The following is a 42,405-nucleotide window of genomic DNA, read 5'->3' on the forward strand; positions in this document are numbered from 1 at the left end:
CTCACCCCCCTCCCTAACCCTCCCCCCCAAGGGGGGAGGGAACAAATCCATGAACCCCGCCCGACTCTTGGCCCGCCTCCCCCGCGCGGCCCTCGACGAACTGCCGGACACGCGGGTCGGTCGCCTCGGCCAGCTGGTCCGGCGGGCCGTCGAACACGACCTGCCGCTCGCCGTCGGCCAGCTTCGCGAGCGGGTAGAACATCACCACCCGGTCCGCTACCTTCCGCACCGTCCGCATCTCGTGCGTCACGATGATGCTCGTGACCGGCCGCTTCTCCCGCGTTTGCAGGATGAGTTCGTTAATCACGTCCGTCATGATCGGGTCGAGGCCGGTCGTCGGCTCGTCGTACAGCATCACGGCCGGGTCGAGGGCCAGCGCCCGCGCCAGCCCGACCCGCTTCCGCATCCCGCCGGACAGCTCGCTCGGCATCTTCGCCTCGGACGCCTCCGGCAGCCCGACCTCCTTCACCCGCTCGCGGACCCGCTTCTGGATTTCGTCCGCGGACACGCCGCCCTTCGCCTTCAGGCCGAACGCGACGTTGTCGAAGACGCTCAGGCTGTCGAACAGGGCGGCGCTCTGAAACAGGAACCCGACGCGGAGCCGCATCGCGGTCAGTTCTCGCTCGCTGAGCGACCGCAGGTTCTTCCCCTCGAACAACACCTCGCCATCGGTCGGTTGGAGCAGGCCGACGATCAGTTTGAGCGTGACCGTCTTGCCGCACCCGCTCTCGCCGATGAACGCGACCGTCTGTTGCGGGAAGATGTCCAAGCTCACGTCGCGCAGCACTTGATGCTGCCCGAACCGGACGGAGACGTGTTGCAGGCGGATGAGGGGTTCGCTCATAGCGGCTTCGCCCCGGTCGGCGGCCAGATCATGTCGTGCAGGGTGTTGGCGAACAGGCCGAAGACGAAGTCCATCGCGAGGATGGCGATGAACGAGACGACGAACGCCTGCGTCGCGGCCCGGCCGACGCCGGTGGCCCCGGCCGCCCCGTGGAACCCGCGGTGGCACGCGATCAGCGCGATCACCCCGCCGAACGCGACCGACTTCGCCAGCCCCACGAACACGTCCCACAGGCTGACGAACGCCCGCGCGTGCTCCCAGTAATGGTACGGGTCGATGCCGTAGACCCGCAAGCAGACGACCGTGCTGCCGGCGAGGCCCATCACGTCCGCGACGACCGTGAGCAGCGGGATCATGAGCACGCACGCCAGGAACCGCGGGGCCACGAGGTACCGGACGGGATCGACGCCCAAACACGCCAGCGCATCGAGCTGTTCCGTGACCCGCATCGTGCCGAGTTCCGCGGCCATGGCGCTGCCGACCCGCCCCGCGAGCATCACGGCCGTCAGCACCGGGCCGAGTTCGCGGACGACGGACATGTTGATGATGGCCCCCAGCGACGTGTCGAGGCCGACCTGATGGAGCTGGGTGTACGCCTGGACGGCCAGCACCATGCCGATGAACGTGCCGGTTACAGCGACGACGCCGATGCTGCCGACGCCGATGCTGACGCACTGGGCGAGTAGCTCGCGGGGCTTGAAGTGGCGGGTGACGAGGCCGGCGGCGGCGCGGGCGGAGAACGCCGTCCAGTCGCCGAGGGCGACGAGCGCGTCGGCGGCGGCCGCGGACACGCTGGCGGGCGTGACCGGCGGCAGAACGGCATCGTCGGCGGCCGCGGCCATGCGGACGGTCCCTGTCGGGTGCGGGCGGAATCCTTCCCATCGTATACGTCGGCCGCCCGCCGCGAGCGGCTGTCGCGGCGGTGGCGGCGGTGGCGGTCCGGTACGCGGGCGGGGCGGCACAACCGGCAGGACCGGATTCACCCGCCGAAGAACAGGAGGGCGATGTTCGCGTAGATGACGATGGCCGCCACGTCGCTGAACGTCGCAATGGCCGGGCTGGACACGAGCGCCGGGTCGCCGCCGAGGCGGTGGATGACGAGCGGGAGCATCGCCCCCAGGAGCGTGCCGCAAAGACAAACGGCCACGACCGCCGTGCCGAGTACGATCGTCAATTTCACCAGGATGTCGTCGGACGGTATCAGCGAACTCGGCGTGAGGAAGTACGTCCGGAATAGCGCTAGGAGGCCGAGGGTTCCGGCGAGGGCGAGGCCCATTAACACCTCCCGGCCGAGGACGCGACGCCACTCGTAGGGTCGGATTTGTTCGAGGGAGAGGGACCGCACGACCAGGGTGGCCGCCTGGGACCCGGCGTTCCCGCCGACCGACATCACGAGAGGCAGGCACGCGACCAGGGCGGCGAAGGCGCGAATCTTCTCTTCGTTCCAGGCCATCACGTTGATGGTGAACATCTGGATTAAGAAAACCAACGCGAGGACCTGCACCCGGCTCAGCCACACCAACCAAAATCGGGCTTCCAGGTAGTTCCCTTCGATCCGCCCGACGCCGGCCTGTCGCTGCAAGTCTTCCGTCGCCTCTTCCTGGATCACGTCGATCACGTCGTCGTGCGTGACGATGCCGAGCATCCGGCCCTCGGCGTCCGTCACCGGCATCGCGATGAAGTCGTACCGCGCGAGGATTTGGGCCGCCTTCTCCGTCGGCTCGTCGTACCGCAGCGTCACCACCTCGTCCCGCACCAGGTCGCGGATCGGCGTGTCCTTCGGCGCGAGGATGAGGTCCCGCAGCGACACGACGCCGAGCAGCTTGCGGGCGCGCTTCCGCGCGTCCGGGCGGCCGCCCGGCGGCTCGTCGAGGACGTAGATGTAGTAGATCGTCTCGCGGTCGCCCGCCTGAGTCCGGAGTTGGTCGATGGCTTGCTCGGTCGTCAGGTCCGGCCGCAGCCAGGCGTAGTCGGTCGTCATGATCGCGCCGACCGTGTCCGCGCCGAACTCCACGAGCGCCGCCACGTCCTTGCGGTCCGCCTCGTCGAGCGTGGCGAGCAGCTTCTCCCGCAGGACGGCCGGGGCGCGGCGCATCACGTCCACGCGGTCGTCGTGCGACATCTTGCCGACGAGCGCCCCGACCTGCGGCCGGTCCTGCGCGAGCATTTCCAGTTGAAGCGGGTGCGGCAGATACTCGAAGATCGCGGCCTGGTTGCGAACGTCGGCGTGGCTCAGCACGTCCCAGATTTGCTCGGGCGGGAAGCCGTCGAGGACGGCCGCCATCGTTGCCGGGTGGAGGTCTTCGCAGAACGCGCGGAGGCCGGCCGCGTCCTGCTCTTCGAGCATCAACCGGACTTCGGGGGTGAACAGCGGGTCGGCCATCGGGCGGAACCTGAGAGTGCGCGAGCGGCGTCCGGCTGTTCTACACACTCCGTGCTACTGCCGCCGCTCCCCGCGGTCGCCGCCGGGCCGCCGCTCGCGCTCGCGGTCGCCGGGCGGGCCGTCGGGCCAACCGGGGCCGCGGGGCAGTTGGAACTCGGCGGCGCGCTTCCTGGCCTGCTCGGCGACCGCCGGCTCGTTCGCCCTGTCCGCCATGGACGCCAAAACGCGGTAGACCATCGGGTTCATCGGCGGGCCGGGGTCCGCGAGTTCCACCGCCCGCCGGTAGGTCGCGTACCGCTCGTTGAGCAGGGAGGGGTTCTGCGCCCAGAACGGGGCCATCGCGGCGACAGACATCGCGTACTCGCGGGACACGTCCGGCGAGTCGGGGAACTTGAGGATCAGCCCGTCCAGCATCTCGACGGACCGGCGGACGGCCGCCTCCGCCTTCTCCGGCCGGCGGAGGAAGAAGTTGAGCTGCCCGACCTTGCGGTACGCCTTCGCCGCGTCGAGTTGCAGCTTCGGGTTCGTCGCGTTCTGCTCGGCGAACTTTTCGTAGAAGGTAAGGACGGCCTCCAACATCGCGCTCGTGTCGTTGGCCGGCTGTTGGAGATTCAGGCCGCCGGGCCGCATCCGCGGGCCTTCGTCGCCGGGCCGCGGTCGGCCGTCCCCGTCGGGCGGCTTGGTGTCGTTCCGCCGCGACCCGTCGGGCGGCTTCGGCTCGCCCTCGCGCGGCCCGCCCGGCGGGCGGTCCATTCCTCGGGGGAACTGGACCATCATCGGCCCGAACGGGTCCGGCCCGCCGCCCGCCGCCTCGAACACGGCCTCGAACGCGGCCAGCGACAGCGCGAGGTTGTCCGACAGCTTCTGGTTCGCCTCCTTCGCGTCCTTCAAGAGTTTCTGCTCGTTCGCCAGCGCGTCGCGGGTGCGGGTGTAGCTCACCCACCCGACGGCGGCGGCGAACACGAGCGCCGCCGCCGTCACCGCGGACAATGCCGCCAGGATCGGGTTCCGCTTCGCCCACAGCCACGCCCGCTGGAACACGGACGACCGCCGCGCCCGGATCGGCTCGTCGTGCAGGAACGCGTCGAGGTCGTCCTCCAGCTCCTGGGCCGTCGCGTACCGGCGGTCCGGCTCGCGGGCGATGGCCTTCAGGATGATCGTCTCCAGGTCCCGCGGCACGCCGGGGTTCAGTTGCCGCGGCGGCGGCGGGTCGTTGTCGCTGATCTTGCGGATCAGCACGGCCGGGTTCGAGTCGTCGAACGGCATCTTGCCGGTGACGAGTTCGTATAGCGTCATGCCGAGGCCGTACACGTCGGTCCTTGCGTCGGCGACGCCGCGGAGCGCCTCCGGGGCCATGTACGCGATCGTGCCGAGCAGATCGCCGGTGGCCGTCAGCGATTCGCCGTCGGTCAGCTTCGCCAGCCCGAAGTCGGCGACCCAGACCGTGCCGTGGTGGTCGAGCAGCAGGTTCCCCGGCTTCACGTCCCGGTGCAGCACGCCCTGCTCGTGGGCGTACTGGAGGGCGTTCGCGGCGGCCCGGCCGATACCCGCGATCCGCCGCCACTGGTTCGGGTTGACCAGCGCCTTGGACGCCGGCCCCACGTCGGACGTGTCGCGGGTCCGCCAGTTGGCGATCACGTCGTTCAGCCCGCAGCCGGGGATGAACTGCATGACGAAGTACGGCACGCCGTCCTCCTCGCCGACGCCGAAGACGGGGACGATGTTCGTGTGGTGCAACTTCGCTGCGACCTGGGCCTCGCGGAGGAAGCGTTCCCGGCGGACGGCATCGTTACGGCCGGGCAGCGGCAGGAGCTTCAGCGCGACGCGGCGGCCGAGCGTCTCCTGCACCGCCTCGTAGACGACGCCCATCCCGCCGCGGCCGAGTTCCCGGACGATGCGGTAGTCGCCGAGCTTCGTGGGCGCGTCCTGGGCCGGGTGGACGGTCGGCAGCGACGACGAGTGCTTGTACCGCTTGAGCATCTCCATCTGGGCGACGGCCGGGAGCAGCTCGCGGAGTTCGTCGGCGAGGGCCGGATACTTGTCGGCGTACTGCGTGATGGACGGAACTTCGCCGCGGCGGCAGCGGTCGGCGAACTCCTCGGCGACGAGATCGAGCGGGTCCCGCTCGGCGGTCGTGTGCATGGCGAATCTTTCTGGAGTGTGCCTTCAGTGTAATTCGCCCGGCCGCGGCGGGAAGCGGGCCATCGGTGATAAACGCGAAGCGGCGGGCCGCAGGCCCGCCGCTCATGGATTTTTCAGGGGAACGTCGCGAGTTTCGGTACTCCGAAACAGGTAAGGTGACTTCCAACGGCATTCATGTCTCTGGAAGTCGTGTCGGCTTCTGCATCGCCTCGAACTCTCCCCGTGTAACGGCACGGCTCCGCCCTTTTTCGATGCGCGTCTGTTGATCCTCCGCCTCGTTCGGGTCGAATCGTCGGGCCTTGTTCCGTTGTACGGTGGACAGCACGACCCAGACCAAGCCCGCGAGCAAGAGAACCGAACCTGCCGTAACCAGCCGCGACAGCGCATGGTCGCTTGGCCGTTCGTGGTAATTGACACCCCAGTACATGGCGCTGACGAGAGCCAACAGACCGACGAGAAGAGCCATTACCACGGCCATGACAGGCCACGGGGATCGTGTTTCGATTAACTTCGGAAACATGAACGCTTGGTAGTGCCCGCACATGGGGCAAGGGACCGGGTCGAAGTCGTTCGCCAAGTACTGCCCGAGTATGTCTTGAGCACCAGATTCGGCGTTGTCCTGTGCGGTCTCCGCGTACAGCCCGTATACGCTCGTGCCGGCCCCAACCCCCTCGCGCTCGAGTACGTAGACGTACTCGGTTTTGCAACTTTCGCACGGGACAAGTTTCAAGACCCGTCCCCGCACGGTTGCGGTGTAGTTCGTCCAGAAGACGACAATCGGGATCATGAGCGAACTCCCGTCCAACGGGCGTGCCTCCATGCCTCAATCGACACCCTATCATTTCTCGCGGCAACGTCGCCAGAAGCGTCCGGTTGCCCGAGAACTAGGAAGCATAGACGTAGGTTTCGTCAACACTCATCTGCCCCAGCCGGGGCCGACGGCTTCGCGTAAGGATCGGCGCACCTCCGGTGCCGCGAATGTCGAGCAAGTCTTTCGCGATCGGGTTTTGAGGGCCGATCAACTTGACATCGAACGGGTCAATGCCGAACGTCGGGTTCGCTTGAATCGTGGTAAAGACCGTCCCGTATGCTTCGGTTATCCCGCGGTCGTCCACGTCACGGGACGCGATGTAGAGATACCAATCGCCGCCGTCGGTCGATTTCGTCCAACCGCTCACGGCGACATCGAACCCGGCATTTCGCAGCGATTCCACGAGAGCCTTACCGCCGTCGATCTGCATTCCTACCAGTGTGTCTTGACCCATTGCAGCACCCCGTGGTTCGGTTCCCGGATGGCTTCGATGAGAAGGGTCGCTTCGGCGACCGTCCACCGCATGTACCGAGTTTCTTCGCTCCAGTCCTTCACGGTCAACCAGTTCGCGGCAAGTTTTGGATCCGTAGCCATCGCCGCTCTCCTGGCTTGTTCGAGGCCAGCTTGCGTAACCAGGACTTCCGGATTGTGCGTGAAGCACTTCGCGGCGAAGTTCTTGTCCGGGAAGTCGTACTGGGCCGTCAACTTCGCGATGCACGCCTTCAACGCACACTCGACCGCGTACCCGGCCAGGTAATATGCGCCGTCCGGCATCGGCGGCGTCAGCCTCAGCAGCGCGACCGCTTCAGTCAGTCGGAGGTCGGCGAGTTGCTCCAAGTCCGCCTTGTTCACTCGCCGCCCTCGTTCATGATTCTAGCTCGGTAAACGCGCCAGGGGCGAGAGCGGACGCAACAGCACTCCGCCTCGCCCCAGGGTAACGATTCCCGCATGGCAGGTCAAATCGCTCACTTCTCCGCGAACGCCCACAGGTGGTTGGCCGACCGCACGTACAGCACGTTGCCCGCGATCGCCGGGGTCGCGGCGACGCGCTCGCCGAGCTTCGGGTTCTTTGCCGCCACGTCCGGGACGGCCTCGCCGGCCTTGAAGACCGTGAACGTGCCGTCGTCGAGCGTCACCGTGTAGATGTGGCCGTTCGCCGCCACCGGGGAGGCGTAGTACCGGCCGCCGGCCGCCGCCCGCTCCTGCACGTACACCTCGTTGCCGGTCTTCGCGTCGTAGGCCGTCACCAGGCCGCCGTCCTTCACCATCACGTACTGGCCCTTGTACAGGATCGCGCTCGGCACGTAGGGCAGGCCCTTCGTCTTCCGCCACAGGACGTGCGTTTTCGTCACGTCGCCCTTGCCGCCGGCCTTCACGGCGAACGCGGCGTTCTTCGCGGTGCTCATGAACTTCAGCGTCGCGTCCCACTCCTCCTTCGTGATGAACCCGTCCTTGTCTGTGTCGTTGTTGTCGAAGAACCCGGTGAGGAACGATTGCTCCGACTCGGCCTTGCTCAGCTTGCCGTCCTTGTCCTTGTCGGCCTCCAGCAGCTTCGCGAACGTCGGCATCTGGAACTCCTTGTCCTCGGCGTCGCCCGGCGACCACCCGGCGAAGTAGATCGCGCCGTCGCCGACGACCGGGGTGGTACACGCGGCGGACGGCATCCCGGCCACGCTCCACTTCTCCTCCCCGGTCTTCAGGTCGTAGGCGATGAACCGGCCGTACCCGACGCAGAGGACCTGCTTGCCGCCGTCGGCTTCCAGAATCGTCGGCGTGCCGTAGCTGGTCGGCGACTGCCGCTTCGTCTCCCACACCCGCGACCCGGTGGCGGCGTCGATCGCCAGAATCTTCGGCTCCTTCGTCTCGTCGCGGAGCAGCACCACGAGTCCGTCGGCGAGGATGGGCGACACGCCGGTCCCGAAGTCGGCGGCGGTCACGGCCGGGGGCAGGTCGTACTTCCAGAGGAACTTGCCGTCGGTGTCGTGGGCGAACACGCCGCAGGAGCCGAAGTAGGAGACGACGACCTTGCCGTCGGTCGCGACGCTCGACGCGGCCGGGCTGCCCTCGGTCTTGTGGAAGGCTTCGAGCTTCGCGGCCGGGGACTCCTTCCGCCAGAGTTCCTTGCCGTCGGCCGTCGCGTAGGCAACCGTGTAGAGCTTGTTGTTGTCGAAGGCGGTCAGGAAGAGTTTGTCCCTCGCGACGACTGGGGACGACATGCCGGGGGCGACGGGGACTTTCCACTTCAGGTTTTTTTCGGGGCCGAACTGCACGGGCGGCTTCTCGGCGTCGGCGACGCCGGACCCGTTCGGCCCGCGGAACTGCGGCCAGTCGGCCGCGGCCACGGGCGACAGCGAGAGGACCAGCGCCAACCCGGCGCGCACGCACTTGAACATGGGGAACCTCGTTCGAGACGGTGGGCGAACACGGACACCGGCGCAGACATGACCGGAAGATTACCGCGCGGGTTCGGCGGGCCTTACAAGAATTTCTCGCGCGGCCTTATCTGCCGCGTCGAGTTCGTAAACAAAGTGCGTGCCGCGTTCCCTTCTCGGAAGCTCACCATGCGTCGAACGAAGATTGTCGCCACGCTCGGGCCGGCCACGGACGACCCGGCGGCGCTCGAGGCCGTGCTAAGGGCCGGGGTCGATGTCGCGCGGATCAACTTCTCGCACGGCGTCGCCGACGAGCACCTGGCGCGGGTGCAGCGGTTCCGCGACGCATCGCGGCGGGTCGGGAAGGTGACGGCCGTACTCGCCGACCTGCCGGGGCCGAAGCTGCGGTGCAAGATTCCGGCGGAACGTCCGCTCGCCGTCGGCGACCAGATTTCGTTCTCCCTCAACGACGCCGTCGTCGATCCGAGCGACATCGTCATCACGGAACCCGAGTGCCTCGTGGACGTGCGGCCGGGGCAGCGCGTCCTATTGGACGACGGCCGGCTGCAACTCGAAGCGGTGAAGGCCGACGGCGGGCGGCTGTTCGCGAAGGTGCTCGTCGGCGGGCCGCTGAAGCCGAACAAGGGGATCAACCTGCCGGACACGCCGCTGTCGATCTCGGCCGTCACGGACCGCGACCGGCTGGCCATCGAGGTCGCGGTGAAGGCGAACTGCGACTGGCTCGCGCTCTCGTTCGTCCGCGGGCCGGAGGCGGCGGCGGAGCTTCGCGAGGTCGCGGCGACGTTCGGCTACCGCGGCCCGGTGCTGGCGAAGATGGAACGGCCGGAGGCGGTCGAGCGGATGGTCCCGATCATCCACGCATTCGACGGCCTCATGGTCGCCCGTGGCGACCTGGGGGTCGAGATCCCGCTCGAACAGGTGCCGATGGCGCAGAAGCGGCTCATCGCCGAGGCCCGGTACGCGGGGAAGCCGGTCATCACGGCGACGGACATGCTCGACTCGATGCAGAAGAACCCGCGGCCGACGCGGGCCGAGGCGAGCGACGTGTCGAACGCCATCTTCGACGGTACGGACGCCGTCATGCTGTCCGGCGAAACGGCCGTCGGCCAGTACCCGGTCGAGGCCGTGAAGTGCATGGCCCGCATCGCGGAGGAGACGGAGCAGCACCTGCGGGCCACCCGGCAGCAGCGGCCCCCGCGGGCGTCCTTCCACCAGGTCAACGACATCGACGACCCGCTGACGCAAATGGCGTGCGACCTGGCGGAAGAGGTCGGGGCGGCCGCGATCGTGACGCCGACGATCACCGGGCGGACGGCCCGCCTCTTGGCCCGCAACCGGCCGTGGGCGGATGTCCTCGCGCTGGCCCCCGGCGATGTCGTCCCCCGTAAGTTGGCGCTCGTCTGGGGGGTGCGGCCGATGCCGCTCAGCTGGCTCGCGCCGGGCGAGGATCGGATGGAGGCCGCCGTCCGCGATGCGTTCCGGGCCGGGGCGCTGAAGGACGGCGACCGCGTGATCGTGCTGGCCGGCCACCCGATTGAAGGGGGATTGCATCATCCCACGGTGCGGGTCGTGCGGGTCGGCGAAGACGGTTCGTCTCGGAAGCCCTGACGCATCGGCCGGGTTCGATCCGTTGTCGGCATCCTGTCGGGGTTCGCGCGGCGCGGCCGGGCGAACCCCGGTTCGTTTCCTGTCCGCCGCGCGGCGCGGCATCCGATCAGAACCGGACAACAAGGCAAGGACTGCCCCAAATCCGGACGCCTGTACGGGGTGGGCTTGCGCCTGCTTCGGCTCTCGGCGGCGGAGGACGGGCGGCAGGACCGCTACGACCGACACCGAGGAGTCCGGGATGTTGATGCCGCCCAGTGGACGGTTTAGGCTCCATTGTCAGCAACTCGAATCCCGCGAAACCCCTTCCGCCCTCGTGGCCGAGTCCTTCGACACCACCCCGTTCCCGTCCGCCCCCGCCGGGTGGCAGCAGTGGGCGAGCCGCGGGAACGGACTGTATTCGATCAGCCGAAACTTCGCGACCTCCGGCCAGCAGGCCCTCGCGATCCGCGGTAGCGCCGACACGGCCTCGCGGTTCTGGGACACGGCCGTCGTCGGCGGCGACGTAACGGTGCAGGGGTACGTGCTGTCGTCCGCGCCGGCCCCGGTGCTACTCTTCGCCCGCGGCTCGAACTTGGAGTCGGCGGCCGCGTCCTACGTCGGCGTGACCACGACGGACGGCGGGGCGGTCGCGGTCGTCGAATCGGTCAACGGCGTGGAGCGGGTGGTCGCGTCCGCGACGCCGACGGCGAAGCCGGGGGAGACGTGGCTGCACGTCACGCTCTCGCTAACCGGTGAGCGGGCCGCGGTCCGCGTCCGGCGGGCCGACACGGGCGAGTTCCTCGCGGCCGACGGCCGATGGGGGGCCGAGGCGGGCGACGCGATTGCGACGACCGTGACGCTGGTTCCCGGCGCGGGGCTGGCGGGCCTCGGCCGGTCACCCGGCGGGTCCGGCCCGGCCTACGTGGACGACTTCACGGTCCTGCCGATCGCGGCCGCCCCGCCCGTCAGCTCGCCGACGGCGGGGCAGAAGTATTCGCACGTCCGGATCGCGGAACTGGCCTACGACAAGACGCCGGTGGCCGCGTTCGAGAAGAACCTCGCGGCGGAGTCGGTCGATCTCGTCATCCCGAACCCGAAGTACCTGGACACGTTCGAGGAGGCCGCGCCGGGCACCGCGAAGGTGCTCTACAGCAACGTGTCGAACCTGTACCAGGACTTGCTGCTCGACTGGTTGAACTACGCCGACGCGACGGGGGCGAGCCGTGAGGCTGCGTTCTACCACGTCGCGGAAGCGACGGCGTCCACCGGCAGCAGCGCGTCGGCACAGCCGGTGACGTGGCTGTGGAACGTGTCCCGCGGGGCGGCGGACGGGACCGGCCCGGTGACGGGGCTGACCTCGAACGCCCGCGCGGACCGTAGCGTCGGCGTGACGTTCGGCGGGGCGGGCGAGGCCGTCAGCTTCGGGTTCCCGGACCGGTTCCGCGAGTTGAACGTGACGACGGCCCGCGGCCCGCAAGCAGGATGGGCCGGGACGTGGGAGTACGCGGCGGCCGTCGATTCCGCGGGCAAGCCGACGGCGTGGAAGCCGCTCGCGCTCGTTTCCGACGGCACGAACGGGTTCGAGAGGTCCGGGCAAATCACGTTCGACCCGCCCCGCGATTGGGTGGCGAGCGCGGCCGGGGATTACCGGCTGTTCACCGTCCGCTTCCGCACCACGGCCGGCACGGCGGCGCAGGCCCCGGAGGCGAAGTCGGTCTTCGGCCGCGACTACGTCCACGCGAAGGGGACGGACGACGCCACGATCCCCGCGTTCGACCATGCGGCCGACCGCGACGGCGACGGGCACTTGAACGACACGGAATATTCCCGGCGGCAGACCGGGTTCGACGCCCGGTTCGTTCACGAGTCGCGGCTGTTTTACCCGTACTACGGCCAGATGCGGTTCGTCACGAACCCGACGGCGGCGGCCGTGAAGGACTGGGCGGCGGACTACCACGCCCGGCTGCTCGCGGCCGAGCCGCACGCGGACGGGTTCTTCCTGGACAACGCCGGCGGCCGGCTGCCGTTCGCCGGGACGCCGGTGGTCGAGGCCACGGCGAATTTCACGGCGGACTCGGCCGGGCTGATCGACGCGATGCGCCGCCGGCTGACGGGGAAGCTGGTCGTCGCGAACACGTCCGGCGGGCGGACGGAGGCGAACGGCCTGACGGCGGCGGCCGGGGCCGCGTTCGAGGAGTTCCTGCTTCGGCCGAACGAGGCGAACTGGACGCAGCTCGGCGACGTGGCGGACACGGTGAACCAGCGGCTCGCGGCCGGCGACGGCACGGCCGTGATCCTGGACAGCCACCCCGGCACGGCCGCGAACATGACGGACGCCCGCACGCAGCTCGGTGCGCTGTCGTACTACTACCTGCTCGCCGACCCGGCGCGGACGTACCTGTCGATCTGGGGCGGGTTCGCCCCGGCGGCCGCGTGGTCGAAGAAGTGGATTCCGGCGGCGGCCGTGAACGTCGGGAAGCCGGTGGGTGGGATGACGACGTTCGCGGAGGGCCGCGACCCGCAGGACGCGAAGCTGGCGTACAAGGTGTTCGGGCGGGAGTACGAGAACGCCCTGGTGCTGTTCAAGCCGCGGTCCTACGCGCTGGGGAAGGGGACCGGCACGACGGCCGACGCGACGGCGACGACGCACGACCTCAACGGCGAGTACCGCGAGCTGCGGGCCGACGGCACGCTCGGCCCGGCGGTGCGGCAGGTGACACTGCGGAACGGCGAGGGGGCGGTGTTGGTGAAGGCCGCGTGACAATTCCGACAGATAGCGGTGGGCTTGCCCACCGTGCGGCCGGAGTCTTCGACGGCCGCACCACGGAGCCTCTCACAGGGAACTATCGCGGTGGAAGGAGCGTTCCAGCGGGAGGAACGCCTTTACACCCTCCAAAACCTATCCGCGACGGGAGGAACGTCCCCGTGGGAGGAACGCCCTCGCGGGTTCTCGCGGACTCGAACCCGCACGGTGGGCAGAGCCACACCGCTATATGACGGAGACCACAACCCCGTCCGCCAGGCACTTCCCGCGGCGGGTCAACCGCACGCTTCGGCTGTCGTCGGACAGCAACCCCTCGCGAACGAACGCCGCCACCTTCTCGCCAACTAACTCATCCAACCGAAATCTCGTCTGCGCCAGAAATTCTTCGCGCGCGATCCCGTCGCCGCGGCGCAGCTGTGTCGCGATCGTCTCGACCGCCCGCTCCCGCGGCGGCAATTCTTCGCCCTGGAACGTCGGCGACTCGCCGCTCAGCACCCGCTGCACGTACAGCTTCGTGTCCCGCACGTTCAGCTCGCGGCGGCCGCCGACGTACCGGGCCGCCCCGACGCCGACGCCGTGGTACGCTTCGTTCGCCCAGTACCGCTCGTTGTGCCGACACCGCTTCCCCGGCTTCGCGAAGTTAGAGATCTCGTAGTGCTCGAACCCGGCGGCCGTCAGCCGGTCCATCGCGTGTTCGTACATCGCCAACTCGTCGTCCTCGGCCACGGTCCGCACGGCCCCGCGCTCGCGGTCCTTCCAGAGCGGCGTCCCCTTCTCGTAGGTCAGCCCGTAGGTGGAAATGTGATCCGGCTCGAACGCGAGTGCCGATTCGAGGTCGGCCTGCCACTCGGCGAGCGACTGGCCGGGGGCGGCGAAAATCAGGTCGAAGGAGAACGCCGGGACGTGCTTCCGCACGATCCCCACGGCCTTCGGAATCTGCGAGACGCCGTGCCGCCGGTCGAGGGCGGTCAGCAGGTCCGACTGGAACGACTGCACGCCGACGCTGACGCGGTTCACGCCGAACGCGGCCAGCAGCTTCACCTTTTCCTCGTCGAGGCTCTCCGGCGTCGATTCGACGGAGAACTCGTGATCGCCCGGCGACACGAGTGGGAACCATTCGCGAATCGCGGCGAGCAGCCGTTCGAGGTGCTTCGCGCTCAGGTACGTCGGCGTGCCGCCGCCGATGAAGAGCGTTTCCACCGGCCGCGGCGTGCCGAGCGATTGCAACTCCAGCGTCAGCGCGTCGAGGTAGAGTTCGATGAGGTGGTCTTGCCCGGCCGTGACCGCGAAGTCGCAGTACCCGCAGTGGTGGCCGCAGAACGGGACGTGCAGGTACGCGGTGCGGGGTTCCAGCCACGCGGGAGCCGTAAACATGGTGTCATAGTAGTAGGCACACTCCGTGTGCCGTCTGCTGAACGCCGCGGAGACCTGCACGAGGTCCCTGCAGCCATAAGGAGACGGCACACGGAGTGTGCCTACTACTTTGGCCGCGCCGGGGCCAACCGCACCGGCGACGCCCGCGACTCGCGCGGCGGCGGAAGTTCCTCGATACGCGGCGGGTTCGTCGGGACCGTGTCCGGCGGTAGGCTCGGCGGCGGCACGTTCGGGATCAGCGCCGGCGGAATCAGCGGCGCACCCTCGCCAAGAAGGGGCTGCACGTCCCGCGCGCCGGGGACGGTGCCGGGCAGCACGCGGACGGTCACGTCCTTGTCCGCCTCGAACACGCGGCCGTCGAGCGTCTGCACCCGCACCGCGATCCGCACCTTCTCGTAGGCCGGGACCTGGTCCCACTGCAAGAGCAGGTAGTAGCCGGTCGCGAACAGGCCGCCCCGCCACGTCTTGCGGAGCTGGTCGGCGCACACGTCCCACCGGCCGATCGGCGTCTTCGTGCCGTTGCGGGCGACCTCGTAGGCCAGCACCACGACGTTCGCCGGAACCTTCACCGCCGAGTTGTCCTCGTCCCGCGGGACGAGCACCACTTGCAGCGACTCGTCGCCGGGCTGGCTGTCGTTGTCCGCCCCGCCGGTCCCGCTGCCGAGGATGACCTCCTTCAGCGGTTGGAACGGCATCCCGGTTTCGCCGTTCACAATCCCCCGCGGCGTCTGCTGGTAGGCGCGGTTCAAGTCCCGGCTACTCCGCAGGTCGGATCGCGCCTCGGCCAGTTCCCGCTCGCGGGTCCGCAGCTCCGCCTCGAGCAGGTCGTACCGCGGGTTCGTCCGGCAGCCGCCGAGCAAGACCACGCCGCCTAACAAAACGAGCCGACGCCACCGCGACTTTTCGCGGTAGCGTCGGCTCAAGTTCGGGTCCGTGGTGTGCATCCTGCGGTCACGGCTGTCGCCGTCAGTCCGTTTTGGGTCGGGCCAAGCCCTCGGGCATCCGCTCCAGCACGCCGTCGATGAGGCCGTAGGACTTCGCCTCTTCGGACGCCATGAAGTTGTCGCGGTCGGTGTCCTTCTCGAGCTGCTCGAGCGACTTCCCGGTGTGCTTCTTGAGAATCTCGTTCAGCCGCTTCTTGGTCTTCAGGAACTCCTTCACGTGGATCTGAATCTCGGTCGAAGTCCCTTCCATCCCGGCCAGCGGCTGGTGGATCATGATCCGGGCGTTCGGCAGGGCGAACCGCTTGCCGGCGGCCCCGGCCGTCAGCAGCACGGCCCCCATGCTCGCCGCCATGCCGATGCAGTACGTCGCGACCGGGCAGGTCAGGAACTGCATCGTGTCGTAGATCGCCATCCCCGCGGACACGCTCCCGCCGGGGCTGTTGATGTACAGGTGGATATCGGCCTTCGGGTCCTCGAACTGCAGGTACAAAAGCTGGGCGACGATCAGGTTCGCCATGTCGTCCTGGACCACGCCCTGCAGGAAGACGATCCGGTCCTTCAGCAGGCGGCTGTAGATGTCGTAGGCCCGTTCCTCGCGGCCCTTGCTGTCGATCACCATCGGAACTAGCGGCATCGTCGGACCTCCTCGCGGACGGCCCCGCCGTCGTTATCGGCGGGCGGTCCGCTGGATTGTGAATGGGGTTCGGTGGCAGTGCCACGCGGCCTAAATGTCTGTCGTTACAACCGATGTTCGCCGCAAAGCCCGGCGAACGGCACGGCGTCAGCGTGCCGGTGTTCCAGCCGGCGCTCCCCACCGGCACGCTGACGCCGTGCCGTTCGCCGAAGACTCACTTCTTCGCGTCCACGGGCTTGCTCAGCACGTCGTCCACCAGGCCGAACTCCTTCGCCTCGTGGGCGGAGAAGTACCGGTCCCGGTCGCTCTCCCTCGCGATGATTTCGAGCGGCTGGCCGGTGTGCTGGGCCATGATCTGGTTCAACCGGTCGTGCGTCTTGATGAGTTCGCCGGCCTGAATCTCGATGTCCGACACCTGCCCGCCGACCTGGCCGTAGGGCTGGTGGATCATCACCTTGCTGTTCGGCAGGGCGTACCGCTTCCCCTTCGTCCCGGCGCAGAGCAGCACGGCCGCCATGCTCGCGGCGAGGCCCATGCAGTACGTGTGGATCGGGCACTCGACGAACTGCATCGCGTCGTAGATCGCCAGCCCCGCGGACACGCTCCCGCCGGGGCTGTTGATGTACATGTGGATGTCGGCCGTCTTGTTCTCGGTGACGAGGAACAGCAGCTTCTGGATGGTGATGTTCGCGAGGTAGTCGCTGACGACCGGGCTACCGCCGGTCTCGGGCGAGCTGCCGATGAAGATGATGCGGTTCTCCAGCAGCAGGTCGCCGAGCGTCATCGTCCGCTGCCGCTGGTACGCGCCCCGCTGGGCGACGGGGTCCAGGAGCGACGGCCGGATCGCGGCGAGCGGGTCAAAGGGTGGGAGCATCGCTGTCGCCTTTCGTGGGCGGAAAAAAAGCGGGGGGCTGACGCCCCCCATTCCGATCTAGAACGTCTTTACTACTGTACGCGCGCCGTCAACTCTTGGCTTCGCCCTCGGCGGCCGGGGCCGCGGCTTGCTCCTCCGGCACGACTTCGCTGGAAATCGTGGCGACCTCGTCCGTGTCGTCCGCGGCCGGGTTGTACTCGTACTCCTCGTAGGTCGCGTCCTTCAGCACGAGGTCGAGCGCCTTCCGTTCCAGCAGTTCCGTCGCGAGCGCCTCGATCAGGTCTTCCTTCTCCATGCGGGCACGCACCTTCCGGTACGTCTCGCCGCTGCGCTCGGCGATCTCCGCGATTTCGTTCTCGATGTCCGCGTCCTCAATCTCCAGCTTCTCGACTTCCGCGATCTTCTGGAGGACGAAGTGCTCCTTGAGGGCCTCCGCGGTGCTGCGGATGGCGTCGATCTCGAGCATCCGCTGGCGGCCGGCGATCTGCTCGTCGGTCATGCCGCTGGACCGCATCTCCATCACACGGCGGGCGAGCGTCTTACGGGCCTGCCGCTTGAGCAGGTCTTCCGGCAGGTTCCACTTCTGCTCGCCGGCCAACTGCTTGAACACCTCCGTCCGGGCGACCTGCCGCTGGACGTACTCCATCTGCCGTTCGAGCCGGACGCGGATGAGTTCGTTGAACTGCTCGACGCCCTTCACGCCGAACTCGGACACCGTCTCGGCGTTCAGCTCCGGCAGCTTGATCGTCTTCACGTCGTTGATCTTGAACGTCGCCTGCACCGTCGCCCCGGCGAGGGCCGGGTTCGCGATCTCCTTCGACAGCACGATGTCCACCGTCCGCGTGTCGCCGACCTTCGCACCGGCCAGCTTCTTGCCGAAGTCCTCGGCGACGCCGTCGGCGAGGGCGAGCCGCTTCTCGACCTTCATGCGGGTTTCTTTGATCGTGTTCAGGTCCTTGCCGTTGTGCTGGATCGTCAGGTCCACGGTGACGATGTCGTTGAGCGCGACCGGCCCGTCCTTCGGCACGAGTTGGCCGTAAGGCTCCAGGATGCGGTTCGTCTCCCGCGTCACGTCGGCGTCGTTGACCGCGTGGACCGGCTTCTTGAGCTTCAGCCCCTTGTAGCTCGGCAGGTCGAACTCCGGGCGGACCTCGATGTCGAACTCGTACACGAACGGCCCGGCGTCCGGGATGACGATCGTGTGCGGGTCGAGTTCCGGCGGCGCGAGCGGCGAGATTTGCTGCTCGTCGGCGAGTTGCTCGAGGCTGGCCATCAGCACTTCCGTCTTGATCTCGGCGGCGACGGCCTTCTTGTACTGCTTCTCGATGATCTTCCGCGGGGCCTTCTTCGGCCGGAAGCCGGGGACTTGCACGTCCGCGCTGCGGACGATGTCCGTGTACTTCTCGTCGAACCGGGTGTCGATGACGGTCCGCTCGACGGTCACCTTGACGTGCTTCTTGCACGGCCCGGCGTCCTTGATCTCGACCGTCTGCGGCAGCTTTTGGGCGACGGCGTCCGGCGCGGTGATCGAGTCGGACTTCGTCATGGTCTCTGGTTCGCTCATCGGCACACCCTGTCTCGTCGCGTTTTCGGGAATTGAAGAACGTATGGAATTCGGCTGTTGCGGGAAGCCCTTACGTGAAGAAAGCCCAGCGATGACCATCGCTGGGCTTTCAAGAGCGGGTGATGGGACTTGAACCCACGACAACCTCGTTGGCAACGAGGTACTCTACCACTGAGTTACACCCGCGGTTCGTGTGTGGAGCATAGTAAGCTCGGGCCGCCGATTTTCAAGGGCAACCGGCACCGGATTTTTCCCGCTGCGTCTTCTCCCTGGGACCGCGGGCGTCCCGGATGCTGGACACGGTCTGCGGGTACTTGGACGGTCTTCTCCCTGGGACCGCGGGCGTCCCGCCCGCCACGGCCCCAGCCGCTTAAGATTGGTCCCAGAGACATCGAAGGTGGGCGGGCGGGACGCCCGCGGTCCCAGGGTCGGTCACTTCCCCACCGCCTCCGTGTACTCGCTGGCGAACACGAACTTCGTCCCCTCGCCGGCGTGGTTCGGGATCGTCTTCGCCGCCTTCAGCTTCGCCCCCGCGTACTTTCCGGTCTGGGCGTGGACGAACACGTCCCCCTCCCACAGCCACGGCACGAGCGGCTGGAGGTCCGCGGCGGCCGTCGGCGGGTTCTTGAACGCCGTGGCGACCGCGATCACCGCGTACCCGTTGTTGACGCCGCGGAGGGTGTGCGTCTGCGTCGCGTCGTGGGATTCACCCGTCCCCAGCGGCGGGTCGAGCTTCACAGAAAACGCGCGGTCCCACGTCCCCTTCTCGGCGACGGCCGCTTCCGGCAGCAACACGCGGAACGGCAGCTCGGCCTGCAACCGGTGCTTGGCCGTGTCTCCGCCGGTGGACGCGACCTCGCTCACCCCGCCGCGGGCGTCGATCTTCGCCGTCAGGATCGGCTTGTTCAGGTACTCGGCCATCTCCTTCGCCCCCTCCGGCGTGGCCGAGTCCATGACGATCAGGTCCGTCAGCACCTTCCCGTCCTTGCCGACGACCGGCTTCGCGATCTCCTGCTTCATGGCGGTGATGGTCAGCGTCATCGTGGCCGTCCCCGCGGCATCGACGGCCTTGACGTCCCACCGCTTGCCGATGGTCAGCTTCGTCGTGGTAGTCGTGGTTTCCGGCTTGCCGTCCTTCTGGAGCGGGGCCGTCTCGGTGATGGTCGTCTCGTGCGAGACGTTGAACGCGAGACGGTCGCCGGCCGTCCACTTGAACCGCAGCGGCGTCTGGGCGAAGGCGGGCGTGGGGAGAAGGACGACCGCGAGGACCAGGAATCGAACCACGACAACCCCTCCCGTGAAGGCCGGGAGGATAGCGTTCGGCGGGGATTGGAGGAAGGTCAGGTCCGAAACAGCCGCGTGATCGGCTCCCCGGCCGCGAGGCGATGCGGGCGGTTCGTCGGGTCGCGGATTTCGGCCGTGTGGTCGATGCCGAACCGCCAGAAGATCGTCGCCGCCAGGTCGCCGGGAATCACCGGGTCGGTCGCCGGGTACGCGCCAATCTTGTCGCTCGCCCCGTACACCGCCCCGCCGGTCACGCCGCCGCCGGCGATGACGACGGAGTAGCAGTCCGGCCAGTGGTCGCGGCCGGCCGTGCCGTTGACCTTCGGTGTCCGGCCGAACTCGCCCATCGCGACGACGAGCGTGGAATCCAGCAGCCCGCGGGCGTCCAGGTCTTCGATTAGTGCCGCCAGTGACCGGTCGGCGGGCGGCAGCAGGTGCTCGCGGAGTTGCTTGAAGTTGTCCGCGTGCGAGTCCCAGTTCTGGCCCTGTTGTTGGAAGTCGTACACGTTCACGAACGGCACGCCCGCCTCGACCAGCCGCCGGGCGACGAGGAGGTTCTGGCCTCGCATCGCGCTCGCGTGGGCGGTCTCGGGCGCGATGCCGTACTTCTCGCGGACCTTCGCCGGCTCGCGGGAGATGTCGGCCGCGGTGCGGATCGTTTCCGATTCGAGCAGCCGGTACGCCTTCGCGTACAGGTCGCGGAACTCCGGCGTCGTCCCCGGCCGTTCGAGCGAATCCAACAGCAACCGCCGACTCCGCTCGCGGGCCGTATCCACTTCCTTGTTCGCCCGCAGGTTCTCCGGGTGGTACGTCCGGGTGGCCGCATCGACGACGACGTGCAGCGGGTCGAACGCGCTGCCGAGGATGCCCGCCCCCTGGCACGGGACCGGGTGGACGTTGCGGAACGTGAACGGCAGCGACGCGAACGGGACCTCGGCCGGCCGGCCGCGGCGGGCGTGCGAGACGGCGCTGCCGTAGCTCGGGTAGAACTGCGGCTGCGGGGCGAACAGCTCGCGGTCCGGCCCGTCGAGCGGCCGCCCGGTGAGGGCGTGGATCGACGCCGAGTCGTGCAGCCGCCCGCCGTGCGTCACGCTGCGGATCACCGCGAGTTTGTGCGCGACCTTCGCCAGGTGCGGCAGGTGTTCGGAGAACAGCACGCCGGGGGCGGTCGTGCGGATCGGCTTGAACTCGCCGCGGACCTCGGCCGGGGCGTCCGGTTTCAGGTCGAAGGTGTCGAGGTGGCTGGGGCCGCCATAATAGAAGATCAGGATGCACGCGCGGATCGACTTCCTCGCCGCGGGCGCGGCCGCGGCTTGTGCCCGCCAAAGGCCGCCGAGCGAGAGGCCGGCCGCGGAGAGGAAGTGACGCCGGGTCTGTTTGTGGGGATCAGTCACGGGGTCGTCTCGCGACGGGCGTTGAGGTAGGAACTCTAGATTCGCACACCCTGCCGCGAAAAGCGAGTGGGGAAGCGGAAATAGTAGTAGGCACACTCCGTGTGCCGTCTCCTTCCCGTCGCGGAGACCTGCCGGAACACACCGCGGCATTCAGCAGACGGCACACGGAGTGTGCCTACTACTATGACCGCCGCGGGGCGTTCGTCCGGGTCGCTGCGTCCGACAGGAGACGGCACACGGAGTGTGCCTACTACTATTTTCCGAGCAACACATGCCGAACGTCCTGGACCGGATCGTCGAAACGAAGTGGCGGGAAATCGCGGCCGCGAAGGCCGTGCTGCCGGAGGCGGACCTGGAATCGCGGGTCCGCGGCCTGCCGCCGGTGCGGGACTTCGTCGCCGCGCTGAACCGACCCGGCGAGGTGCGGGTCATCGCCGAGGTGAAGAAGGCGTCGCCGTCCGCGGGCGTCATCCGCGCGGACTTCGACCCGGTGCGGATCGCGACGACGTATGCGAACCACGGGGCCGCGTGCATCAGCGTGCTAACGGACGAGCAATACTTCCAGGGCCATCTCGACTACCTCGTGGCGATTCGGAAGGCGGTAGACGTGCCGTTGTTGCGAAAGGAGTTTATCCTCGACCGCTACCAGTTGCTCGAAGCCCGGCTCGCCGGGGCGGACGCGGTGCTGCTCATCGCGGAGATTCTGCCCGGCACGCGGCTCGGCGAACTGCACCTGGAGGCCTACCGCTTGGGGCTGCACGTCCTGGTCGAACTGCACGACGCCCACGAGCTGCCTCGGGTGCTGGACGCCGGGGCGGTGCTCGTCGGCGTCAACAACCGCGACCTGCGGACGTTCGCGACGCGGCTGGAACACACGTTGGACCTGATGCCAAAGATTCCGCCGACGGCGACGGTCGTGAGCGAGAGCGGGATCAAGTCGAAGGCCGACCTCGACCGCCTCGCGGCCGCCGGCGTGCGGGCGGTACTTGTCGGCGAGTCGCTGATGCGGTCGCCGGACATCGGCGGCGCGCTGGACGAGTTGCGGGGGGTGTAACTCGCGCCCCGAACGTCTCGTTCGCAGCGTCGCGGGGACGGACGGCCGATTGCGGTGGAACGGACGGCTTGGCGAACGGCACGGCGTGAGCGTGCCGGTGTGGGCCGCCGGGGGCGACACCGGCACGCTCACGCCGTGCCGTTCGCCGTCGGTTCGTCCCCCACACGGCCCTCATTTCCAATCCGTTCAAGCCGTCATTTTTCCCGGATTTTTCAGCCATTTTCGCGTCATTTCTGATGGTTGAACGGGGTCGAAATCCGTAGAAATACCAGACGCTAATCCCCACCCCGGAGGCACGCCGTTGGCCAAGGACAAGCAGCCCCCCGCACCCCCGGCTGGCGACCCGCCCGCGGCCCTCGTTCCCGACGCCCCGATCAACCCCATCGACATCGCCGACGAGCTGCAGTCCAGCTACCTCGCCTACGCCCAGTCGGTCATGGTTAGCCGGGCGCTGCCGGACGTTCGCGACGGCCTCAAGCCGTCCCAGCGGCGGATTCTCGTCGCGATGCTCGACCTCGGGCTGAACCCGAACTCGTCCACGAGCAAGTGCGCCGGCATCATCGGCGAGACGATGAAGAGGTACCACCCGCACGGCGACCTGTCGATCTACGCCACTCTCGTCCGCATGGCCCAGGACTGGGTCATGCGGGCCAAGCTCATCCACGGGCAGGGGAACTTCGGGTCGATCGCCGGGCTGCCGCCCGCCGCCCACCGGTACACCGAGGCCCGGCTGTCGAACGTCGCCGGCGAACTACTCGCGGACCTCGAATACGACACCGTTGACTTCATCGACAACTACGACGGCAAGTACCGCGAGCCGCTCGTGCTGCCGAGCAAGTTCCCGAACCTCCTCGTCAACGGGTCCGACGGCATCGCCGTCGGCATGGCGACCGACATCCCGCCGCACAACCTGCGGGAGGTCTGCGACGGTCTTATTCGGATGATCGACCAGCCGGACGTGTCGATGCAGGAACTATTGGAGATCATCCCCGGCCCGGACTTCCCGACCGGCGGCACGATCATGGGCCGGCAGGGGATCATCGACGGCTACCTCGGCCGGCGGTCGCGGATTCAACTCCGGGCGCGGGCGGAAGTCACCGAGGAAGGCAAGGGGAAGACGCCGGGCATCCTGATCCGCGAAGTCCCTTACGCCGTCAGCCGGAACAAACTGATGGCCGACATCGGCGAGTTGGTCAAGAACGACCGCATCGCCGGCATCACCGGGGCCCGCGATGAGTCGAGCGCCCGCACCGGGGAGCCGGTCCGCATCGTCGTCGAGCTGAAGCGGGGGACCGACCCGCACCTCGTCCTGTCGCAGTTGTACCAGTTCTCGCCGCTGCAATCGACCGTCAGCATCGGCCTGCTCGCGCTCGTGGACGGCCGGGCCGAGATGCTGTCGCTCAAGGAGGTGATGCAGAAGTTCCTGGACCACCGGGTCGTCGTGATCCGGCGGCGGACGACCCACCTGCTCCGCGAGGCGAAGCGGCGGAGCCACGTCCTCGAAGGGCAGCTCATCGCGCTGTCGTCGCTGGACGAGGTCATCCGCATCATCCGGGCCGCCCCGAGCCGGGCCGACGCAAAGGTGCAACTTCAAGAGATGGTCGTGGCGGCGAGCGTCCTCGAACGCGCGCTCGGGGCCGAGGGGTTCGCCACACTGCAACAGGAACTCGGCCTGACCGACACCTACCGGATGACCGAGCAGCAGGCGGAGGCCGTCGTCCGGCTGCAACTCGGCCAGCTCGCCAACCTCGAACGCGACGAAATCCTCAAGGAGTTCAAGACCCTCCGCGAGCAGATCCGCGGGTACGAGGAACTGCTCGCCGACGAGGCGAAGGTTTTCGCGATCATCCGCAAAGACTTGGGGGACATGCGGGACAAGTACGGCACGCCGCGGCTGACGGAGATTTCCAGCGAGGGCGGCGACATCGACCTCGAAGATTTGATCGTGGATGAACCCAACGTCGTGACGATGACGCACGAGGGCTTTCTGAAGCGGATGCCGCTGGACACGTACCGGGTACAGGGCCGCGGCGGGAAGGGCGTGCAGGGCGGGACGCGGGAGAACGACTTCGTCGAGCACTTCTTCGTCGCGTCCACGAAGGCGTACCTGCTCTGCTTCACCGACAAGGGGCAGTGCTACTGGCTGCGGGTGTTCAACGTCCCGGCCGCGACCCGCACGTCCGCCGGCCGGTCGATCGCGAACGTGCTGCAACTGAAGCCGGACGAGAAGATCACGAGCATCATCCCCGTCCGCAACTTCGAGGGGGAGTTCTCGCTGCTCATGGCGACGAAGCGCGGCCTGGTGAAGAAGACGCCGCTGACCGATTACAGCCGCCCGCGGGCCGGCGGGATCATCGGCATCAACCTCGAAGACGGCGACACGCTCATCGACGTGGCCCTCACCCGCACGGGCGACGAGATCGTGCTGAGCACCCGCAACGGCATGGCCCTGCGGTTCGGCGAGGCGGACGCCCGCGACATGGGCCGGAACACGAAGGGCGTGAAGGGCATCAACCTCGGCAAGGACGACGAGATGATCGGCATGGTCGTCGCCGACCCGGACGGGTATCTCTTGACCGTCTGCGAGAACGGGTACGGCAAGCGGACGCCGTTCGGCCCGAACACCGTCGGCGACGCGGCCGAGGAGGCGGAAGAGGCCCCGGCGGCGGAGGAGTCGGAGGACTCGCCGTCGTCCCGCCGGTATCGGAAGCAGCGGCGGGGCGGCAAGGGCGTTCGCGACATCAAGACGACCGACCGCAACGGCAAGGTGGTAGCCGTCGCCGCCGTCCGCGACGGCGACGAGGTCATGCTGATCTCGAAGGACGGGATGGTGACGCGGTCGAAGGTCGAGGACATCAGCATCGTCGGCCGCAACACGCAGGGCGTCCGCGTGATGAAGGCGAGCGAGAACGACAAGCTCGTGACGCTCGCGAAGGTCGCGCAGGAGAACGTCGGCGAGACGACGGCCGTGACGACGGCGGAACCCGCGTAGCCGCGACCGGTTTTCATATAGCCGCCGGCTTGCCGGCGGGGTTTTGCGACCCCCGAAACCCCGCCGGCAAGCCGGCGGCTATATAAACACTCCTTCCTCCCTCCCACTTCGGACTTCCCCATGCGTGTGCTCATCACCGGCGGGTACGGCTTCATCGGCGCGTGGATCGCCCGCAACCTGCTCAACAAGGGCGCGGACGTTCTCGTCTACGACCTCAAGGAAGACCCCCGCCGTCTTCGGCTCATCCTGCCGGAAGCCGAAGTTCAAAAGGTGCAGTTCGTCCCCGGCGACGTGACCGACCTGCCCGCGTTCACGACGGTGCTCAAGGATGAGCAAATTTCGCACGTCATCCACTTGGCGGGCTTGCAGGTTCCGACGTGCCGGGCCGACCCGATGCTCGGCGCGAAGGTCAATGTCCTCGGCACGCTCGCCATCTTCGAGGCGATCCGCGCCACCGGCGACCGGGTGAAGCGGCTGGTGTACGCCAGCTCCGCGGCCGTGTTCGGCGGGCCGGACAAGTACCCGGCCAACGGCGCGCTGTCAGACGACGTGACGCTCGTGCCGAGCACGCACTACGGCGTGTTCAAGTGCTGCAACGAGGGGAACGCCCGCATCTACTTCCAGGACAACGGCCTGTCCAGCGTCGGGCTGCGGCCGTGGACGGTGTACGGCGTCGGCCGCGACCTCGGCATGACCAGCGAGCCGACGAAGGCGATCAAGGCCGTCGTCCTCGGCCGGCCGTACCAGATCAGCTTCGGCGGGTGGACTGACTTCCAGTACGTGGACGACGTGGCGAAGACGTTCGTGAACTGTCTGGAGCGGCCGTACCAGGGGGCGAAGAGCTACAACCTCCGCGGCCAGGTCGTGCCGATGAGCGAGTTCTACGCGGCGCTCGTCCGCGTGCTACCGGAGGCGGCGAAGCTGGTGACGTATGGCACGACGCAGATCGCGATCGCGTATGACCTGTCGGACGACGGGTTGCAGAAGGACCTGGGGCCGATGCCGAAGACGAAGCTCGACGACGGCATCCGCGAGACGGTGACGATCTTCCGGCAACTGCTCGCCGAGGGGAGACTGGATGCGTCGGACTTGGACGCACCGAAAGCGCCGCCAGTCACGGTGGAGCCATAGTAGTAGGCACACTCCGTGTGCCGTCTGCTGTCTGTCGCAGCGACCCGGGCGAACTCGCTGGGCGCATGAACGAGACGGCACACGGAGTGTGCCTACTACTATAGGTCCCACACCTCCGGCCCCTTCTTCTTCCGCCGCGGCTTCGCCTCCGGTTCGGGTTCCGGCTCCGCCGCGATCGCGTCTTCCTCAACCGGTACTTCGTCCTCGAACTTCGCGTCGCCGACCGTCTCGCCCTTCGCCCGGACGATGAGCTTGATCGACACCTCGCCGAACGGCCCCTGGTCCCGCAGCACCTTCGTCAGGTAGCGCAAGTACGTCGCGTCGAACGTGTCCGGGCCGTTCGTCACCAGCGCCACCGTCGGCGGGTGCGATCCCACCTGCGCGGCGTAAAAGATTTTGCCCTGCTTGTTGTTCCGCACCGGCGGGCCGTTCGCGTCCGTGGCGGCGCGGATGATCCGGTTCAGCTCCCCCGTCGGGATGCGCTCGCCGGCCTGCTTGTGGAGCTGCTGTGCGAGGTTGAACACCCGGAACGTGTTCTTCCCCGTCTTCGCCGTCACGAACGCGATGGGGACGTGGTCGAGCATCGGGAACACCTTGCGGACGTAGTCCGCCATCCGCTCCGTCTCCATCGCGTGCCGGACGAGGTCCCACTTGTTCACCACGAAGATGCACGGCTTGTGGTTCTCCAGCACGTACTCCGCGAGCTGCTTGTCCACCCGGCCGATCTTCGTCCGCGCGTCGAAGAAGTGCAGCACCACGTCCGCCCGGCGGATCGACCGCTCCGCCCGGTGCAGGCTGTAGAACTCGATGTCGCTCGCCAGCTTCCCCTTCTTCCGCACGCCGGCCGTGTCGATCGCCAGGAACGTCTTGCCGTCGCGCTCGAACCGCACGTCGATGCTGTCCCGCGTCGTCCCGGCCACCTCCGAGACGATGACCCGCTCCTCCTTCGCGATGCTGTTGATGAACGTACTCTTGCCGACGTTCCGCCGGCCGACGATGGCCAGCTTCAGCGACACGTCCGCCGGCGCTTCCGTCGTCACGTCCGGCAGTTTGTCGAGAATCTTCGAGACGAGCACGTCCTTGCCGCGCTTGCTGTTCGCGCTGACGAGGACCGGCTCGCCGTACCCGAGGCGGAACAGCTCGCTCAGCCCGGAGTCGTGGTGCTCCTCGTCGGCCTTGTTCGCCACGAAGATCGTCGGCTTGCCGACGGCGCGCAGCCGCTCCGCGACGACCTGGTCGAGCGGCACGACGCCCTCGCGGATGTCCACGACGAACAGCACGACGGCGGCCATGTCGATGGCGACGCGGATTTGATGCTCCACGTCGTCGGTCAGGTCGTCGTGATCGACGATGCCCATGCCGCCGGTGTCCACCAGCTCGAAGTGGCGGCCGTCGGCCTCCAGGATGGTCGAGATTCGGTCGCGGGTCACGCCGGCGGTCGGATCGACGATGCTGATCCGCCGGCCGGCGAGCATGTTGAACAGCGACGACTTGCCGACGTTCGGCCGGCCGACGATCGCGACGATGGGGAAGGCCACAAGAGCACCCGCGGGAAAATCGTGTCTCGGAAACCGGCGGGCTTCGTTTAGGAAGTCGCCGTCCCAACAGATAACATACGGGCATGGCCCGGTGCGACGAAGGCTATCGGTGCGAAGTGTGCGGCCGCGACGTGGAGGTCGTCACGGAATCGGACCTGTACCTGCGGTACGTCCTCGGCGAGGTGCCGATGGAAGTGCTGCACCTTCAACCCGAACGCCACGTCACCTGTAACCCGGCGCTCGCCCAGTACGTCGTCGATGATTCATTCGCGCCGGTCGCGTGCGACGGGCCGTTCGACAAGCGGCAGTTCGACGCCGAGTACCGCGAGGCGGAAGAGGCCCGCGTGACCCGCGGCTGGCGAAGACTCCAGGCGATACCCACGCTCGGCCTGTCGATTGCCGAGTACCCGCTATCCATCACCCCGGAGGTTTGACGATGAAGGCGTTATCCGCGGCGTTCATTCTCTGTCTCGCGTCGGCGGTCTGCTTGGCCGACGTGGAGTCCGGCCCGAAGGCGGGCGAGAAGGTGGCCGAGCTGAAGGTGTCGGTCGTGGTCGGCGAGAAGGAGGGGAAGGACCTCGACTACGCGGCCGAGCGGAAGGACGAGCCGACGATCTACCTGTTCGTGAACGCGGAGAAGTTCAGCCGGCCGATGGCCCGGTTTATGAAGAAGGTGGACGAAAAGATCGGCGACGCGAGCGACAAGGCCGAGGCCGTGGCCGTCATCGTCGGCGGCGACGTGGCGATGTGGAAGGAGCGGCTGCCGAAGATTCAGATGTCGATCAAGTTCGCCAAGACGGCGATGGCCGTCCACGACGGCGCGACGCCGAACGGCTGGGGGATCAACAGCGACGCGCACCTGACGGCCGTGCTGGTGAACAAGGGGAAGGTCGTGAAGTCTTTCGCGTTCGTCTCCGTGAACGAGAAGGACGAGGAGGCGGTCATGGAGGCGTTCGCGAAGGCGGTGAAGAAGTAGCCTCATCTATTCGTTGCGACAGCGGGCCGCGCGGCGCGCGGCCCGTTCTACCACGTCACGTCGTCGAACCACGTCGGCCGGTTGGCCGTTTCCCGACCCGGTTGTAAACTGCCGTCACGTTTCTCCCTCCTTTCCCTTTGAGGCAGTCCCCATGGGCTTCCACCAGACCCCCACGCACAAGAACGGCAAGGGCAGCTTCCACCAGATCGGCCTCGTCCGCGGGCAGTTCGGCAACGTGCCGGAGGCCCAGTGGCTGAAGTTCATCCAGGACGCCGGGTTCGACGGGTGGGAGGAGGCGTCGTGGGAGCTCGACCTGCGGCGGTGCGACACCGACGCCGGGGCCGCCGCCTACGCGAAGGAGCGGGTCGATCTCGCGAAGAAGCACGGCCTCGAAATCTTCACCGTCGCGACGCACCTGCAGGGGCAGGTCCTCGGGGACGAGCCGAGCGCGAAGACGCTGAACTTCTGCAGCGGCAAGGGGGAGGCGAAGGCGGCGTACAAGGCGTGGCGGGCGGGCGGCAAGAACCCGCCGCGGACCGACCCGTACTTCGTGCCGGAGGAGGTCGGCAAGCTCGTCCACGCGGAGGCGAAGAAGGACTTGGAGGCGTGCGTGCGGTACGCCGGGCACTTGAGCAAGCTGCAGGGGCGGAAGGTCGCGCTGCCGGGTTTCGTCGGCAGCCCGGCGAACTGCTGGAGCCACTGGTTCCTGTTTCCGCCGCTTCCGGGCGAGATCGAGGGCTACAAGCTGCCGGACGTGCGCGAACTCTCACTCGAACTGTTAGTGGAACGCTTCGGGCCGGTGTGGAAGCTTTGCAAGGAGTACGGCGTCACGTTCGACCTGGAGTGCCACCCGTCGGAACGTGCGATGGGCGACATCGAGAGCGCCGGCGACTACATCCGGCACATGAACAAGGCGGGCTTTGAAGGCACGGTCGGGTTCAACCTCGACGGGTCGCACATGGAGTGGCAGAACGTGAGCGTGATCGACTTCATCCGCGAGTACCCGGAGTACATCCACTGCGCCCACGTCAAGGGCGTGTGGGTGGCCCGCGAGCACTGCCGGGCCGGGCGGCTGGGCGGTCACCGGAACATGGGCCACTGGGCGAACGGGTGGAACTTCGTGACGGCCGGGACGAGCCGCGACGCGAACAGCCTGGAAGACATCTTCATCGAGCTGAACCGGGTCGGGTTCGACGGGGCGGTGTCGATCGAGTGGGAGGACAACGACGCCGACCAGCTGGCCGGGGCGAAGGCGGCGCTGGCGAACTGCCGGAAGGCCGACCTGCCGCCGAGCGGGATGAAGCACGACGAGATGCTGAAGGGGTGACGGCCAGCCGCGGCCCTCGGTTGAGTGCCAGGGGCCGCCCGGTTATGATGGGTGTGGGAGGGAATAAGTCATGAGTCGAATCACGCTCGACGCCGCGATGCTGGCGAAGTTGAAGGGGATCACGGACCGCACGGCCCTGTGCGACGAGCAGGGGAACGTGATCGCACTGCTTATGCCTTACGAGGACTTGAGCCACGTCAAACTGCCGGGGCCGGACCCGCTGGACGACGCCGCGTGTGCAGAGGCGTTGAAGACGCCGCAGCCGGCCCGACCGCTTGCGGACATCATCCGGGACCTGCGGAAGCTATGAACAACTACACGGTACTGTGGCGACGGGACGCGGAGGCACAACTCGTCGCGCTGTTTCTCCGGTCCGCCTTCAAAGACGCGCTCCTTGAAGGCGTTCAGGTTCTAGACCGAACGCTCGCCTTGAACCCCCACGAGCAGGGCGAATCCCGGAACGAGAACATGCGGATCGCGTTCTTCCGCCCGCTCTGTATCCGCTACCAGATCGACGAAACGAGTAAGACGGTCCTCATCGTGTCCGTTCGGTGGACGGGCGATTGATTTTGCTTGATCGCGCATTTCTTCGCGAACATGATGTGGGGCGTCGCTTCGGAAGCGACGCCCCGCCTGCTTTCACCTTTCAAGGACTCCGCACGATGACGCATTCCCTTGGGCTGCTCGCACTCGTTCTTACGGCCAGCTCCGGTTCGCTCTCGGCGCGGGACTGGTATCGCGTCGTCGAGGACGACCGCGCCATCAAGATCGAGACGGACAAGCTCGAAGCCGTCATCCCGAAGAAGAACCCGAAGCAGTGGATGACCGGGATCGAGAAGCAGTCGTTCCTGGACAAGCAGACCGGGTTCCGCGAACTCGGCGACGGCCTCATGGTCATCGACTGGCTCATGGAGGCCGGCAGCGACGCGGGTTACCAGGACGTTCTGCGGCCGACCGAGAAGGACGGCCTCGGCAAGTACACCTGGCACGAGAACGAGAAGGACCCGGAACGGGTGGCGCACGCGCGGATCGCCCACGGCACGACGAACCGCAAGCGGGCCATCGAGGGGCCGCAGCTTTGCCCGTGGATGAAGCCGGTGACGCCGGAGGTCATCCGCGGCAAGGACTTCGTCGCCGTGCAGACGAAGTACAAGTACGAGTACGCCGCCCCCGGCAAGAAGGCGGGTTCGCAGTGGACGCAACTGATCGTGTTCCCGAAGGGCGAGCGGTTCTTCGTGCTGATGGACAAGATCGACAGCGTGAACGACTCGGACGAGATGTTCCTCCGCAACGACACGCCGGGGTGCGTGCGGCACAACAAGGGGGACACGTTCAGCGAGATGTACCTGAGCTACCTGAACGGGTCGAAGGGCGTGCGGATTCCTTCATCGGAGTTCTTCGAGCCGTTCCCGCCGGACTTGAAGTTCAACTACCGCCGGGACACGCACAAGACGCCGGACCACTTCATCCGGGCGTACCACATCCGCGACCCGAAGACCGGCAAGGACGGCCCGTGGCTGGCCGGGCTGACGCTCGAACCGTCGGTCGTCTACGAGGCGTGGGCGAGCCAGCGGTACAAGAACAACATCATCGTGATGATCGAGGAGGTCCACGGGAAGCCGGTAAAGGCGGGCGAATCGTTCAGCGCCGCCCACATCGTCGGGTTCTTCGACGACATCCCGGAGATGCACAAGGTCTTCGACAAGCACAAGGGGCACACCGCCCTCGCCGCGGACGACAAGGGCTGGCGGCTCATGAAATGACGCCGAGCTTCTTGCCGACCTCGGTGAACGCGGCGAGGGCGGCGTCGATCTGCTGCTCGGTATGCGCGGCGGAGACTTGCAGCCTGATGCGGGCTTGGCCCTGCGGCACGACGGGGAAGCTGAACCCGATGACGTAGATGCCGCGGGTCAGCAACTCGTCGGCCATCTTCGTGGCGACGGCCGCGTCGCCGAGCATGACCGGCAGGATCGGCGTCGGGCCGGGCTTGATCGTGAACCCGGCCGCCTCCAGCCCGCCGCGCATCCGCTTCGTGTTCGCCCGGCTCTTCTCGCGGAGGTCGTTGCTCGTCTCGACCAGTTCGAGCGCCTTCATCCCGGCCGCGACGAGCGACGGCGGCACGCTGTTGCTGAACAGGTAGGGCCGCGAGCGATTCTTCAGCCAATCGACGATCTCTGCGGACGCGGCCGTGAACCCGCCGCTCGCGCCGCCGAGCGTCTTGCCGAGCGTGCCGGTGATGACGTCGATCCGGTCGAGGACGCCGAGTTCCTCCGCCCCGCCGCGGCCGGTCGCGCCGAGGTGGCCCGTCCCGTGACAGTCGTCGATGCCGACGATGGCGTCGTACTGGTCGGCCAGTTCGCAAATCTCCGGCAGCTTCGCGAGGTCGCCGTCCATGCTGAAGACGCTGTCGGTGAAGATCATCTTGAACCGGCAGTTCTTCGCTTCCTCCAACTTGGCCTTCAGGTCGGCCATGTCGTTGTGCTTGTACCGGAACCGCTGGGCCTTGCAGAGCCGCACGCCGTCGATGATGCTGGCGTGGTTGAGCTCGTCCGAGAGGATCGCGTCCCGGTCGCCGAGCAGCGGCTCGAACAGGCCGCCGTTCGCGTCGAAGCAGGAGATGTACAGGATGCTGTCGCCCTTGCCGAAGAACTTCGCGACCTGTTGCTCGCACCGGCGGTGGATGTCCTGCGTACCGCAGATGAACCGCACCGACGACAGGCCGTAGCCCCATTCCTTCAGGCCGGCGGTCGCGGCTTCAATCACATCAGGATGGTTCGCGAGGCCGAGGTAGTTGTTCGCGCAGAAGTTGACGACCTCCTTGCCGCCGACGGTGATCGTCGCCCGTTGCGGCGTCTCGATCCGCCGCTCGGCCTTGTACAGCCCCTTCGCCTTCAGGTCGGCGAGCTGCCCGCGGAGGTACTCGGTGATCGTCGTGGATGGCATGGGTGGCTCGGTTACAGAGTTTTTTTTTCCGCTTCCACGGCGACGGGTTCGCCGGTCAGAACGGGCGGGGCGATAACCTTCACTTCCGGCGTGACCGCGAGAACCTTCGTCGCCCGCCGTTTCCGCCACTCCTTCCAACCCTTCCAGAGCAGCGGCCCGATGGAGACGAGGATGACCGTGGCCGCGAGGACGTCGATGTTTTTCGCCCAGGTGAAGTCGGGCCGGCCGAGCAGCCGTTGGAAGATCGGGTCGGCGATGTCGATGACGTAGTACCCGAACAGCAACATGCTCACGATCCAGCCGATGCCGCCGAACACGTTGAAGAACAGGAACCGCTTGTACTCCATCTTCGCGGCCCCGGCGACGACCGGCACGAACGTCCGCACGATCGGCACGAACCGGGCGAAGATGATCGACTTGCCGCCGTGCCGCTGGAAGAAGTCGCGGGCGGCCTGCAGGTACTCCTGCTTGAAGAACCGGCTGTCCGGCCGCTTGAACAGCGCCGGCCCGGCCTTCGCGCCGATGCCGTACCCGACCGTGTCGCCGAGGACGGCGGCGACGCTGAGCGCGACCATCAACAGCACGACGTTCCAGTTCGCGAGCTTCGCCACGAGGCCGAGGACGACGAGGAGCGAGTCGCCGGGCAGGAGGAAGCCGATGAGCAGCCCGGTTTCGGTGAAGATGATAACGCAGACGGCGGCGAACGCGGCCCAGAAGACGCCGGGTTGGTTGAGGGCCTTCTGAAACTGTTCGGGGTGCGAGAGGTTCCGCGGGTCGATCAGCGTGACGACGATTTCCCAAAACCGGCTGAGAAACTCACCCATCCCTGCCCCCGTGTAAAAAGCGATTCCGCTAATCTAGAACCCTTCTGCCGCCGAGTCACTTCTTGCCGACGACGGTATCCCACATCGCGAACACGTCCGGCAAGGCCGTCCGGACGATGAGCATGTGCTCGACGCCGGGGTACTCCTTCAGCGTCGCGTCCGGCAGCGCCTTCGCCAGCGCCAGCGCGCCGGCCAGCGCGAAGTCCTTGTCGCCGACGCCGATGAAGAACGGCAGCTTCGCGAACGCGGCCTGCTTCACCCGCCCGCCCCCGCCGCCGAGGGCCGCCGCGGCCGCGAACAGGCCGGGGTGTTCCTGACATAGCGAGACCGCCTGGGCCGCCCCCATCGAGTGGCCGACGACGAACACCTTCGCCCGGTCGATCGGATACCGCTCGGCCAGCTTCTCGATGATGGTTTTCACCGGCGGGCCGCCGCCGAAGCTGATGCCGCTCCGCGGCGAGACGAGCAGCCAGCCGCGCGTTTCGCATTCCTTGACGACGTGCCCGGCCCCGTAGCCCTCGAAGAACAGGTTCTCGCTGCCGCCGGCCCCGTGCAGCGCGACCACCAGCGGCACGGGCTTCTTCGGGTCCAGGCCCTTCGGCACGAACAGGCGGACGGGCTGTGTCTTCTTCTTGTCGAGCGGGATCGTGATTCGATGATCGCCAGAGTGGTTGTGAGTGTAGAAGCGGACCGGTTTTTCGTTGGCTTTTGGGCGTAGGATCAGCGTGTCCGCCGTGATGGAAACGAACCCGTACTTCTGAAATTCCTTTGAATACTGCTCGCTCCCTACACTGAAGTCCGTTTCTGGTACGATCCCTTCTGCGCATTCTGATAAGGACTCCAGTCGATCTCGGAAGGTGACCAGTTCCCAACCGTTTTCGAGTCCGGAAAGGTCGATGTCGTCCTTCTTCACGTCCTGGTACGGCCACGCCGCCTGTTCGGCCTTCAGCCATTCCACGAGGTTCTCAATCTTGCCGATGGATTGCACCTGCCGAACGATCAGCTTGTCGTTTAACTTGGCGTCGAGCCAAAGTTTCTGATCAGATGACAGAATAGCGAGCCACGAGAACGGAACCTTCACCTTCACCGGCAGCTTCTCGAGGGGCACGGAAACGGTGTCCCCGCCGAGTGTCAGGGTGACGTTCGCTCCCGCCGGTACTTCGGCTTTCACCTTGTAGAACGCCCGCACTTCGACCGTCAATTCTTGTGTCTTCGCGTCCACCAACCGCTTCTCCGGCACGGCGTACAGCGATTCCAGCCATTGCTCCGCGACCGGCGGTTCGTCCTTCCCCGCGAGTTGCCAGCGGGCGCGGTCCAGCGTCCGCCCGGCGTCGCCGAACCGCAGCGAGAAGAACATCGGCGTGATGTCCGGCAACAGCGCTATCGCCCGCTTCCGGGCCACGGCGTCCGTCTGCTTCTCCCACGCCGCCTCGAACCGCTTCAGCCGCTGGCCGAGTTCGTACCGCTCCGCTTGCGCGACCGCCGGCGACACGAGCGCGAGCAGAAGGATCAAAGTCGGGAGCGTTCGCATCGGCGGTCCTCCGCGTGGAAACCGTGTGGCCGGCCGCGCGCACGGTCCTACGCTAGCGTACAGGCCGCCCCAACTTTCGCGAAAGGAATCCCCCGCATGACCCGCCGCTTTACCCTGTTCGTCACGACCGGCCTGCTCGCCGTCCCCGGCCTCGCCGTCGCGTACTACCCGCCCGGCTACGGCCCGCCGCGGTACGCGCCGTGCCCGCCGGTCACCTACGTGTGTCCGCCGCCGCCGGTGGTCGAGTGCCCGTCCGCGATGACGCCGCCGGCGAAGCCGTTGGCCCCGCCGAAGGTGATGGAGAAGCCGGACGCATCGGCCCCGAAGGAGGTCAAGCCGGCGGCCGCGGCGGAACCGATGCCGATGAAGAAGCCGGAGCCGGAGAAGAAGGTGGATGCACCGAAGCAAGAGTTGCCGAAGAGCGACCTCGCGATCCCGTCCCCGGCCGTGCCGGAGATTCCGGAGAAACCGAAGCCGAAGGCCCCTGAACCGGCCCCGTTCACGCTCCCCCCGATCGACGCGCCGAAGAAGAAAGACGATTCGCCGCCGAAGCTGGACCTGCCGTCCGCCAAACTCGAGACGCCGCCGAAGGTTGACGTTCCCTCGATCACGCTGCCGCCCACGACCATCGTGCCGGTGAAGGCGGAGGAGAAGAAGGAGAGCGTGCCAGAGATCGTACTGCCGAAGATCTCGGAATCGAAGTACCTGCCGACGGAGCCGAAGGTCCGGGTCATTCCCGTTGAAGGGAAGCGATCCGCCGGCGACCAGACGGTGAACCTCTACAACTACACCGACCGCGACCTGCAGTTGCAGGTCGGCGGCAAGGCCACGAAGCTGCCCGCGAAGTCGCTGCTCGCGCTGACGCTGCCGGACTCGTTCGCGTGGAAGTTCGGCGAGAAGGCCGAGACGATCACGATCCCGGCCGACGCCGCCGGGCTGAGCATCATCATCCAATAACTTCGGAGAATCGCCGATGTCGCCGACCCGTCGTTCGTTCCTGGCCGCCGGCGCGGCGGCCTGCGTCCTCCCGCCGGCGTCGGCCGCGGAGCCGACGCCGAAGATTCGTAACCCCATCGGCGTCTCCACGTACTCGTTCTGGCAGTTCAAGAACGACGCCCTCCGCGACATCGAGAGGTGTATCGACCTCGCGGCCGAGATGGGGTTCGACGCCGTCGAGGTCCTACACCGCCAGATGACCGACGAGTCGGACGCGGCGCTCCAGAAGATCAAGCGGCGGGCGTTCGTCAACGGCCTCGCGCTCTGCGGGTTCTCGACGCACCAGAGCTTCCTCTACCCGGCGAAGGAGGAACGGCAGAAGAACATCGACCTCACGATCAAGCAGATCGAGCTGGCGTACAAGATGGGCATTCCGACGATGCGGGTGAACACCGGGACGTGGCGGACGAGCAAGAACTTCGACGAGCTGATGAAAAACAAGGGGATCGAGCCGCCGATCCAGGGCCACACGGACGAGGACGGGTTCGGGTGGGCCATCGACGGGCTGACGGCGTGCCTGAAGGCCGCCGAGAAGTGCGGCGTGACGCTCGGCCTCGAAAACCACTGGGGCCTCGGCCGCACGCCGGAGGGCGTGGCCCGGATCGTGGACGCGATCAAGTCGCCGTGGCTGCAGGTGACGCTCGACACCGGCAACTTCCTCGAAGACCCCTACGCCAAACTGGAACAACTCGCGGCGAAGACGGTCCTTCTCCAGACGAAGACGTACTACGGCGGCGGGACGTGGTACACGCTCGACCTGGACTACGACCGCATCGCGAAGATCATGCGGAAGGCAAACTACCGCGGGTTCGTGTCGCTGGAGTTCGAGGGGAAGGAAGACGCGAAGACGGCGATCCCGAAGAGCCTGGAGTTGCTGCGGAAGGCGTTCGGATGAGTGACGAACCGCTCGACAAGTGGACGGTCCTGCCGACGCTGCCGGTCGTCGAGGAGGCGGATTACCTCGCGCACATGACGGCGTTCGTCGCGGCGTTCGTTCAGAGTCAGAAGCGCGAACGCTGGCACTGGCTGCTGACGACAAGGCCGGACCGGATCGGCCGCCAGTCGCACAAGCTGCACGCGGACCTGGACCGGCGCACTTGTCGGTTGGTCGAGTACCGCTCGGAAATACTTGCGATCAAGGGCCGGGGTGTTTACTACGAGTTCTTCGACCGGCCCCGGTGGATCGACGTGGCCACGGCCGCCGGTTTCGACTTCGGCGACGCAATTCTCTCGCTCGTTCCTGGCAAGCGTGCGATCTTCTTCTTCCACGAGTACGAAATCTGGCTGTGCGAGTCGAAGTGACGGTGCTCACCGGCAGCGTATGTCGTGGTACTCCAGCGGGTACTCGAAGTCCTTCCGCAGCGGGTGGCCGACCCAGTCGTCGGCCATGAGGATGCGCCGCGGGTCCGGGTGGCCGAGGAACCGCACGCCGACGAGGTCGTACACCTCCCGCTCGTGCCAGTCGGCCGTCCGCCACAGGTGCGCCACCGACGGGACCTCCGGCAACTCTCCGGCGACGCCATCCTTCCACCGCGGCAGTACGACCTTGAGGGCGAACCGTCGGCCGGGGAACGCGACGCTCGACAGGTGGTAGACGACTTCGAGGTGCGGCTCGAACCCGGCCTTCGCGACCTTCTTCGCGTCCGTTTCGAGGTAATCGACCCCGCTGATGTTGTTGAGAAAATCGAACCGCAGCCGCGGGTCGTCGCGAAGGAACTGACAGACTTCGACGAGTCGTGACGCATCCACGGTCGTCGGCTCGGCGGCCGAAACCGCCGGGCCGAACTGCTGGTGCAACAAGGCGTGAATCTCGGCACTCGTCATCGTTGTTCCCGTTACGCCTTCGTCGGCTTCGCCTTTTCTTTCTGATGCTTCTGAGCTTCGTTCACCCTTTCCGGCGTCGCGTACTCCTCCGGCAACTTCACCGCGCCGGTGCGGACCGGGATCATCGGCACGTCCACGGTCGCTTCCTTCGCCAGCGTCTTCATCGTGCGAATCTTGTCCTGCACCCGCATCAGCCCTTCGAGCAGCGCCTCCGGCCGCGGCGGGCAGCCGGGCACGTACACGTCCACCGGCACGACGAGATCAACGCCCTTCACGACGTTGTACCCGTACTTGTAGTACGGCCCGCCGCCGCAGGTGCAGGCCCCCATCGCGATGACGAACTTCGGCTCCGGCATCTGGTTGTACAGCCGCCGCACCCGCTCGGCCATCTTCAGGTTGACCGTCCCGGCGACGATCATGAGGTCGGCCTGCCGTGGGGTGGCCCGGAACGCCCCGGCCCCGAACCGGTCGATGTCGTACCGCGGCCCGCCGACGGCCATCATCTCGATGGCGCAGCACGCCAGCCCGAACGTCATCGGCCACAGGGACGACTCGCGGGCCCAGTTGATGGCGGCATCGAGGTTGGTGACGACGAACCCGTCGTCGAACCGGTTACCGAGCAGCGGAGGCATCGAAAAGTTATTCCTGGAAAGACTCAACCTACAGTGAAGACGCCGTGAACGATTACTCGGGAGTCGTCCACGATCACTTCGTATTCCACGCCGAGTGGTGGGAAACAGGCGATGCGATGAACGGACGAGGTACGCGATTCGCCAACGGCGAGTGGGTCACGCCTGAGGACCCGTTCTAGGAATTCTGCCACTTGTGTAACGTTGGCTTGGTCGAGGGCTGCCAACCAAATCGTGGCTAACTCGCCCTCGGCCCGCTTCTTCCAAACGACTTCATAGGTCAATGCTGGCGAGCCTGAAGGTCTCGAAGAATCTCGGCGAGTGATCGCCCAGGGTCGCTATCCTTCCGACGTTCGGCCATCTCCTCCTCCGTGAACGGCGACTTCACACCGGGCGGCAGCTTGTACAAGTTCTCCACGACAAACTGTCCGAGAACCCGCCCGTCGGGGGCCTTGATGTTCACGGCGGTCGTTGCTTGCTCGAAGCGGGCCAGCAACTCAGGATCGGTAATCGTGATTTCCATGTCGAACCCTCGGCTATTCTCCCATCATACCGGCGGTCGTGTTCCCGAGTCTACGCCCTGCCCCTGCGTACTCCGCACCCATTCGAGGTCGCCGCGCTTCCACAGGTACGCGAAGCCGAGCAGCAGGATGGCGAAGAACACGATCATTTCCAGGAACGCGAACCGCGCGAACGCGGCGGCCGCCTCCGGCGGTGGGGCGGTCGTGGTCAGCGAGAGTTGGTTCGCGATCTCGATCCGCTGGGCCACCGGCACGGCCTCGTCGGCCAGCTTGTTGGCGCTGCCGAAGACGACGGCCCACGGGAAGAAGAACGCGATTTCCACGTCGAAGATCACGAACAGCAGCGCGACCACGTAGAACCGCAGGTCGAACTGCACCCACGCCGTGCCGATCGGCTCCTCGCCGCACTCGTAGGGTTCGTGCTTCTCCGGCGTCGGCTTGTCCGGCCGCACGAACCACCCGACGACGAGGTTCGCCGCGAGCATCGTCGCGCCGACGCCGACGAACACCAACAGTGTCACGACGAGCGCGGTCATGTCTTCGTCCACACGGGGAGGCTGACCTTCTTCGACTCGTGAACGGCCGTCGGGTTCAGCGCATCCTGGCCCCACGCCACGGCCAGCGGCAGCTTCGCGTAATCGACGACGCACCCGTCGCGGGTGTAGCAGCTGATGTCGTGGTTCGACCCCATGAAGATGCAGTCCACCGGGCACGGGTCCACGCACAGCGCGCAGAACATGCACTTCGTGTAGTCGATCTTGAACCCGGTGACGACGAACCCCTTCGCCGGCGGTGGGGCCTTCTCCTTGTCGATGTAGATGCAATCGACCGGGCAGGCGCGGGCGCACTTGTCGCACCCGATGCACGTCGTCAGGTCGAACCGGTGGTAGCCGCGGTAGCGGGGGCGGACGGGGACGGGCTGTTCCGGGTACGCGAACGCCGCGGTGAACGGCTTGCGGCGGTACGTCTGGATCGCCGTCGAGAGGGTGACGAACATGCCGGAGGCGAGCGTGGACACCGCCCGCCCCACGTTGCGGAGCCAGTCGATCATCGGCAGTCCCCGGTGGAGCTACCGATGATTGTACCAACTGCGTTACTGCACGGCCGAGATGCGGGTGTCGGTCACGTGCGGGATGTGCTTCCAGCTCGTCCGCAGGGCCAACCGCTGAATCAGCATCGTCTTGTACTGGTTCGACGGCATGCTGTCCGCCGGGCGGGACTCGATCGGGGCTTCCACGAAGTACTGCGAGTGCTCCGTGCCGCCGGCCGTCTCGTAGACGGTGACGTTCGCGCTCGATTGGCCCATGTACATCAGCCGGCCGGTATCCTTCTCGTAGAGGTCGAAGCCGGTGATGGTCATCTCCATCGCGTAGTCGGCCCCGAGTTGCTTGCCGATCTCGGCGGCGCTCATCGACCGCCAGCCGGGCGTCTGGGCCTTGAACCGGTCGAGCTTCGCCGGCTCGATCACCTTCACGAGCGGCTTCTTGTCCTTGCTCTGCTCCGCGAACACGCGGCCGAGTTGCGTCACGATCTCGCGGTCCAACCCGGCGAACTCGACGGCGTTCGCCGGGGCGTTCACGAGGACCGCGACGGTGACTTCCCGCTTGTCCTTCACCGGCTCGAACGCCTTCGCCTCGGCCGGGGCCTTCTGGTCGCCGCGGAACAGGAAGTACCCGAGGGACGCCGGGTTGCACCCGACGCCGCCGACGAACAGACCCAACGCCACGACGCCCAGTTGAAGTTTGCGGTTCATCCGTGAACCCCCCATTTCAGAAGACCAGCACCCAGACCCACCGCAGGACCATCAGCACGAGGATCGCGCCGACGGACAGGGTAAGGAACATTTCGAGGTTCTTCACCCACGGCACCCGGCCCTTGACCGCGCCGTACAGCCCCCACGGGATCAGCCCCATCCAGAACGCGGCCATCAGGGTCCCCACCCAGTTGGCCTTCATCGAACTCCACACGTCCCCGTGGACGAGCAGCGCGAAGCTCGTCGTCATCCCGCACGACGGGCACGGCTTGCCGTACAGCACCACCATGTTGCACGGCGGCATGCCGAGCTGCGTGTGCGACGCCATCGTCAGCGGCGTGCCGTCCTCGGCGTACGGGTGCAGCCACGCGGCGGTGGCGAACACGCAAATGAACCCGACCGCCAGAATCCCCAGGAACGCGCGGGCCAGCTTGCTGATCCGCACGGTGGCGGGCGGGTACTCCCGCTCCTCGTACCGCCGCCTCACCGGCCGGGCGACCGGCGGTTGCGGCGGGACGGTTTCCGGTTCTCGATCGGACACGATAGCCTCGCGTTTCGGAGAATCAAGGCGAAAGGACGATCCGTTGCCTGCCAACTTGACAGGCGACACCGCCACCGCCGCCACCGCCACGGGTGGCCCTCCGTGGCGGAGTGGACATTGACACGGTGCGTAAAATAGCGGCTCGTGTCAAACGTCACGCTGTGTCTTTTCAAATTCTACCTCGGCTGAGGCGACGACGTGCGGGTTCCGGCGGCCGTTCGCGAGTTTCTGACGGCGCACCGCGTCGAAGGTGCGGGTGTCGTCGCCGTGTCCGGCGGGCCGGACAGCGTGGCGTTGCTACGGGCGCTCGCGGAAGTCGGGGCCGGGCCGCTGACGGTGGCGCACGTCAACCACCAACTTCGCGGCGCGGAATCGGACGCGGACGAGGCGTTCGTGCAAGAGCTGGCGGTCGGGTTGGGGCTGCCGTTTGTTTCGACGCGAATCGCGATTCCGGCGGAGGAGAATCTCGAAGGGGCGGCGCGACGGCTCAGGTACGACTGGCTGAACGAAATCGCGGCCGGGGCGAACTGGATCGCGACCGGCCACACGGCCGACGACCAGGCGGAAACGGTGCTGCACCGCCTCATCCGCGGCACGGGGTTGCAAGGATTACGGGGAATCGCCGCGAACAAGTCTTCGGCTTTGGCTTTGTTCCCTCCCCCCTTGGGGGGGAGGGTTAGGGAGGGGGGTAACCTCCCTTCCTCGGACGCGATCCTCACGGCGGGAGGAAGCTCGGGGGGGGGGGGGGGGGGCGGGGCCCCCCCCCCCCCCGCCCGGCCCCGCCCCCCCCCCCCCCCCCCCCCCCCCCCCCCCCCCCCCCCCCCCCCCCCCCC

Annotated in this window: 41 protein-coding genes and 1 tRNA gene; 15 read left to right on the plus strand and 27 right to left on the minus strand. The window is 67.1% G+C overall.

Annotated elements, in window-relative coordinates; genetic code table 11:
* Nucleotides 1-13 precede the first annotated feature (13 nt).
* The 8 genes from AC5JJ2_RS15745 to AC5JJ2_RS15780 all read right to left on the minus strand — a co-directional run bounded on the left by AC5JJ2_RS15745 (nucleotide 14) and on the right by AC5JJ2_RS15780 (nucleotide 8,573).
* A complete protein-coding gene (locus tag AC5JJ2_RS15745) occupies nucleotides 14-844 on the minus strand; it encodes an ABC transporter ATP-binding protein (RefSeq protein ID WP_495858962.1) in 831 nt (276 codons plus the stop codon).
* On the minus strand, nucleotides 841-1,686 hold the full coding sequence (locus AC5JJ2_RS15750; protein WP_495858963.1) for an MlaE family ABC transporter permease: 846 nt from the start codon (nucleotides 1,684-1,686) through the stop codon (nucleotides 841-843). Before AC5JJ2_RS15750 ends, AC5JJ2_RS15745 begins: the two co-directional genes overlap by 4 nt.
* Before the next feature lie 137 nt (nucleotides 1,687-1,823).
* On the minus strand, nucleotides 1,824-3,227 hold the full coding sequence (gene mgtE, locus AC5JJ2_RS15755; protein ID WP_495858964.1) for a magnesium transporter: 1,404 nt from the start codon (nucleotides 3,225-3,227) through the stop codon (nucleotides 1,824-1,826).
* Between the two features lie 54 nt (nucleotides 3,228-3,281).
* The gene (locus AC5JJ2_RS15760) at nucleotides 3,282-5,369 is read right to left on the minus strand and encodes a serine/threonine-protein kinase (protein WP_495858965.1); all 2,088 of its coding nucleotides are present in this window, start codon (nucleotides 5,367-5,369) and stop codon (nucleotides 3,282-3,284) included.
* A gap of 172 nt (nucleotides 5,370-5,541) precedes the next feature.
* Nucleotides 5,542-6,156, minus strand: a complete 615-nt coding sequence (locus tag AC5JJ2_RS15765) for a hypothetical protein (RefSeq protein WP_495858966.1) — start codon at nucleotides 6,154-6,156, stop codon at nucleotides 5,542-5,544.
* Nucleotides 6,157-6,253: 97 nt separating this feature from the next.
* On the minus strand, nucleotides 6,254-6,610 hold the full coding sequence (locus AC5JJ2_RS15770; protein ID WP_495858967.1) for a hypothetical protein: 357 nt from the start codon (nucleotides 6,608-6,610) through the stop codon (nucleotides 6,254-6,256).
* A 2-nt stretch (nucleotides 6,611-6,612) separates the two neighbouring features.
* Nucleotides 6,613-7,032 carry a DNA-binding protein gene (locus AC5JJ2_RS15775; RefSeq protein WP_495858968.1) on the minus strand — a complete coding sequence of 140 codons (420 nt, stop codon included), beginning with the start codon at nucleotides 7,030-7,032 and terminating at the stop codon, nucleotides 6,613-6,615.
* A 113-nt stretch (nucleotides 7,033-7,145) separates the two neighbouring features.
* The gene (locus AC5JJ2_RS15780; RefSeq protein ID WP_495858969.1) at nucleotides 7,146-8,573 is read right to left on the minus strand and encodes an outer membrane protein assembly factor BamB family protein; all 1,428 of its coding nucleotides are present in this window, start codon (nucleotides 8,571-8,573) and stop codon (nucleotides 7,146-7,148) included.
* Between the two features lie 168 nt (nucleotides 8,574-8,741).
* Here AC5JJ2_RS15780 and pyk point away from each other — a divergent pair, with 168 nt between their 5' ends.
* Nucleotides 8,742-10,181: a pyruvate kinase gene (pyk, locus tag AC5JJ2_RS15785; protein ID WP_495858970.1), complete on the plus strand. Its 1,440-nt coding sequence runs from the start codon at nucleotides 8,742-8,744 to the stop codon at nucleotides 10,179-10,181.
* Nucleotides 10,182-10,419: 238 nt separating this feature from the next.
* Nucleotides 10,420-12,921 carry a hypothetical protein gene (locus AC5JJ2_RS15790; protein WP_495858971.1) on the plus strand — a complete coding sequence of 834 codons (2,502 nt, stop codon included), beginning with the start codon at nucleotides 10,420-10,422 and terminating at the stop codon, nucleotides 12,919-12,921.
* A 228-nt stretch (nucleotides 12,922-13,149) separates the two neighbouring features.
* On the opposite strand, the gene hemW is transcribed toward AC5JJ2_RS15790, so the two are convergent.
* The 8 genes from hemW to AC5JJ2_RS15830 form a co-directional block, all read right to left on the minus strand.
* The gene (gene hemW / locus AC5JJ2_RS15795; RefSeq protein ID WP_495858972.1) at nucleotides 13,150-14,298 is read right to left on the minus strand and encodes a radical SAM family heme chaperone HemW; all 1,149 of its coding nucleotides are present in this window, start codon (nucleotides 14,296-14,298) and stop codon (nucleotides 13,150-13,152) included.
* A gap of 104 nt (nucleotides 14,299-14,402) precedes the next feature.
* Complete coding sequence (locus AC5JJ2_RS15800; RefSeq protein ID WP_495858973.1) at nucleotides 14,403-15,242, minus strand: hypothetical protein; 840 nt, start codon at nucleotides 15,240-15,242, stop codon at nucleotides 14,403-14,405.
* A gap of 22 nt (nucleotides 15,243-15,264) precedes the next feature.
* Nucleotides 15,265-15,876 carry an ATP-dependent Clp protease proteolytic subunit gene (locus tag AC5JJ2_RS15805; RefSeq protein ID WP_495858974.1) on the minus strand — a complete coding sequence of 204 codons (612 nt, stop codon included), beginning with the start codon at nucleotides 15,874-15,876 and terminating at the stop codon, nucleotides 15,265-15,267.
* Between the two features lie 214 nt (nucleotides 15,877-16,090).
* The gene (locus tag AC5JJ2_RS15810; RefSeq protein ID WP_495858975.1) at nucleotides 16,091-16,750 is read right to left on the minus strand and encodes a ClpP family protease; all 660 of its coding nucleotides are present in this window, start codon (nucleotides 16,748-16,750) and stop codon (nucleotides 16,091-16,093) included.
* A gap of 88 nt (nucleotides 16,751-16,838) precedes the next feature.
* On the minus strand, nucleotides 16,839-18,296 hold the full coding sequence (gene tig, locus AC5JJ2_RS15815) for a trigger factor (RefSeq protein WP_495858976.1): 1,458 nt from the start codon (nucleotides 18,294-18,296) through the stop codon (nucleotides 16,839-16,841).
* Nucleotides 18,297-18,428: 132 nt separating this feature from the next.
* Nucleotides 18,429-18,500: transfer RNA gene (locus AC5JJ2_RS15820), tRNA-Gly, on the minus strand.
* Nucleotides 18,501-18,746: 246 nt separating this feature from the next.
* Nucleotides 18,747-19,598: a hypothetical protein gene (locus AC5JJ2_RS15825; RefSeq protein ID WP_495858977.1), complete on the minus strand. Its 852-nt coding sequence runs from the start codon at nucleotides 19,596-19,598 to the stop codon at nucleotides 18,747-18,749.
* 56 nt (nucleotides 19,599-19,654) lie between these two features.
* Complete coding sequence (locus AC5JJ2_RS15830; protein WP_495858978.1) at nucleotides 19,655-20,992, minus strand: DUF1501 domain-containing protein; 1,338 nt, start codon at nucleotides 20,990-20,992, stop codon at nucleotides 19,655-19,657.
* Nucleotides 20,993-21,263: 271 nt separating this feature from the next.
* Between AC5JJ2_RS15830 and trpC the strand changes: the two genes are divergently transcribed.
* From trpC to AC5JJ2_RS15845, 3 genes are all read left to right on the plus strand, one after another.
* The gene (gene trpC / locus AC5JJ2_RS15835; protein WP_495858979.1) at nucleotides 21,264-22,046 is read left to right on the plus strand and encodes an indole-3-glycerol phosphate synthase TrpC; all 783 of its coding nucleotides are present in this window, start codon (nucleotides 21,264-21,266) and stop codon (nucleotides 22,044-22,046) included.
* Between the two features lie 301 nt (nucleotides 22,047-22,347).
* Nucleotides 22,348-25,038, plus strand: a complete 2,691-nt coding sequence (gene gyrA / locus AC5JJ2_RS15840) for a DNA gyrase subunit A (RefSeq protein ID WP_495858980.1) — start codon at nucleotides 22,348-22,350, stop codon at nucleotides 25,036-25,038.
* Between the two features lie 120 nt (nucleotides 25,039-25,158).
* Nucleotides 25,159-26,169 (plus strand): NAD-dependent epimerase/dehydratase family protein, encoded by a 1,011-nt coding sequence (locus AC5JJ2_RS15845; protein WP_495858981.1) that lies wholly within the window; start codon nucleotides 25,159-25,161, stop codon nucleotides 26,167-26,169.
* A 98-nt stretch (nucleotides 26,170-26,267) separates the two neighbouring features.
* Here AC5JJ2_RS15845 and der read toward each other — a convergent pair whose 3' ends face one another.
* Nucleotides 26,268-27,707, minus strand: coding sequence for a ribosome biogenesis GTPase Der (der, locus tag AC5JJ2_RS15850; protein WP_495858982.1), 1,440 nt, complete (start codon nucleotides 27,705-27,707; stop codon nucleotides 26,268-26,270).
* A gap of 83 nt (nucleotides 27,708-27,790) precedes the next feature.
* Between der and AC5JJ2_RS15855 the strand changes: the two genes are divergently transcribed.
* From AC5JJ2_RS15855 to AC5JJ2_RS15880, 6 genes are all read left to right on the plus strand, one after another.
* Nucleotides 27,791-28,141, plus strand: coding sequence for a hypothetical protein (locus AC5JJ2_RS15855; protein WP_495858983.1), 351 nt, complete (start codon nucleotides 27,791-27,793; stop codon nucleotides 28,139-28,141).
* 2 nt (nucleotides 28,142-28,143) lie between these two features.
* Nucleotides 28,144-28,683 carry a hypothetical protein gene (locus tag AC5JJ2_RS15860; RefSeq protein ID WP_495858984.1) on the plus strand — a complete coding sequence of 180 codons (540 nt, stop codon included), beginning with the start codon at nucleotides 28,144-28,146 and terminating at the stop codon, nucleotides 28,681-28,683.
* A gap of 151 nt (nucleotides 28,684-28,834) precedes the next feature.
* Entirely contained in the window at nucleotides 28,835-30,010 is a 1,176-nt protein-coding gene (locus AC5JJ2_RS15865) for a sugar phosphate isomerase/epimerase family protein (protein ID WP_495858985.1), read from the plus strand.
* Between the two features lie 70 nt (nucleotides 30,011-30,080).
* Entirely contained in the window at nucleotides 30,081-30,320 is a 240-nt protein-coding gene (locus tag AC5JJ2_RS15870; RefSeq protein ID WP_495858986.1) for a hypothetical protein, read from the plus strand.
* The gene (locus AC5JJ2_RS15875; RefSeq protein WP_495858987.1) at nucleotides 30,317-30,577 is read left to right on the plus strand and encodes a type II toxin-antitoxin system RelE family toxin; all 261 of its coding nucleotides are present in this window, start codon (nucleotides 30,317-30,319) and stop codon (nucleotides 30,575-30,577) included. Before AC5JJ2_RS15870 ends, AC5JJ2_RS15875 begins: the two co-directional genes overlap by 4 nt.
* Before the next feature lie 95 nt (nucleotides 30,578-30,672).
* On the plus strand, nucleotides 30,673-31,773 hold the full coding sequence (locus AC5JJ2_RS15880; protein ID WP_495858988.1) for a hypothetical protein: 1,101 nt from the start codon (nucleotides 30,673-30,675) through the stop codon (nucleotides 31,771-31,773).
* On the opposite strand, the gene kbl is transcribed toward AC5JJ2_RS15880, so the two are convergent.
* From kbl to AC5JJ2_RS15895, 3 genes are read right to left on the minus strand one after another with little or no spacing between them, the layout of a single operon-like run.
* Nucleotides 31,763-32,953 (minus strand): glycine C-acetyltransferase, encoded by a 1,191-nt coding sequence (kbl, locus tag AC5JJ2_RS15885; protein ID WP_495858989.1) that lies wholly within the window; start codon nucleotides 32,951-32,953, stop codon nucleotides 31,763-31,765. The two genes, AC5JJ2_RS15880 and kbl, sit on opposite strands and share 11 nt — an antisense overlap.
* A gap of 11 nt (nucleotides 32,954-32,964) precedes the next feature.
* Nucleotides 32,965-33,777 (minus strand): DedA family protein, encoded by an 813-nt coding sequence (locus tag AC5JJ2_RS15890; protein WP_495858990.1) that lies wholly within the window; start codon nucleotides 33,775-33,777, stop codon nucleotides 32,965-32,967.
* A gap of 55 nt (nucleotides 33,778-33,832) precedes the next feature.
* Nucleotides 33,833-35,308: a dienelactone hydrolase family protein gene (locus AC5JJ2_RS15895; protein ID WP_495858991.1), complete on the minus strand. Its 1,476-nt coding sequence runs from the start codon at nucleotides 35,306-35,308 to the stop codon at nucleotides 33,833-33,835.
* Nucleotides 35,309-35,404: 96 nt separating this feature from the next.
* On the opposite strand from AC5JJ2_RS15895, the gene AC5JJ2_RS15900 reads away from it, so the two are divergent.
* From AC5JJ2_RS15900 to AC5JJ2_RS15910, 3 genes are read left to right on the plus strand one after another with little or no spacing between them, the layout of a single operon-like run.
* Nucleotides 35,405-36,265 (plus strand): hypothetical protein, encoded by an 861-nt coding sequence (locus AC5JJ2_RS15900; protein WP_495858992.1) that lies wholly within the window; start codon nucleotides 35,405-35,407, stop codon nucleotides 36,263-36,265.
* A 16-nt stretch (nucleotides 36,266-36,281) separates the two neighbouring features.
* Nucleotides 36,282-37,199: a sugar phosphate isomerase/epimerase family protein gene (locus AC5JJ2_RS15905; RefSeq protein ID WP_495858993.1), complete on the plus strand. Its 918-nt coding sequence runs from the start codon at nucleotides 36,282-36,284 to the stop codon at nucleotides 37,197-37,199.
* Nucleotides 37,196-37,606, plus strand: a complete 411-nt coding sequence (locus AC5JJ2_RS15910) for a hypothetical protein (protein WP_495858994.1) — start codon at nucleotides 37,196-37,198, stop codon at nucleotides 37,604-37,606. The genes AC5JJ2_RS15905 and AC5JJ2_RS15910 overlap by 4 nt, the downstream gene beginning before the upstream one ends.
* A 6-nt stretch (nucleotides 37,607-37,612) precedes the next feature.
* Here AC5JJ2_RS15910 and AC5JJ2_RS15915 read toward each other — a convergent pair whose 3' ends face one another.
* The 7 genes from AC5JJ2_RS15915 to AC5JJ2_RS15945 all read right to left on the minus strand — a co-directional run bounded on the left by AC5JJ2_RS15915 (nucleotide 37,613) and on the right by AC5JJ2_RS15945 (nucleotide 41,572).
* A complete protein-coding gene (locus AC5JJ2_RS15915) occupies nucleotides 37,613-38,128 on the minus strand; it encodes an NADH-quinone oxidoreductase subunit C (RefSeq protein ID WP_495858995.1) in 516 nt (171 codons plus the stop codon).
* An 11-nt stretch (nucleotides 38,129-38,139) separates the two neighbouring features.
* Nucleotides 38,140-38,760 carry an NADH-quinone oxidoreductase subunit B gene (locus AC5JJ2_RS15920; RefSeq protein ID WP_495858996.1) on the minus strand — a complete coding sequence of 207 codons (621 nt, stop codon included), beginning with the start codon at nucleotides 38,758-38,760 and terminating at the stop codon, nucleotides 38,140-38,142.
* A 277-nt stretch (nucleotides 38,761-39,037) separates the two neighbouring features.
* Nucleotides 39,038-39,280: a hypothetical protein gene (locus tag AC5JJ2_RS15925; protein ID WP_495858997.1), complete on the minus strand. Its 243-nt coding sequence runs from the start codon at nucleotides 39,278-39,280 to the stop codon at nucleotides 39,038-39,040.
* A 24-nt stretch (nucleotides 39,281-39,304) separates the two neighbouring features.
* Complete coding sequence (locus tag AC5JJ2_RS15930; protein WP_495858998.1) at nucleotides 39,305-39,814, minus strand: NADH-quinone oxidoreductase subunit A; 510 nt, start codon at nucleotides 39,812-39,814, stop codon at nucleotides 39,305-39,307.
* Nucleotides 39,811-40,329 carry a 4Fe-4S binding protein gene (locus AC5JJ2_RS15935; RefSeq protein ID WP_495858999.1) on the minus strand — a complete coding sequence of 173 codons (519 nt, stop codon included), beginning with the start codon at nucleotides 40,327-40,329 and terminating at the stop codon, nucleotides 39,811-39,813. Before AC5JJ2_RS15935 ends, AC5JJ2_RS15930 begins: the two co-directional genes overlap by 4 nt.
* Nucleotides 40,330-40,371: 42 nt before the next feature.
* A complete protein-coding gene (locus tag AC5JJ2_RS15940; protein WP_495859000.1) occupies nucleotides 40,372-41,031 on the minus strand; it encodes a hypothetical protein in 660 nt (219 codons plus the stop codon).
* Nucleotides 41,032-41,047: 16 nt separating this feature from the next.
* Nucleotides 41,048-41,572 (minus strand): DUF2752 domain-containing protein, encoded by a 525-nt coding sequence (locus tag AC5JJ2_RS15945; protein WP_495859001.1) that lies wholly within the window; start codon nucleotides 41,570-41,572, stop codon nucleotides 41,048-41,050.
* A 198-nt stretch (nucleotides 41,573-41,770) separates the two neighbouring features.
* Here AC5JJ2_RS15945 and tilS point away from each other — a divergent pair.
* Nucleotides 41,771-42,405 (plus strand): tRNA lysidine(34) synthetase TilS (tilS, locus tag AC5JJ2_RS15950; protein ID WP_495859002.1); only part of this gene is annotated, 635 nt, incomplete at its 3' end.

The sequence above is a fragment of the Limnoglobus sp. genome, assembly GCF_059499385.1.

Excerpts from the sequence above, each read along its gene's own strand:
- AC5JJ2_RS15745 (WP_495858962.1), bottom strand. The coding sequence starts at position 844 with ATGAGCGAACCCCTCATCCGCCTGCAACACGTCTCCGTCCGGTTCGGG.
- AC5JJ2_RS15750 (WP_495858963.1), bottom strand. The coding sequence starts at position 1,686 with ATGGCCGCGGCCGCCGACGATGCCGTTCTGCCGCCGGTCACGCCCGCC.
- mgtE (WP_495858964.1), bottom strand. The coding sequence starts at position 3,227 with ATGGCCGACCCGCTGTTCACCCCCGAAGTCCGGTTGATGCTCGAAGAG.
- AC5JJ2_RS15760 (WP_495858965.1), bottom strand. The coding sequence starts at position 5,369 with ATGCACACGACCGCCGAGCGGGACCCGCTCGATCTCGTCGCCGAGGAG.
- AC5JJ2_RS15765 (WP_495858966.1), bottom strand. The coding sequence starts at position 6,156 with ATGATCCCGATTGTCGTCTTCTGGACGAACTACACCGCAACCGTGCGG.
- AC5JJ2_RS15770 (WP_495858967.1), bottom strand. The coding sequence starts at position 6,610 with ATGCAGATCGACGGCGGTAAGGCTCTCGTGGAATCGCTGCGAAATGCC.
- AC5JJ2_RS15780 (WP_495858969.1), bottom strand. The coding sequence starts at position 8,573 with ATGTTCAAGTGCGTGCGCGCCGGGTTGGCGCTGGTCCTCTCGCTGTCG.
- pyk (WP_495858970.1), top strand. The coding sequence starts at position 8,742 with ATGCGTCGAACGAAGATTGTCGCCACGCTCGGGCCGGCCACGGACGAC.
- AC5JJ2_RS15790 (WP_495858971.1), top strand. The coding sequence starts at position 10,420 with ATGTTGATGCCGCCCAGTGGACGGTTTAGGCTCCATTGTCAGCAACTC.
- hemW (WP_495858972.1), bottom strand. The coding sequence starts at position 14,298 with ATGTTTACGGCTCCCGCGTGGCTGGAACCCCGCACCGCGTACCTGCAC.
- AC5JJ2_RS15800 (WP_495858973.1), bottom strand. The coding sequence starts at position 15,242 with ATGCACACCACGGACCCGAACTTGAGCCGACGCTACCGCGAAAAGTCG.
- AC5JJ2_RS15805 (WP_495858974.1), bottom strand. The coding sequence starts at position 15,876 with ATGCCGCTAGTTCCGATGGTGATCGACAGCAAGGGCCGCGAGGAACGG.
- AC5JJ2_RS15810 (WP_495858975.1), bottom strand. The coding sequence starts at position 16,750 with ATGCTCCCACCCTTTGACCCGCTCGCCGCGATCCGGCCGTCGCTCCTG.
- tig (WP_495858976.1), bottom strand. The coding sequence starts at position 18,296 with ATGACGAAGTCCGACTCGATCACCGCGCCGGACGCCGTCGCCCAAAAG.
- trpC (WP_495858979.1), top strand. The coding sequence starts at position 21,264 with ATGCCGAACGTCCTGGACCGGATCGTCGAAACGAAGTGGCGGGAAATC.
- AC5JJ2_RS15845 (WP_495858981.1), top strand. The coding sequence starts at position 25,159 with ATGCGTGTGCTCATCACCGGCGGGTACGGCTTCATCGGCGCGTGGATC.
- AC5JJ2_RS15855 (WP_495858983.1), top strand. The coding sequence starts at position 27,791 with ATGGCCCGGTGCGACGAAGGCTATCGGTGCGAAGTGTGCGGCCGCGAC.
- AC5JJ2_RS15860 (WP_495858984.1), top strand. The coding sequence starts at position 28,144 with ATGAAGGCGTTATCCGCGGCGTTCATTCTCTGTCTCGCGTCGGCGGTC.
- AC5JJ2_RS15865 (WP_495858985.1), top strand. The coding sequence starts at position 28,835 with ATGGGCTTCCACCAGACCCCCACGCACAAGAACGGCAAGGGCAGCTTC.
- AC5JJ2_RS15870 (WP_495858986.1), top strand. The coding sequence starts at position 30,081 with ATGAGTCGAATCACGCTCGACGCCGCGATGCTGGCGAAGTTGAAGGGG.
- AC5JJ2_RS15875 (WP_495858987.1), top strand. The coding sequence starts at position 30,317 with ATGAACAACTACACGGTACTGTGGCGACGGGACGCGGAGGCACAACTC.
- AC5JJ2_RS15880 (WP_495858988.1), top strand. The coding sequence starts at position 30,673 with ATGACGCATTCCCTTGGGCTGCTCGCACTCGTTCTTACGGCCAGCTCC.
- kbl (WP_495858989.1), bottom strand. The coding sequence starts at position 32,953 with ATGCCATCCACGACGATCACCGAGTACCTCCGCGGGCAGCTCGCCGAC.
- AC5JJ2_RS15890 (WP_495858990.1), bottom strand. The coding sequence starts at position 33,777 with ATGGGTGAGTTTCTCAGCCGGTTTTGGGAAATCGTCGTCACGCTGATC.
- AC5JJ2_RS15895 (WP_495858991.1), bottom strand. The coding sequence starts at position 35,308 with ATGCGAACGCTCCCGACTTTGATCCTTCTGCTCGCGCTCGTGTCGCCG.
- AC5JJ2_RS15900 (WP_495858992.1), top strand. The coding sequence starts at position 35,405 with ATGACCCGCCGCTTTACCCTGTTCGTCACGACCGGCCTGCTCGCCGTC.
- AC5JJ2_RS15905 (WP_495858993.1), top strand. The coding sequence starts at position 36,282 with ATGTCGCCGACCCGTCGTTCGTTCCTGGCCGCCGGCGCGGCGGCCTGC.
- AC5JJ2_RS15910 (WP_495858994.1), top strand. The coding sequence starts at position 37,196 with ATGAGTGACGAACCGCTCGACAAGTGGACGGTCCTGCCGACGCTGCCG.
- AC5JJ2_RS15915 (WP_495858995.1), bottom strand. The coding sequence starts at position 38,128 with ATGACGAGTGCCGAGATTCACGCCTTGTTGCACCAGCAGTTCGGCCCG.
- AC5JJ2_RS15920 (WP_495858996.1), bottom strand. The coding sequence starts at position 38,760 with ATGCCTCCGCTGCTCGGTAACCGGTTCGACGACGGGTTCGTCGTCACC.
- AC5JJ2_RS15925 (WP_495858997.1), bottom strand. The coding sequence starts at position 39,280 with ATGGAAATCACGATTACCGATCCTGAGTTGCTGGCCCGCTTCGAGCAA.
- AC5JJ2_RS15930 (WP_495858998.1), bottom strand. The coding sequence starts at position 39,814 with ATGACCGCGCTCGTCGTGACACTGTTGGTGTTCGTCGGCGTCGGCGCG.
- AC5JJ2_RS15935 (WP_495858999.1), bottom strand. The coding sequence starts at position 40,329 with ATGATCGACTGGCTCCGCAACGTGGGGCGGGCGGTGTCCACGCTCGCC.
- AC5JJ2_RS15940 (WP_495859000.1), bottom strand. The coding sequence starts at position 41,031 with ATGAACCGCAAACTTCAACTGGGCGTCGTGGCGTTGGGTCTGTTCGTC.